54 protein-coding genes are annotated in these 57671 nt (G+C 44.8%); 25 read left to right on the top strand and 29 right to left on the bottom strand.

What is annotated here, in order from left to right; genetic code table 11:
• Window positions 1-61: 61 nt before the first annotated feature.
• The 4 genes from QOS10_RS00790 to QOS10_RS00775 all read left to right on the top strand — a co-directional run bounded on the left by QOS10_RS00790 (window position 62) and on the right by QOS10_RS00775 (window position 3361).
• A complete protein-coding gene (locus QOS10_RS00790; protein ID WP_283593095.1) occupies window positions 62-835 on the top strand; it encodes a (S)-acetoin forming diacetyl reductase in 774 nt (257 codons plus the stop codon).
• Between the two features lie 123 nt (window positions 836-958).
• Window positions 959-1582, top strand: a complete 624-nt coding sequence (locus tag QOS10_RS00785; RefSeq protein ID WP_283593094.1) for a glycoside hydrolase family 73 protein — start codon at window positions 959-961, stop codon at window positions 1580-1582.
• A gap of 22 nt (window positions 1583-1604) precedes the next feature.
• On the top strand, window positions 1605-2180 hold the full coding sequence (locus tag QOS10_RS00780) for a xanthine phosphoribosyltransferase (RefSeq protein WP_283593093.1): 576 nt from the start codon (window positions 1605-1607) through the stop codon (window positions 2178-2180).
• A gap of 20 nt (window positions 2181-2200) precedes the next feature.
• Window positions 2201-3361, top strand: a complete 1161-nt coding sequence (locus QOS10_RS00775) for an ATP-grasp domain-containing protein (protein ID WP_283593092.1) — start codon at window positions 2201-2203, stop codon at window positions 3359-3361.
• Between the two features lie 60 nt (window positions 3362-3421).
• Here QOS10_RS00775 and QOS10_RS00770 read toward each other — a convergent pair whose 3' ends face one another.
• Window positions 3422-4735 carry an MATE family efflux transporter gene (locus tag QOS10_RS00770; protein ID WP_283593091.1) on the bottom strand — a complete coding sequence of 438 codons (1314 nt, stop codon included), beginning with the start codon at window positions 4733-4735 and terminating at the stop codon, window positions 3422-3424.
• 166 nt (window positions 4736-4901) lie between these two features.
• Here QOS10_RS00770 and pcrA point away from each other — a divergent pair, with 166 nt between their 5' ends.
• From pcrA to QOS10_RS00715, 11 genes are all read left to right on the top strand, one after another.
• Window positions 4902-7214, top strand: coding sequence for a DNA helicase PcrA (gene pcrA, locus QOS10_RS00765; RefSeq protein WP_283593090.1), 2313 nt, complete (start codon window positions 4902-4904; stop codon window positions 7212-7214).
• Between the two features lie 18 nt (window positions 7215-7232).
• Window positions 7233-9272, top strand: a complete 2040-nt coding sequence (gene ligA, locus QOS10_RS00760) for an NAD-dependent DNA ligase LigA (RefSeq protein WP_283593089.1) — start codon at window positions 7233-7235, stop codon at window positions 9270-9272.
• A gap of 2 nt (window positions 9273-9274) precedes the next feature.
• Window positions 9275-10393, top strand: coding sequence for a CamS family sex pheromone protein (locus QOS10_RS00755; protein WP_283593088.1), 1119 nt, complete (start codon window positions 9275-9277; stop codon window positions 10391-10393).
• 139 nt (window positions 10394-10532) lie between these two features.
• Window positions 10533-10850, top strand: coding sequence for an Asp-tRNA(Asn)/Glu-tRNA(Gln) amidotransferase subunit GatC (gene gatC / locus QOS10_RS00750; RefSeq protein WP_283593087.1), 318 nt, complete (start codon window positions 10533-10535; stop codon window positions 10848-10850).
• Complete coding sequence (gene gatA / locus QOS10_RS00745; RefSeq protein ID WP_283593086.1) at window positions 10850-12322, top strand: Asp-tRNA(Asn)/Glu-tRNA(Gln) amidotransferase subunit GatA; 1473 nt, start codon at window positions 10850-10852, stop codon at window positions 12320-12322. The genes gatC and gatA overlap by 1 nt, the downstream gene beginning before the upstream one ends.
• A 1-nt stretch (window position 12323) precedes the next feature.
• Entirely contained in the window at window positions 12324-13748 is a 1425-nt protein-coding gene (gene gatB, locus QOS10_RS00740) for an Asp-tRNA(Asn)/Glu-tRNA(Gln) amidotransferase subunit GatB (protein WP_283593085.1), read from the top strand.
• Window positions 13749-13764: 16 nt separating this feature from the next.
• Window positions 13765-14775 (top strand): diacylglycerol kinase, encoded by a 1011-nt coding sequence (locus QOS10_RS00735; protein WP_283593084.1) that lies wholly within the window; start codon window positions 13765-13767, stop codon window positions 14773-14775.
• A 119-nt stretch (window positions 14776-14894) separates the two neighbouring features.
• On the top strand, window positions 14895-15020 hold the full coding sequence (locus QOS10_RS00730; RefSeq protein WP_283593083.1) for a hypothetical protein: 126 nt from the start codon (window positions 14895-14897) through the stop codon (window positions 15018-15020).
• Window positions 15021-15141: 121 nt separating this feature from the next.
• The gene (gene rlmD, locus QOS10_RS00725) at window positions 15142-16518 is read left to right on the top strand and encodes a 23S rRNA (uracil(1939)-C(5))-methyltransferase RlmD (RefSeq protein WP_283593082.1); all 1377 of its coding nucleotides are present in this window, start codon (window positions 15142-15144) and stop codon (window positions 16516-16518) included.
• A gap of 373 nt (window positions 16519-16891) precedes the next feature.
• Complete coding sequence (locus QOS10_RS00720) at window positions 16892-17779, top strand: restriction endonuclease (RefSeq protein WP_072575333.1); 888 nt, start codon at window positions 16892-16894, stop codon at window positions 17777-17779.
• A 2-nt stretch (window positions 17780-17781) separates the two neighbouring features.
• Window positions 17782-18393 (top strand): DUF3841 domain-containing protein, encoded by a 612-nt coding sequence (locus tag QOS10_RS00715; protein WP_283593081.1) that lies wholly within the window; start codon window positions 17782-17784, stop codon window positions 18391-18393.
• 23 nt (window positions 18394-18416) lie between these two features.
• On the opposite strand, the gene QOS10_RS00710 is transcribed toward QOS10_RS00715, so the two are convergent.
• From QOS10_RS00710 to QOS10_RS00580, 27 genes are all read right to left on the bottom strand, one after another.
• Entirely contained in the window at window positions 18417-19994 is a 1578-nt protein-coding gene (locus QOS10_RS00710) for a recombinase family protein (protein ID WP_098034975.1), read from the bottom strand.
• The gene (locus QOS10_RS00705) at window positions 19987-21648 is read right to left on the bottom strand and encodes a recombinase family protein (RefSeq protein WP_086141760.1); all 1662 of its coding nucleotides are present in this window, start codon (window positions 21646-21648) and stop codon (window positions 19987-19989) included. Before QOS10_RS00705 ends, QOS10_RS00710 begins: the two co-directional genes overlap by 8 nt.
• A gap of 35 nt (window positions 21649-21683) precedes the next feature.
• On the bottom strand, window positions 21684-21917 hold the full coding sequence (locus QOS10_RS00700; RefSeq protein ID WP_047767200.1) for an SHOCT domain-containing protein: 234 nt from the start codon (window positions 21915-21917) through the stop codon (window positions 21684-21686).
• A gap of 266 nt (window positions 21918-22183) precedes the next feature.
• The gene (locus QOS10_RS00695) at window positions 22184-23062 is read right to left on the bottom strand and encodes a GH25 family lysozyme (protein WP_047767202.1); all 879 of its coding nucleotides are present in this window, start codon (window positions 23060-23062) and stop codon (window positions 22184-22186) included.
• Window positions 23059-23472 carry a phage holin family protein gene (locus QOS10_RS00690; protein WP_283593080.1) on the bottom strand — a complete coding sequence of 138 codons (414 nt, stop codon included), beginning with the start codon at window positions 23470-23472 and terminating at the stop codon, window positions 23059-23061. Before QOS10_RS00690 ends, QOS10_RS00695 begins: the two co-directional genes overlap by 4 nt.
• Window positions 23459-23842 (bottom strand): phage head closure protein, encoded by a 384-nt coding sequence (locus QOS10_RS00685; protein ID WP_283593079.1) that lies wholly within the window; start codon window positions 23840-23842, stop codon window positions 23459-23461. Before QOS10_RS00685 ends, QOS10_RS00690 begins: the two co-directional genes overlap by 14 nt.
• Window positions 23842-24120, bottom strand: coding sequence for a head-tail connector protein (locus QOS10_RS00680; protein WP_283593078.1), 279 nt, complete (start codon window positions 24118-24120; stop codon window positions 23842-23844). Before QOS10_RS00680 ends, QOS10_RS00685 begins: the two co-directional genes overlap by 1 nt.
• Before the next feature lie 16 nt (window positions 24121-24136).
• Window positions 24137-25315, bottom strand: coding sequence for a phage major capsid protein (locus QOS10_RS00675; protein WP_283593077.1), 1179 nt, complete (start codon window positions 25313-25315; stop codon window positions 24137-24139).
• Window positions 25316-25333: 18 nt separating this feature from the next.
• The gene (locus tag QOS10_RS00670; RefSeq protein WP_283593076.1) at window positions 25334-26005 is read right to left on the bottom strand and encodes a head maturation protease, ClpP-related; all 672 of its coding nucleotides are present in this window, start codon (window positions 26003-26005) and stop codon (window positions 25334-25336) included.
• Window positions 26002-27267, bottom strand: coding sequence for a phage portal protein (locus tag QOS10_RS00665; protein ID WP_198995341.1), 1266 nt, complete (start codon window positions 27265-27267; stop codon window positions 26002-26004). The genes QOS10_RS00670 and QOS10_RS00665 overlap by 4 nt, the downstream gene beginning before the upstream one ends.
• Before the next feature lie 28 nt (window positions 27268-27295).
• Entirely contained in the window at window positions 27296-28915 is a 1620-nt protein-coding gene (locus QOS10_RS00660) for a terminase large subunit (RefSeq protein WP_320869994.1), read from the bottom strand.
• A 42-nt stretch (window positions 28916-28957) separates the two neighbouring features.
• Window positions 28958-29164 (bottom strand): DUF5049 domain-containing protein, encoded by a 207-nt coding sequence (locus tag QOS10_RS00655; RefSeq protein ID WP_003652780.1) that lies wholly within the window; start codon window positions 29162-29164, stop codon window positions 28958-28960.
• A gap of 2 nt (window positions 29165-29166) precedes the next feature.
• On the bottom strand, window positions 29167-29787 hold the full coding sequence (locus tag QOS10_RS00650; protein WP_057748730.1) for a hypothetical protein: 621 nt from the start codon (window positions 29785-29787) through the stop codon (window positions 29167-29169).
• A 72-nt stretch (window positions 29788-29859) separates the two neighbouring features.
• Window positions 29860-31086, bottom strand: a complete 1227-nt coding sequence (locus QOS10_RS00645; RefSeq protein WP_283593075.1) for a site-specific DNA-methyltransferase — start codon at window positions 31084-31086, stop codon at window positions 29860-29862.
• Window positions 31086-31628: a P27 family phage terminase small subunit gene (locus QOS10_RS00640; protein ID WP_011678951.1), complete on the bottom strand. Its 543-nt coding sequence runs from the start codon at window positions 31626-31628 to the stop codon at window positions 31086-31088. The genes QOS10_RS00645 and QOS10_RS00640 overlap by 1 nt, the downstream gene beginning before the upstream one ends.
• A 119-nt stretch (window positions 31629-31747) precedes the next feature.
• Entirely contained in the window at window positions 31748-31927 is a 180-nt protein-coding gene (locus QOS10_RS10355) for an HNH endonuclease (protein ID WP_249665676.1), read from the bottom strand.
• A 345-nt stretch (window positions 31928-32272) separates the two neighbouring features.
• Window positions 32273-32740, bottom strand: coding sequence for a hypothetical protein (locus QOS10_RS00630; protein ID WP_003672633.1), 468 nt, complete (start codon window positions 32738-32740; stop codon window positions 32273-32275).
• The gene (locus tag QOS10_RS00625; protein ID WP_098034980.1) at window positions 32737-34092 is read right to left on the bottom strand and encodes a DEAD/DEAH box helicase; all 1356 of its coding nucleotides are present in this window, start codon (window positions 34090-34092) and stop codon (window positions 32737-32739) included. Before QOS10_RS00625 ends, QOS10_RS00630 begins: the two co-directional genes overlap by 4 nt.
• Window positions 34073-34354: a VRR-NUC domain-containing protein gene (locus QOS10_RS00620; protein ID WP_035160218.1), complete on the bottom strand. Its 282-nt coding sequence runs from the start codon at window positions 34352-34354 to the stop codon at window positions 34073-34075. Before QOS10_RS00620 ends, QOS10_RS00625 begins: the two co-directional genes overlap by 20 nt.
• Window positions 34355-34566: 212 nt before the next feature.
• Window positions 34567-36822: a phage/plasmid primase, P4 family gene (locus tag QOS10_RS00615; protein ID WP_283593074.1), complete on the bottom strand. Its 2256-nt coding sequence runs from the start codon at window positions 36820-36822 to the stop codon at window positions 34567-34569.
• Between the two features lie 2 nt (window positions 36823-36824).
• Entirely contained in the window at window positions 36825-37211 is a 387-nt protein-coding gene (locus QOS10_RS00610) for a DUF7768 domain-containing protein (RefSeq protein ID WP_283593073.1), read from the bottom strand.
• 84 nt (window positions 37212-37295) lie between these two features.
• Window positions 37296-39230 (bottom strand): DNA polymerase, encoded by a 1935-nt coding sequence (locus QOS10_RS00605; RefSeq protein ID WP_283593072.1) that lies wholly within the window; start codon window positions 39228-39230, stop codon window positions 37296-37298.
• Between the two features lie 55 nt (window positions 39231-39285).
• Window positions 39286-39837: a DUF2815 family protein gene (locus QOS10_RS00600; protein ID WP_456298555.1), complete on the bottom strand. Its 552-nt coding sequence runs from the start codon at window positions 39835-39837 to the stop codon at window positions 39286-39288.
• 1 nt (window position 39838) lies between these two features.
• Window positions 39839-40978 carry a DUF2800 domain-containing protein gene (locus tag QOS10_RS00595; RefSeq protein WP_283593070.1) on the bottom strand — a complete coding sequence of 380 codons (1140 nt, stop codon included), beginning with the start codon at window positions 40976-40978 and terminating at the stop codon, window positions 39839-39841.
• Window positions 40975-41292, bottom strand: coding sequence for a hypothetical protein (locus QOS10_RS00590; RefSeq protein WP_283593069.1), 318 nt, complete (start codon window positions 41290-41292; stop codon window positions 40975-40977). The genes QOS10_RS00595 and QOS10_RS00590 overlap by 4 nt, the downstream gene beginning before the upstream one ends.
• Entirely contained in the window at window positions 41276-41479 is a 204-nt protein-coding gene (locus tag QOS10_RS00585; RefSeq protein ID WP_283593067.1) for a hypothetical protein, read from the bottom strand. The genes QOS10_RS00590 and QOS10_RS00585 overlap by 17 nt, the downstream gene beginning before the upstream one ends.
• A gap of 82 nt (window positions 41480-41561) precedes the next feature.
• Entirely contained in the window at window positions 41562-42020 is a 459-nt protein-coding gene (locus QOS10_RS00580) for an RNA polymerase sigma factor (protein ID WP_283593065.1), read from the bottom strand.
• A 376-nt stretch (window positions 42021-42396) separates the two neighbouring features.
• Between QOS10_RS00580 and QOS10_RS00575 the strand changes: the two genes are divergently transcribed.
• From QOS10_RS00575 to QOS10_RS00530, 10 genes are all read left to right on the top strand, one after another.
• Window positions 42397-43695, top strand: coding sequence for a HamA C-terminal domain-containing protein (locus tag QOS10_RS00575; protein ID WP_283593064.1), 1299 nt, complete (start codon window positions 42397-42399; stop codon window positions 43693-43695).
• Between the two features lie 5 nt (window positions 43696-43700).
• Window positions 43701-46310: a DEAD/DEAH box helicase gene (locus QOS10_RS00570; protein WP_283593062.1), complete on the top strand. Its 2610-nt coding sequence runs from the start codon at window positions 43701-43703 to the stop codon at window positions 46308-46310.
• A 35-nt stretch (window positions 46311-46345) separates the two neighbouring features.
• Window positions 46346-46555, top strand: a complete 210-nt coding sequence (locus QOS10_RS00565) for a helix-turn-helix domain-containing protein (RefSeq protein ID WP_408621389.1) — start codon at window positions 46346-46348, stop codon at window positions 46553-46555.
• A gap of 4 nt (window positions 46556-46559) precedes the next feature.
• Window positions 46560-48632 carry a type I restriction-modification system subunit M gene (locus tag QOS10_RS00560; RefSeq protein WP_283593059.1) on the top strand — a complete coding sequence of 691 codons (2073 nt, stop codon included), beginning with the start codon at window positions 46560-46562 and terminating at the stop codon, window positions 48630-48632.
• A 1-nt stretch (window position 48633) separates the two neighbouring features.
• Window positions 48634-49905 carry a restriction endonuclease subunit S gene (locus QOS10_RS00555; protein ID WP_283593056.1) on the top strand — a complete coding sequence of 424 codons (1272 nt, stop codon included), beginning with the start codon at window positions 48634-48636 and terminating at the stop codon, window positions 49903-49905.
• A gap of 13 nt (window positions 49906-49918) precedes the next feature.
• The gene (locus QOS10_RS00550) at window positions 49919-52933 is read left to right on the top strand and encodes a type I restriction endonuclease subunit R (protein WP_283593054.1); all 3015 of its coding nucleotides are present in this window, start codon (window positions 49919-49921) and stop codon (window positions 52931-52933) included.
• Complete coding sequence (locus QOS10_RS00545) at window positions 52933-53535, top strand: hypothetical protein (protein WP_086135822.1); 603 nt, start codon at window positions 52933-52935, stop codon at window positions 53533-53535. The genes QOS10_RS00550 and QOS10_RS00545 overlap by 1 nt, the downstream gene beginning before the upstream one ends.
• Window positions 53536-54209: 674 nt before the next feature.
• Window positions 54210-54926 (top strand): NUDIX hydrolase, encoded by a 717-nt coding sequence (locus QOS10_RS00540; protein WP_283593052.1) that lies wholly within the window; start codon window positions 54210-54212, stop codon window positions 54924-54926.
• A gap of 103 nt (window positions 54927-55029) precedes the next feature.
• A complete protein-coding gene (locus QOS10_RS00535; RefSeq protein ID WP_283593051.1) occupies window positions 55030-56460 on the top strand; it encodes a nicotinate phosphoribosyltransferase in 1431 nt (476 codons plus the stop codon).
• A gap of 10 nt (window positions 56461-56470) precedes the next feature.
• On the top strand, window positions 56471-57016 hold the full coding sequence (locus tag QOS10_RS00530; protein WP_283593050.1) for a cysteine hydrolase family protein: 546 nt from the start codon (window positions 56471-56473) through the stop codon (window positions 57014-57016).
• A 220-nt stretch (window positions 57017-57236) separates the two neighbouring features.
• Here the strand turns inward: QOS10_RS00530 and QOS10_RS00525 are convergent.
• Window positions 57237-57671: RNA-guided endonuclease InsQ/TnpB family protein (locus QOS10_RS00525; RefSeq protein ID WP_283593049.1), on the bottom strand; the 435-nt coding region annotated here is incomplete at its 5' end.

The raw sequence follows: 57671 nt of genomic DNA, 5'->3' as shown, positions 1-57671 counted from the left end.
ATAGCGCTTCCATTATAATAAACATGTTGATTGTTTTGGATAATTAAGGAGGTAATCTCTTATGGCTAAGAAAGTCGCAATTGTTACTGGTGGTAGTCAGGGAATCGGTAAGGCCATCGCCGAACGCCTTGTTCACGACGGCTTTGCAGTGACGCTGGTGGCCCTTGAGAAGGACAAGCTGGATGAAACTGCGAAGGAACTCAAGGACAAGGGTGGCGAAGCATTACCGATCGTGGCTGATGTTTCCGACCGGGATGCCGTCTTCGCAGCTGTTGACCAGACCATTGACCACTTCGGCGACCTTAACGTCATGGTCAACAACGCCGGCTTAGGGCCAACGACGCCGATCGACACGATCACTCCAGAACAATTCCGTAAGGTCTACGGGGTCAACGTTGGTGGGGTCCTCTGGGGCATTCAGGCCGCTCACCAAGCCTTCAAGAAGCTGGGACATGGTGGGAAGATCATCAACGCCAGTTCTCAGGCCGGAGTTGTTGGTAACCCGAACCTGTCCCTGTACTCCGGCACAAAGTTTGCCATTCGGGGGATTACCCAGGTAGCAGCGCGGGATCTGGCTGACGAAGGGATTACCGTCAATGCCTATGCACCAGGGATCGTCAAGACGCCAATGATGTATGATATTGCCCACCAGGTTGGTAAGAACGCTGGCAAGAGTGATGAATGGGGGATGCAGACCTTTGCTAAGGACATTGCCTTGAAGCGTCTTTCTGAGCCGGAGGACGTTGCCAATGCGGTTGGCTTCCTGGCTGGTCCAGACTCCAACTACATTACTGGTCAAACCATCATTGTCGATGGTGGGATGCAGTTCCACTAGAAAGTGATTTTCTGATAAGAACGCGGTCAATTGGGCCGAGTTCTTATTTTTGTTTAAATTTTGACGTCAAAGCGGGTTTAGTTTGCTACAATTAAGAGCTAGTAGGAAAAAGGAGGCCCACTTTTGGCAAAGCGAAGAAAAACAAAAAAACGCCGTTCATCGACGAAAGCAACGGTGTGGATCTTAGTCATTATTGTAATCTTTTTAGGGGTCTATGCTGGTCACCACTTCTACCGGATCTGGAACCAACAGCGGATTGAACAGCAGGCCCAGGAACGGGACCGGCAGGCAAAGCAGCTTTTCATTAAGCAGGTGGCACCCGAGGCCCAAGCGATGCAGAACACCTACCACGTCTACGCTTCCATCACGATTGCCCAGGCGATCCTGGAGTCGCAGTGGGGGACGAGCAAGCTGGCATCCCAATACCATAACCTCTTTGGGATCAAGGGGACCGGACCGAACTCCCGGGAACTGACCACCAAGGAGTACATCAACGGCAAGTGGATTGTGACCAAGGGGCGGTTCCGGGTCTATGACAGCTGGAGCGACTCGATTCGTGACCACACCAAGCTAATGCTGACCGGGACTGATACCAACCAGCAGAACTACGACCGGGTGGTCAAAGCCAGCAACTACCAGGAAGCGGCCCGGGCCCTTCAAGATTCCGGCTACGCGACCGACCCTGACTACGCCCAAAAATTAATTTCGGTAATTAAGACCTATAAGTTATATAATTATGATAAGTAATCAATAAAAGGGGAGTACAACGATGCGTGAACTAGAGGAAAAGATTAGAGAATACGGGACCGTCCTACCAGGCAATGTCCTGAAGGTTGATGCCTTTCTGAACCACCAGGTTGACCCACAGCTGATGCTGCATGTGGGCCAGGAGTTTGCTAAGCTCTTCGCTGACGAAGGGGTTACCAAGATCTGGACGGTTGAATCATCCGGGATCGCGCCTGCAGTGATGACCGGCTTGGCAATGAACGTTCCAGTGATCTTTGCCCGGAAGCACAAGAGCCTGACGCTGAACCAGAACATGTACGTGGCTGACGTTTACTCGTATACCAAGAAGACGACCAACCGGATCTCCATCTCCAAGAAGTACGTCTCACCGGACGATAAGGTCCTGATGATCGACGACTTCCTGGCAAACGGTCAGGCCGTCGAAGGGATGCTGGAGATCGCTGACCAGGCCGGCGTGGATGTCGCCGGTGCCGGGATCGTGATTGAAAAGAGCTTCCAGCCCGGGGCCAAGGAACTTCGGGACCGGGGAATTCGCCTGGAGTCTTTAGCACGGATCAAGTCTCTCAAGGATAATCAGATTGAATTTATGCCCGACTAGGTAACGAAAGGAGCCTTAGAATGAAGAGGAATGCTTTTTATCCAGGGAGCACCCTGGGAATTATTGCCATCAACCGTAACGGCGGGGCCCTGATTGCGGCGGCGAAGAAGGCGGGTTTCAACGTCATTGTGTACGTTGACCATGCCCAGCCGGCCAGCACGAAGATGGCTGATGAAACCATCGTTGGGGCGTACAACGATAAGATCAAATTGGCCCAGTTTGGGGAGTCCTGTGACGCAATCATCTACCAGACGCCAAACGTGGATTCCCGCGTTCTGCACTACCTGAGCCAGTACGCCGCGATTCCGCAGGGGATCAACGGCCTGGAGATCATTCAGGACCGGTTGATGGAACGGGCCTTCCTCGACCAGATCAATATCAACATCGCGCCCTACGTCACCGTGGTCAGCCTGGACGATGTCTACCAGTCGATCGATTCGATTGGCTATCCGGCCTTGCTGAAGCCGATCCAGCGCGGGATTGGGGAACAGTCGATGATCATCAGGCGGCAGTCCGACATTGTCCGGGCGGCCGACTTCATCGAGACCGGGACCTACCTGCTGGAATCCTGGATCGACCACACCAACGAGTACACGATGACGGCGGCCACTGATGGCGAGGACACGGAGATTTTCCCACTGGCCAAGCTCCACTTTACGGATGACCGCCAGCTGGTTTCCGTGGCCGCACCAGCCGAGGTCAACGACGACTTGCTGAACGAGATGCAACGAATCGTGAAGAGTGTGGCGGGCTCGCTCCAGTACTTAGGTGTCTTCTCGGTAAACTTCTACGTGACCGGGACGGGGACCCTGTACGTCAAGAACATTGAGCTGGGCCTGACCTCGATCGCCAACGTTTACGACACCACGACCAACGTTGACCAGTATGAGGAACAGATCCGGGCTGCCGTTGGGATGCCCCTTCACCAAATCCAGCCTCTCCAAGTGGGCTTGCTGATGGTTGTGCGCAAGTACCAGCAGGTGGCGATCCAGCGCCAGTGGCTGTTGAAAAACAACTGGCAGTTCCGCTTCTTCAACGACCAGGACGGGGATGACCAGAGCATCCTCGGCTTTGTTTGGGTCACGGGCAGCGATAACTTGATCGACCTGGAGAACCAGGTTGATGACACCGAGGTCTGGAAGGAACAAATCAGCGAGGATCAGGAAAACAGCCAAAATTAGTTTAGAAATGAAAAGAGCTCTTAGTGCCTACCACATGCGGGTACTAAGAGCTCTTTGTTGTTACTTCTTAAAGTGAGGCTGGTATTTATGATAGAGGAAGGCGGCCAGTACCAGGGTGAGGACGTCGGCACAGGCCTGGGCAGCCAGGACCCCGGTGTAGCCGAAGAAGTAGCTCAGGGCCACGATGGCGATGAGAAAGATCAGCCCCTGCCGGCTAAACGATAGCCAGAAGGCGGGTGTGGCCTTGCCCATCGACTGGAAGGTGGTAGTGAGGACCATGATGATACCGGCAATGGTCGTGGATGAGGCGAGCCACCGCAGCATGCCGGTTCCCTCGCGGACAATTTCCGGATCACGCATGAACAGCCGGATGATCTGGGGCGCGAAGACCATCATCAGGACGGTCAGCACGAGGGCCAATCCGGCCACCACGCTCAGGTCGAACCGCAACGTTTCCCTGAAGCGCCGCTCATCACGGGCCCCATAGGTATAACCGATCAGCGGCTGGGCACCGAAGGCAAAGCCGACCATCACCATGACGATCACCGTGTTGACCTTCATGGCGATTCCCATGTTGGCCCCGTACGCAATCAGGTAGCGATTGGTGAGGGCGGTAGCGAAGGTCACCATGATGTTAGTCACTGAGGCCGGAATCCCGATCGCGTAGATCTCCCGCTGGAGCTTGCCGCTGATCTTGGTCTCGCGGATCGAAGTGGTCAGCTTCTTGCTCTTTGTCCGCAGGTAGTAGACCATTAGGACGTCGGCGATAACATTGCTGACCACCGTTGCCAGCGCCGACCCGGCGGCCCCGAGTCCGCAGGTGAAGATGAAGATGGGGTTCAAGACGACGTTGATCCCGGTCACGGTGATGCTGGCAATCATCGCCTGGGGGGCCAGGCCCTCGGTCCGCAGGATGTTATTGGGCGACAGGCCGAAGATGATGAAGGTGGCCCCGCCGGCAATTACCAGGTAGTACTCCCGGGCATACTTCCAGGTGGCCGGGGATGCCCCAAGCATGTGGAGGACGGGGGTCTGGAAGATGAACATCAGGGCGGTGACGACCAGTCCACAGGTGATGGAAGCATAGAAGCAGTAGCCGCTGATGTAGCGGGCGGTCTTGTCACGCCGCTCCCCGAAAAGCCGGGAGATCACTGAGCTGCCCCCGAGACCGAAGATATCCCCGATGGCAATCATCAGGGTGAAGATCGGTGCCCCCTGGGAGACCCCGGCGACCAGGTTAGGGTTCCCGGTCTTGGCGACGAAGAACGTGTCGACCATGTTGTAGATGATCGTGACGGCCATACTCATGACCACCGGCAGGGCGAGGATGAAGTAGGCGCGTTTGATTGAAGTGTTTTCAAATAGCTTATCCACACAATTCCTCCTTAGGTGTCAGAAATTTACAAAACAGATTATTTTAGCATGGTCGGCCCCGCGGGGACAAGAAATCGCCTTTATTTGAGAGCGCGTTTCGGCCCAAGGCGGGCGATAATTTGGTATAATGTTAGCCGATGATTTTTTAAGAGAGGACGGTAACGGCGTGAATAACAGTCAAGAGCTTTTAGAAGGAATGAACGACAAACAGGCCGAGGCGGTGGTCACCACTGAGGGGCCGCTGCTGGTAATGGCCGGGGCGGGTTCCGGAAAGACCCGGGTTTTGACGCACCGGGTCGCCTACCTGATTGAAGAGAAGGGAGTCCTTCCCTGGAACATTTTGGCGATCACCTTCACCAACAAGGCCGCCAAGGAAATGCAGGAGCGGGTCGGCAAGCTGCTCGGCGACAGTGCCCAGGACGTCTGGGTTTCGACCTTCCACGCCCTGTGTGTGCGAATCCTGCGGCGTGACATCGAGAAGATCGGTTACAACCGGGCCTTCACGATTGCCGATACCAGTGAGCAGCGGACGTTGATGAAGCGGATCTGCGCTGAGCTGAACATCGACACGAAGAAGTTCGACCCCCGCAGCATCCTCAGTGAAATTTCCAATGCCAAGAACGCTCTGTTGACGCCAGCGGAATACAGCGACAAGGCTGACAGCATGTTCGAGAACCTGGTGGCCCGGGCCTACAAGCTCTATCAGCAGGAACTGGAGACCAACCAGGCCCTCGACTTCGATGACCTGATCATGAAGACGATCGAACTGTTTGAAAAGGACCAGGAGACGCTGGAATTCTACCAGAACAAGTTCCACTACATCCATGTCGATGAATATCAGGATACCAATGATGCCCAGTACCGGCTGGTCAACCTGCTGGCCAAGGGCTACCAGAACCTCTGCGTCGTCGGGGATGCCGATCAGAGTATCTACGGCTGGCGGGGTGCCAACATGAACAACATCCTGAACTTCGAACATGATTATCCACAGGCCAAGACGGTCATGCTGGAGCAAAACTACCGGTCCACCCAGAACATCCTGGATGCGGCCAACGAGGTGATCGTCAACAACGTCAATCGGCGGAAGAAGAGGCTCTGGACGGAAAACGGCCAGGGGGAGAAGATTTCCTACTACCGGGCCCAGAGTGAGCACGACGAAGCCTACTTCATCGTTGACAAGATCAAGGAGGAACGGGAGAAGCACGGTTACCACTACAATGACTTTGCGATCCTCTACCGGACCAACGCTCAGTCCCGGGTGATCGAAGAAACCTTCATGAAGAGCAGCATCCCCTACACCATGGTCGGCGGGCACAAGTTCTACGACCGCAAGGAAATCCGCGATGTTCTGGCCTACCTGACCCTGATCGTCAACCCCCAGGACTCGATGAGCTTCACCCGGGTGGTCAATACGCCTAAGCGGGGGATCGGCCTGACCAGCGTTGAGCACCTGCGGGACTTTGCCAACGACCATGGCTGGTCCCTCCTCCAGGCAGCTGAGAACGTCGACATTGCCAACCAGATCACCACGCGGACGCGGAATAAGATCGCCGAGTTCGGTGAGCTGATGGAAAGCCTGACCAAGCAGGCTGAGTACCTGAGCTTGACCGACCTGACCAACCAGATCCTGGAGCTGAGCGGCTACAACAAGATGCTGGACCAGGATAAGAACCTAGAGGCCCAGGCCCGCCGGGAGAACCTGGACGAATTCAAGTCCGTGACCCAGGAGTACGACGAGAAGCACAAGGACGACACTGATGACAACAAGCAGAAGATCATCAACTTCCTGGCCGACTTGGCCCTGGTTTCCGACCAGGACGACGTTGACGAGCAGGCGCCAGCCGTAACCCTGATGACCCTGCACGCGGCCAAGGGGTTGGAATTCCCCGTCGTTTTCCTAGTCGGCATGGAAGAGGGGATCTTCCCACTCTCCCGGGCCGTCATGGAAGAGGACGAGCTGGAAGAAGAACGTCGTCTGGCCTACGTGGGGATTACCCGGGCCAAGAAGAAGCTCTACCTGACGAACGCCTTCTCGCGGATGTTATATGGGCGGATCCAGCGCAACCAGCCGTCCCGCTTTGTCGAGGAGATCAACCCGGACCTGTTGAAGTTTGAGAACAGCGACGAGGGTGACGGCTTGGACGAGCGGAAGGTGCCATTTGAAAAGAAGAACGCCGCTACGGCCGGCACTTACCGATCCCAGCAGCGGGCACAGTGGAACCAGCGCGCTGCTCGGACTACGCACAGTTACCGGGATGCCGGGCGGACGGTTAAACCGAAGCCGCAGACCAATACGGGTACCGGCGCCGACAAGCTCAGCTGGAAGACCGGCGACAAGGTCCAGCACAAGAAGTGGGGCCAGGGAACCGTGGTTAAGGTCAGCGGGACCGGCAATGACATGGAGCTCGACATTGCCTTTCCACAGCAGGGCGTCAAGCGGCTCCTGGCCAGTTTCGCCCCGATTACGAAAGTTGATTAATAGAAGTGAGGCCAGATAATGGATAAGCAAGTACCAGTAAGCCAGCTCAGTCTGGCAGCGGCCAAGAAGGAAATTGTCCCCTTGAGAAAGCAGCTCACCCAGTGGGGCAAGGAATACTACGAGCAGGACAACCCCAGTGTTGAGGATTACGTCTACGACCGGGCCTATCAGCGCCTGGTGGAGCTCGAAACCCAGTTTCCCGAGTTAAAGTCGGCAGACTCGCCAACACAACGGGTCGGCGGGGCGGTGACCACCCAGCTGACCAAGGTTCGCCACGACATCCCGATGCTGTCAATGGGGGATGTCTTCTCGGTCGATGAGCTGATGGACTTCAACCGGCGCCAGCAGGATAACGGCGACGTGACCGTGGAGCCGGAGTACAACCTGGAGCTCAAGATCGACGGGTTGTCGCTCTCCCTGGTCTACGAGAACGGCAAGCTCGTTCAGGGGTCAACCCGGGGCAACGGGACGATCGGCGAGGACGTGACTGCCAACGTGATGACGATCAAGTCAATCCCCCACGAGTTGCCGGAACCGCTGACCCTGGAGTTTCGGGGCGAGTGTTACATGCCCAAGGCGTCCTTTGTAAAATTGAATGAAGAAAGGGAGGCGGCGGGCCTGCCCGTCTTTGCCAACCCGCGGAACGCTGCGGCTGGGAGCCTGCGTCAGCTCGATCCTAAGGTGACGGCCAAGCGGGACCTGGCGACCTTCATGTACTACGTGCCGGAATACCAGAAAATCGGCGTGACGACCCAGGCGGGTGCCCTCGACCGGATGCGCGAACTCGGCTTCAGCGTCAACCCGAACAACCGGGTGGTCCACAACGAGGCTGAGATTGCGGCCTACATCGACGAGTACACCGCCCAGCGGGACCAATTGTCCTACGGGATTGACGGGATCGTCGAGAAGGTCAATGACCTGGCTACCGAAAACGCCCTGGGGAACACGGTAAAGGTCCCCCGCTGGGAGATTGCCTACAAGTTCCCGCCGGAGGAACAGGCGACAGTTGTCCGGGATATTGTCTGGACAGTCGGCCGGACCGGGAACGTGACGCCGACTGCGGTGATGGATCCCGTGCCGCTGGCCGGGACTACGGTCAGCCGGGCCTCCCTGCACAACCCAGATTACCTGCGGGAGAAGGACATCCGCCTTGGTGACACCGTCTACCTGCACAAGGCCGGCGACATTATTCCCGAGATCTCCCGGGTCGACCTCAAGAAGCGGCCCACTGACAGCCAGGAATACGAGATCCCGACTAAGTGTCCCGTCTGCGGTGCCGAGCTGGTTCACTTAGACGATGAGGTCGCCCTGCGCTGCATCAACCCGATGTGCCCGGCCCAAATCAAGGAGGGCCTGGCCCACTTTGCCTCCCGAAACGCGATGAACATCGATGGCTTGGGGCCGAAGATCATTCAGCAGCTCTGGGACAAAAAGCTGATCCGGGATGTGGCCGACCTGTACCGGCTAAATTACGACCAATTGTTAACATTAGATAAATTTGGGGACAAATCCGCCAACAACCTATTGACATCAATCGACAATAGTCGTAATAATTCTGTCGAGCGCTTATTATTCGGCCTCGGTATCCGGCACGTCGGCGCCAAGGCGGCCCGGCAGATCATGACCCATTTTGGCAACCTTGACCGGCTGATGGCGGCCACGGCCGACGAGGTTGCGGCGGTCGATGGCATCGGCCCGATCATCGGTGAGAGTGTTCACACCTACTTTGCCAATCCGCAGGTGGTAGCACTGATCGATGAGCTCCGGGATGCGGGTCTCAACTTCAACTACCAGGGTCCCGCCGTTACCGCCAACACGGAGAGTAAATGGAGCGGCCGCCGCGTCGTTCTGACCGGGAAGCTGGAAGAGATGACCCGGGGGGCGGCCAAGCAGTGGCTGGAGGCTCACGGGGCCAAGGTAACCGGAAGCGTATCAAAGAAAACAGACATTGTCATTGCAGGAACGGCTGCCGGCAGCAAGCTGACGAAGGCCCAGGACCTCGGGATCACCGTTTGGGACGAGGCCCGGTTCCACCAAGCAATGCAGGAGGAAGAATAAACGTGAATGCGAAACTAAAGAAAATTACCGCTGCCACGATGATCCTGATGACCAGCCTGGTTCTGGCATCATGCGGCGGTCACTCATCCTCGTCCAAGAATTACACCACGACCGGTTCGGGTAGCGGCAACTACCAAGGGGTAATTCAAGGCGGTCGTTACAAGACCAGCAAGGCACGGGGAATCAATGTTAGCCAAAATGATAACCAGTACAACCTGAAGAGTTTTGAAAACGGTTTGACTCAGGTTTCCAAGCGGGTCTTCTCGCCAAAGAATTACATCTTCCAGGAAGGCCAGTACCTAAATTCGGACACGATTGAAAATTGGCTCGGCCGGAAGACGAAGGATAACCCGGCAGGCCTGAACCCGGCCGAGGGGAAGAAGAGCGATCCTAATCCAATCTACGTTCAGCAGATTGAGGAACAGGACTACATGGAGAATAGCGGTAACTCAATGAAGCTGCGGGGGATGACCATCGGGATCGGGATCAACTCCGAATACAACTACAAGAAGAAGACTGACGGCCCAAGCTATACCAAGAAGATCAGTGACGCCGAGGTCAAGCGTCAGGGTGAAATTGCCGCGGCCAAGGTTTTGAAGCGGGTTCGTAAGAAGGCCGGTGTCGGCAATGTGCCAATCGTGATTGCCCTCTACAAGCAGGCCCCAGATGACAGCCTGGTCGGCGGCAGCTTCTATGCTTACAGCAAGAACAGCGGCAGCACGATCAGCAGCTGGCACAAGCTGAACTACAAGACCGTGGTTCTGCCAAAGGCCAGCGGCACGACCAGCTCCACAGGCAGTGCCAGTCAGACTGATAGCGACAGCTTCTCTAACTTCAAGAGTCAGATCCAGAGTTTCTTCCCGAACCTGAGCGGGGTTACGGCCCAGGCCCAGTACAACAACGGGCAGCTGGACGGGATGCACATCACTGTGACGACCCAGTTCTACAGCCAGTCTGAGATCACCAGCTTCACCCAGTACATTGCGCGGGCCGCTAATAAGTACCTGCCAAACGGGATTCCAATTGACATCCGGATCCAGTCCGACTCCGAGATGCAAGCAATCGTTTACCGGGATTCCGGTTCCGATACTTTCCGGACCCACATTCTGACGTCATACTAAGCTTAATCAATCAGCCCGATCGGTTTGTCCGGTCCGGCTGATTTTGATTTATCGGGATGCTTTGATAAAAATTAACGGTATTCTGTGCTAAAATTATAAATTGTATGTATACAAAATTACTGGAAAAGAGGTAGAGAGAATGGCCAGTAAAATCACTGAGCAACAAGTAGAACACGTTGCTGAACTTGCTAAGCTTGAATTCCCCAAGGATGAGCTGGGCAAGTTTACCACTCAATTAGGAAGCATTATTGACATGTTTGAAGACCTCACTGCCGTTGATACCGATGGAGTTGAACCAATGACTTCAGCTACCGACCGGGTCAACGTGATGCGTGAAGACAAGGCCGTTAAATCATCAAAAGAAGAAGTCGAGGCGCTCTTGAAGAACGCCCCTGACACTGATGGCGGCTACATTAAGGTTCCAGCAATCATTGATGAAAGTGAGGACGGCGAATAATGGATTTCTATCAAACCGATCTGACCCAGTTGCACGATGACCTGGTCAACAAGAAGATCAGCGCCACGGAACTGACCAAGGAAACCTTCGACCACATCAAGGGCAACGAAGACCAGGTCAAGGCCTTCATCAATCTGAACGAGGATGCGGCCATGAAGCGGGCCCAGGAGATTGACGAGGCCGGGATTGCCGGTGACCAACTGGTTTCTGGTGTTCCATTGGCAGTTAAGGATAACATCTTGACGAAGGGCCTGACGACGACGGCCGCTTCCAAGATGCTGGAGCACTTTAACCCTGTTTACGACGCTACCGTTGTGGACAAGCTGAACAAGGCCGGCTACATCAACGTTGGGAAGACCAACCTGGATGAATTCGCCATGGGGAGTTCGACGGAAAACTCCGCCTTCTTCACTTCCCATAACCCATGGGACCTGACCCGGGTACCCGGCGGTTCTTCAGGTGGTTCGGCGGCTGCTGTTGCCGCGGGGGATGTCCTCGGGGCTCTCGGTACTGATACTGGTGGTTCCATCCGGATGCCAGCCTCCTTCAACGGTGTGGTCGGCATGAAGCCAACCTATGGCCGGGTTTCGCGTTGGGGAATCATTGCCTTCGGTTCCAGTTTCGACCAGATCGGCTGGTTGACCCGGACCGTTAAGGACAATGCCTACCTGACTTCCCTGATTGCCGGGAACGATGAACACGACATGACCTCCTCCCTCAAGGAAGTTCCAGACTGGGCTGCTAACCTGAACGACAGCACCAGCGTTAAGGGTCTGCGGATTGCCGTGCCAAAGGAATACTTCGATGACTTGGACGAAGACGTTCACGATGTTATCAAGGCCGCCCTGGATCACCTGGAATCACTGGGCGCTATCATTGATGAAGTCAGTCTGCCACACACCAAGTACGGGGTACCGGCATACTACATCCTGGCATCATCCGAAGCATCATCTAACCTGCAGCGTTACGATGGGATTCGCTACGGCTTCCGGGCTAAGGATGTCAAGAACCTGGAAGACGTCTACGTTCGTTCTCGTTCTGAAGGCTTCGGTGAGGAAGTTAAGCGCCGGATCATGCTGGGGACTTTCTCCCTGTCTGCTGGTTTCTACGACGCCTACTTCAACAAGGCCGCTAAGGTTCGTCGCCTGATCGCCCAAGACTTTGATGACGTCTTCAAGGACCACGACCTGATCCTCGGGGCTACTGGTGCATCAACGGCCTTCAAGATTGGGGCGGAAATTGACGATCCAAAGAAGATGTACATGAACGATGTCCTGACCGTGCCAGTTAACATGGCCGGCCTGCCATCCATGTCCGTTCCTGCCGGTTTCTCTGCTGAGAACGGGATGCCAGTTGGCCTGCAGATCATCGGGAAGCCATTCGATGAACAGACCATCTACAACGCTGGTTACGTCTTCGAACAGACGACTGACTTCCACAAGGAAGCACCAAAGTTAGGGGGCCAAAACTAAGATGAACTTTCAAACAACCATTGGGCTCGAAGTCCACGTTGAATTAAAGACGAATTCAAAGATTTACAGTCCATCACCGGTAGAATATGGTGACCAGCCAAACGCCAACACCAACGTGATCGACTGGGGTTACCCTGGTGTTTTGCCAACCCTGAACAAGGGCGTTGTCCGTGATGGGATCATGGCCGGCCTGGCCCTGCACGCCCAGATCGCGCACCACATGCACTTCGACCGGAAGAACTACTTCTACCCAGATAACCCGAAGGCCTACCAGATCACCCAGTCTGACACGCCAATCGCACACGATGGCTGGATCGAAATCGAGGTCGACGGCAAGAAGAAGAAGATCGGGATCGAAGAGATGCACATCGAAGAAGATGCCGGTAAGAACACCCACACCAGCAAGTACTCCTATGTTGACCTTAACCGTCAGGGGACGCCGCTGATCGAAATCGTCTCCAAGCCGGATATTGCTTCCCCAGAAGAAGCGGTGGCCTACCTGGAAGCCCTGCGGCAGCGGATCCAGTTCACCGGGATCTCTGACGTGAAGATGGAAGAAGGGTCGATGCGTGTCGACACCAATATCTCCATCCGGCCAGTCGGCTCCGAGAAGTTCGGGACTAAGACGGAAATGAAGAACATCAACTCCTTCAACTACGTCCGCAAGGCCCTGGCCTTCGAAGAGAAGCGGCACCAAAACGTCCTGATGTCTGGTGGCCACATTGCCCAGGAGACCCGTCGTTACGACGAACCAACCGGGACCACGGTTTCCATGCGGACCAAGGAAGGGGCGGACGATTACCGTTACTTCCCGGAACCAGATATCCCTGACCTTAACGTCAGTGACGAATGGATCAAGGAGATAGAATCCGAGATGCCTGAGATGCCGGGTGAACGGCGGAAGCACTATGTTGACGACCTCGGTCTGACTGACTACGACGCCATGGTGCTGACCCAGACGAAGGAAATGTCTGACTTCTTCGAGGAAGCCGTCAAGGATGGCGGCGATCCAAAGCGGGTTGCCAACTACCTGATGAACGATGTGAACTCCTACCTGAATGACCAGCACCTCGACCTGCCAGAGACCAAGCTGACGCCTGCCAACCTGGCCGGGATGGTCAAGCTGATCGAAGACGGTACCATCTCGTCCAAGATGGCCAAGAAGGTCTTCAAGGGAATCCTGAACGGTGAAGAACCAAGCGCCTACGCCAAAGAACATGGTCTGGTTCAACTGTCTGATCCAGCTCAATTGCAGCCAATCGTTGACGACGTGCTGGCTAACAACCAGCAGTCCATCGACGACTACAAGAGTGGTAAGGACCGGGCATTCGGCTTCCTGATGGGTCAGATCATGAAGCAGACCCGCGGAAAGGCCAACCCACAGATGGTTACCCAGCTGCTGAAGAAGTCATTAGCTGCCCTGTAATCGAAGGAGGATTGTCATGCGAAAACGTGCGCGAGTGATTTATAACCCCACTTCTGGTCGGGAGGCCCTGCGCAATGATCTGGTGGACATCCTGTCGATTTACGAGCAGGCCGGTTACGAGACCAGCGCCTTCGCAACAACCCCCGCCCCAAATTCGGCGAAGAACGAGGCGCGTCGAGCAGCCGAGGAAGGCTTTGACCTGATCGTGGCGGCCGGTGGTGACGGGACGCTCAATGAGGTCGTTAACGGGATCGCCGGGCTGGAACACCGGCCAACGATGGCCATTATTCCGGCCGGGACGACGAACGATTATGCGCGGGCCCTGCGGATTCCGCGTGATGATCCGATCGCAGCGGCCAAGCTGATCCTCCGCAAGAACAAGAAGTTCAAGATTGACATCGGCCAGGCCGGTGACAACTACTTCATGAACATTGCGGCTGGGGGAACCCTGACCGAGCTGACCTATGACGTCCCATCCCAGATGAAGTCGCTGTTTGGCTACGCGGCTTACCTGGCTAAGGGGGCCGAACTCCTGCCACGGGTCAAGCCGGTTGACGTTGACATCAAGTACGATGACCAGGAGTACCGTGGAAAGGCCTCGACGATCTTCCTGGCCCTGACGAACTCAGTCGGCGGTTTCGAGCAGATCGTGCCGGACGCTTCCCTGGATGACGGGAAGTTCACGATGATCATCGTGAAGAAGAGCAGCCTGATCGACATGATGAGTCTGATGGCCAAGGCTCTCCAGGGGAAGCACATCGGTGACCCCGGAATCATCTATGCCAAGGCGACGGACGTGGAAGTGACGCCGCTGAACAAGGATGACCGGATCATGATCAACCTGGATGGTGAATACGGTGGGGATGCCCCAATGAAGTTCCACGACCTGAAGCAGCACCTTGAAGTGATTGCCAACCTGGACGAGATTCCGGATGACGCGATCACAGAGTCAGCTGACTTCAAGCGGGTTGAGAAGGACTTTGTCGAGGGGATCGACAAGATTAATAGCGAAGATAAGAAAAAGTAACTAAAAGTGCGCAGTGCACCCAGCACACGCATCTAGTAAACAAGCAGTCCATGTCTGAGCTTTGGCATGGGCTGCTTGTTTTGGTATGATTGAACATAATGTAATTGTGGGGTGGTAGTGTGCAAGAGCTAAATGATGATCAGGCGGTAACTCCTAAGAAGGGGCAGGATGACCAAACGATTGCAACGATTGATCGATTGTTTGATGACAATAAGGAGCTAATGGAACGGCTAAGGGATAAGTAATGTCAGCTGATGATGTGAAGACCGCTGCGAAAAAGAATAAACGACTGGCTTCCGATTAAGAAGTTGGCCGTTTATTTGCTATAATAGGAGAAGTCAATTACGAGAAAACGGAGGAATAACCTTGAAACTAAATATTCCAGTTCATAAGAATGAAGAGTACCCGGCTAAGGTGGTCGACCTGACCTACGAGGGCAACGGGGTCGTCAAGATCGATGACTTCCCGGTCTTCGTGCCGAATGCCCTGCCAGGTGAGGAGATCACGGTTAAGATCACCAAGGTGGCCAGTCACTTCGCCTGGGGCCGGGTGATGGAATGGCAGACCAAGAGTCCTGACCGGGTGGACGTGAAGGATAAGAAGTACATCCAGACTGGGATTGCGCCGCTGGGGCACCTGAAGTACGCGGCTCAACTGAAGTTCAAGCAGCACCAGATCAAGGAGCTCCTGGAGAAGGCCCACCTGGACGATATCGACGTCCTGCCGACGATGGGGATGACAACACCATACCACTACCGGAACAAGGCCCAGGTACCGGTGAAGATGGTGCATGGCCAGCTCCAGACTGGTTTCTACAAGCGGGGCAGCCACACCCTGGTACCGATCGAGGACTTTTACATTCAGGATCCGCAGATTGATAAGGCCATCGTGGTGGTCCGCGATCTCCTGCGCCAGTACCATGTGACGCCGTATGATGAACGGACTGGCAAGGGGGTAATCCGGACGGTGATGGTGCGCCGGGGTTACTACAGCCATGAGGTGATGGTCGTGCTGGTCACGAATACCAAGCGCCTGCCGATGGCGGATCAGATCGTTAAAGGCATCGTGGCTGGCGTGCCAGAGGTCAAGAGTATTGTCCAGAACATCAACGATAAGCGGACCAACCGCCTGCTGGGTGACCAGGACAAGACACTGTGGGGCAAGGACGAAATCCACGACCAGTTGCTGGGAATCGACTTTGCGATCTCGCCATTGTCCTTCTACCAGGTCAACCCGCAACAGACTGAGCGCCTCTACCAGACGGCCATCGACAACGCCGGGCTGGACGGCAGTCAGACCGTGATCGATGCTTACTGTGGGATTGGGACGATTTCCCTGGCGGTGGCCAAGCATGCCAAGCAGGTCTACGGGGTCGAAATCGTGCCCGCCGCAATCGAGGATGCCAAGCACAATGCCAAGCGGAACGGAATTAAGAATGCCAAGTTTGTAGTCGGCAAGGCGGAAGAGCAGTTTGCCAAGTGGCAGGCAGCGGGTCTGAAACCGGACGTGGTCATCGTCGATCCACCACGCAAGGGCTTGGCGGAACCCCTGATCGAAGCCACTGGTAAGATGGGACCGCAGAAGGTGATCTACGTATCTTGCAACCCGGCGACCCTGGTGCGGGACATCAAGCGCTTCGGTGAGCAGGGCTACCACGTGGTTAAGCCGATTCAGCCGGTGGATCAGTTCCCACAGACGACGCATGTTGAGAGCGTTACTGTCCTTGAACGTACAGAAAAATAGCCGATAAACGCCGGTATGACGGTATTTATAGCTGATTGAAAGTGTGCATTTTCCTTCCCAAACGATTGGAATCTGCACACTTTTTTGATTTTGGACTGGAGGGTCGAGTTCTCTATGTCCTATTTCGATAGTCGTGTGTACGGATGTCCAGTTTGGCAAGTCGTGGGTATGATGGTAATGAAAGCTAGGCTAAAGGTTGAGATAACGATGTTTGTGGCTGATGCGAAAACATGCAGATATAGTGCTGAGGGTTGAGTTAACGATTGTGATATTGGGTTTTATCAGAATTGCCTGAAAAATGGAAAATTCGCAGGACAATTGTGTACTCGACGTATAAAATTAATATAAGAAGAATTTTAAGGCGGGTAATAAGATGGCAAATCGACAAATAAACATTGAAAATCTAACGATGAATGAAGTACTAAAATCAATGCATCGTTTAGGTGGACAGGTTTCAAGAAAAGAAATTCGTCAAGACATCCATGACAATTCTGATATGATTTCAGAAGATGAAGTTGATCGAATTAGGGTATCTAAAAAGACGGGAAGAAAATATAGTCCTTTTGCGTGGACACTAAATTATGCAATTAAATATCTCATCATGACTGGATATCTTAGCCAAGATGGGCGTTTGCTGCAATTATCAGAAAAGGGACGGAATGTAAATCTGTCAACTTTTGATGGTGCTCATGATGTACGGCCAGTTGTTGAAAAGATGATTAGTGAACAAAGACAGAATAGGATTACCGATTCCGATATTGATGATACTGACGATCAGGAGGATACAGATGAAGTTGATGAACCATGGCGTCAGCAGCTCCTTGATGCATTGATGAAGATGAATCCAAAGAAGTTTGAACTCTTTTGTCGAGGCCTGCTTACTAAAATGGGCATTGATGTTGAAGATGAAATTGGCGTTCAGTATGTTGCTGATGGTGGCTTAGATGGCTTCGGCTACGTTCGTTCGGATGATTACCGTACTACTCGGGTAGCACTTCAGGCTAAACGTTGGCAAGGCAAAGTGTCAGCCCCAGAAATTGATAAGTTTCGTGGTGCAATGGACAAATTTAACGCTGAGTTTGGTATCTTCATCACTAACTCTGACTTCACGAGAGAAGCGGTTAAGACTGCACGGGAAGGAACACGGATTATTACCCTGATCAATGGAGACCAGATTTGTGACTTGGTTGCAAAGTACAATTATTACGTTGAACCAGTAACCACTTATCGTCTAAAGAGTTTCTATTTAGATAAGGACTAGGCATGATTGTTTGGACGATACAACCTTATAAGGTTTATCAAAAGATTATGGATGAAGGGATCTTTTTTTGTAATCCGGAGCTTTCCATTAACCTAAAAGATGATCATGACTTTTCTAGAGCTTATCACTGGATGATTCAACAAATGATTAAGCAGATTGGACCGTCCAATAAAAAAGATACATACCCAATTTGGGCCTGGTATCGGAGTCGTGATTATCAACATCGGCGTCCCGACTTCAGATGGGTCAAAGATTATCCAGATGAAGTATGTATTGAACTTGAGATTCCCGAGAAAAAGGTATTACTAAGTGACTTTCAAGGATGGCACTTTGTCTTGAATGACTTGTATTATTCTGACGCCAAGAGTGATGAAGAATGGGATTGTAAAGAAAAATGGTTCGATAATCTAACTGTAAACCAGCAACAGCGAGTGAAAGAAGAATCCTGGCAACGCATTTTTGATATCACTCCTCGACACGGTGAGTGGGAAGTAAATGGTGATGTTGTTCAGGCGTGCTTTTGGGCAATAAAAAAGGATCAGATCCGTAAGGTGTGGCGACTGCAAAAAGGGAAAAAAGTTCAGCTAATCAAAAACAGCACCCAGCCAAAATAGCTAAGTGCCGAATAAGCTAAATTTCATTTGTTAATTCTGATAACTTCACCATCTTTGAACTTGAACTCCATGTAGCGTTTGAAGATGGTGATTTTTTCTACTAGGCGACGAACCAAATCCTCATCAAAGTCCACTAAGCCATATTTGTGGAATTCGATCAGTTTGTTGATTTCATCAATGCTGTGTAGTTTTGCTCGCTGTTTAGCTTCACGGCTTTGCACCTTTGCTCTTTGCTTTCGTAAATCCATGATTTGCTGGGTGAGGGCATCGCAATTTTGATGCTGGTTGGCGGCCTGGATTAGCTGCATTTGGACCTCTTCCAGTTGCTTATCGAGTTGATCAAGGGTAGGTCCTTTAGAATTTTTGATGACCTTCATAATGTTAGCCTTGATCTGTTTGCCAGCTAACTCGTGTCCTTCAATGAGCTGGTTAAAGGCTTCTACGGTGGCTTCCTTTAGCAGTGGTTCTTTGACATTTCTAATCATGCATCGCCTTCCGGTTTTGCTTCGCTTTATTCGACTAGCACAACGCCAGACTGCTACCTTTTCTGGTCGGTACCACATATTCCGTTGAAAAATGTCGCCGCATTTTCCACAAAAGACTATTTGGGAGAAACAATATTTGCCGTTAAGTCGCCGGTGCTTACCATTCTTAGTAGTGATCCCATTTTGTCGTTGTTTGATGAGCTGCTGGACTTGCATGAATACCGGCTTGGGAATAATCGCGGGATGGTCGTTTTCTACATAGTATTGAGGCATGATACCGTTATTCTTGACGCGTTTCTTGCTCAGAAAATCAACAGTGTAAGTCTTTTGCAATAGAGCATCACCCATGTATTTCTCATTCTTTAGAATTTTTGAAACACCGCTGGATTGCCAGTTCTTTGTTTTACCACCAGTTAAAATACCATCAGCTTTGAGTGAGTCCGCGATTTGCTTCATACTCATCCCGTTTAGATAACTATAGAAGATCCGTTTGATGACTTTAGCTTCTTCCGGTTCAATTACCAGATTACCCTGAGCGTCCTTGGTATAGCCGAGAAAATGATTATGGTTGACGAAGACCTTACCTTGTTGGTAGCGGTACTGGATTCCCATTTTAACGTTTTGCGATAGGGATTCACTTTCTTGTTGGGCAAGAGAAGCCATGATGGTAATCAGCACCTCACCTTTGGCATCCATGGTGTTGATGTTCTCTTTTTCAAAGAAGATGGCCACATTGATGGCTTTTAAGTCTCGGATATACTTCAAACAATCAATGGTATTTCGAGCAAACCGGCTAATTGATTTAGTGACGATCAGGTCAATTTTACCGGCTTTGCAGGCTGCAATCATCTGATTAAATTGTTCCCGCTTCTTAGTGTTAGTCCCTGAGATTCCATCATCGGCGTAGATACCTGCAAACTCCCAGGTTGGTTCTTTTTGAATTAGTTCTTTATAGTGAGCCACCTGAGTTTCATATGAACTGGCTTGTTCATCATAATCAGTCGAAACCCGGCAGTAGGCCGCCACTCGGAGCTGTTCAAATGGTAGTCTATTTTTTTGCGGTTGAACGCTATTGCCTTTTTGCTGATGAGCGGGGATAATCCTCACTTTACCCAATTAAATCACCTTCACTCTCGATAATACTGTACAAATATTCTGCTTGTTTGATTGGATCGTTGTAACGTTGTTTGATGATGTCACGGTAAAAGTGTCCATCGATAGTGGCATTTTTGTTTAGCTTTTCAGGTAGCTTTAATCCACATTTCAAGATGAACGTTGCTTTGTTTGAACTGTTAACCACAATCTGTTGAACAAATTCTTGAAATACACCTTCATCAAACTCAGTAAGCTGTTTCCCTTGATGGCACCAACGTAATAAGGTACGAACATCCTCAAAGTCATTTGCTGAATCAGTATTTTGGCCATTAAGCTGTTTAATCTTTTCCTGACATTGGTAAGTGTCTTGCTCGAGTCTAGCGGTTTGGTTGACGTAGATCGCTTTATCTAATAAACCGGCATGCATCAATTCGGTGAGCGTTTCAGCTTTGTGGTCATTTGCTTTGATTTGCTTAGTTAAAGAAATCAGTTGACCATCGCTGTTGACATTAGCTTCTTCTTTCAGGCCTTCTAACAATGGCTGAAGTAAGAACTTCTTACTGTAAACTAGCTTATTTATCATATTGCAGAAGGCAGCTTTCAGACTGGCTTCAGACACTGCCTTAGTTGGACATTGCTGAGCAGATCTTAAATGTTGCTGGCAGGCCCAGTAGATTTTATGTGGCCGCGTTTGTCGTTTGAAAATCGTCCCACATTGACCACAGATGATTTTGCCAGAAAATAGGTAGTGCTGTTGATACTTATGGCTGCCAGTTTCGATATGGCGTTTTTTGACGGCTTCTTTAAGCAGAACTTGCACTCTGTTAAAGTTTTCATGGTTAATCAAACTAGGGTGATGATCTTCAATTAGATATTGAGCGAGTTCACCTTGGTTAAAATGACGATGATATTGATCGTCACGGTAGGTTTTCTGGCAGAGCATATCACCGGTGTAATTACTGTTTCGCAAGATATTAATTACAGTGTTACTACGCCATTGGCCACCACGTTTTGTTGATACCTGCTTTTGATTTAATTCTTTAGCAATTTGACTGGCTGATGTTCCACTTAGAAATCGTTGAAAGATTTGTCGTACAGTCTTTGCTTCAGTATGGTTGATAACTAAGTTGCCATCCTCAATTGAATATCCATAGGGTGCTGAGGATACATGGAATTTGCCACTAGCAAAACGTTTCCTGATTGCCCAGCGTAGATTTCCGGCAGTTGAGTGGGATTCATCCTGGGCAATACTGCTAAGAATCGATAGAAATAACTCACTGGCCATTGCTCCAGTATTGATATGCTCTTTCTCAAAGATAATTGGAATATTCAATTGCTGTAATTCCCGGACAATCTGCAAACAATCAGTTGTATTTCGTGACAAACGGCTAATTGATTTGGTCACCACGAGGTCAATCCGGTGATTATGACAATCAGTTAGTAATTCTTTTAAGGCGTTCCGCTTGGTCATCTTGGTGCCTGAGATTCCTTCATCATAGTAGATCTTAGCCAGCTCCCAATTAGGGTGGTTGTTAATGTACTTTTGATAATGGGCACGTTGATTTTCAAGACTTTCTAGTTGTTCAAAATTATCGGTTGAAACTCGACAGTAGGCTGCCACACGGAGTTGCTTGACATCATGTTGGTAACCTTGAATTTTGGTAATGGTTGACATGACAAACCTCCTTTCGTCAGTGTGGTATGTTAGCTCTAGAACCTTGATGTATCAACACTTCCTGGTCCTAATAAGGGCGGAAATGATTGTTTATTTAAGTCATCAATTTCCTTAAATTCAGTGGTTGAGATTAGACCCTTGTTGAGTAGAACTTGAATGATTTGTTTTGATTGTTGATAATGCAAATCATTCAATAATTGTTCTGAACTAATATTATTCTTTATTGATTGCAGTGGTTGATGAGTTACCGCTTGAACTTTCTTTATCATTTTTAATTACCTCCACTAATAAGCCAGCGGAAGTAGAAAAGTAAACCCTCAAATCAACTTGCTAATTGAAACAGATTCTTTAATATATAGTAAGAGGGCGAGGTCGCTACTCTGACCCTCAAGCGTGATCTGAGATACGTGTTTTATTTGAGAAGAAGTCTTGTTTGACTCCAACCACAGTTTAGGAAGAGCTAACCATCTTATATGGTTGGCTTTTTGTTATGGTAAAAGAAAAAAGCCTGCAGACCGGAGTCCACAGGCAAAAGTTACAATAATTGATTAACTCGTTTTTGAATTTGGGTGGGGTCATAGCCGGCTTGCTTCAAGCGGTTGATTCGTTCATTACCATTTCCCCAGGATCCTCGGATAACTTCGCGTGCAATTTGGTCAACTGACTTACGGTTCAAGAGACGGTTAACCTTTTCTTGGACCACCGCATAGTCATAACCAGCAGCGGTTAAGAGCTGTTGACGATCGGTACCATTACCCCATTGACCATTTAAGACTTCAACAGCTAGCTCATCAGGGTTCTTCCTGGTAACTGGCTGCTTTTTGTTAATGACAGCTGCGTAGTCAATGTAGGCATAATCTAGATCACAGTTGCCATTGACACCTGGAACAGAACCAGTAGAGGAATGTTGCCAGATTCCGTAATTACCATTGTAGTTACAACACGGACCATATTCAGCCACCCAGACAGCATAGCGTTGAGCGACGGAAGGTGAAATGTAATTTTGCAGTGGTGATCGCGAAATATACAGTCCGGCATAGCAACCATTTTGTTCCAAAACACTACAAAAGCTTTTCACTAAGCTATCACAGAAGTTACGACCATTGGCAAACTGCCACTTTTCTTCTAAGTCAAAGTAGATTGGAAAATCAAAATGACGATTACCAAGGACGGTTAAACAGGCCCGGGCTTCATTGGCTGCATCAGCGGGAGAAACGGCATAGGAATACCAGTAGGCACCCACTTGTAAACCAGCTGCTTTGGCTTGGGTATAATGTTCTGCAAAGTAACGGTCTTCTTGGCTTGCTGACCGACCATAACCAGCTCGGATTAGAACGAATTTAACACCACTTGCTTTGACCGCATTGAAATCCACATGGCCTTGCCATTCAGAAACATCAATTCCAGAAATCATTGATGATCACCATCCTTATCATGTAATTGTTGGAGGACACTCTTTAACTTATCGGGCACAGGTAGACCTAAGCGACTGGTATTTTCTAGTAATGAAATGCCCTCATTAGAGATATAGAAGAAAATCGTAGCAGTGCGGATAGCGGAACCGTTCTTTAATAGGTAAATATCAAGGCAATGTGCAATACCGACCAATAATAGAATTAACACTTTGCGCGTAAGCCCACGAAAGCCAATTTCACTGGAGAGTTTATGTTCGTTAATGGCACAAAGCACTCCGGTGATATAGTCCACTACCATGAAAATGAGTAGAACATATAGAAAACCATCCAGTCCGCCTAAGAACCAGCCGAGGAAAGCCCCAATTGCACCAAAGCATGTATTAATTACCGCTAAACTAGTTGTCTTCATTCGGATTATCAACTCCTCTCGAATATTCAGCCTTAATTTCCAGGTACTCATGGTTATACTTGACGTCATCAATAAAACCAATATTGTAGCCACGACCTTCAAACCAAATGTTGGTTTCTTCGTCAACATCATCACGGTATCGGATGATGAATGACAGTTGTTTTTCCAATTTCACCGTGACCGCTGTGTAGTATTCCTGACCGTGTAGGGCAGAAACTTTTGCCCACACATCGCCCAGGCGAACATCCTTGTACATCGACATTCCAGTATTAGGATTTTCGCCGACATATTTCTTTTTCATTAGCGTAATGCGACGATCTAGCTCACCAATATCAGCAATCTTACTGACACGTTTATTTTGTTGTTGCATTAAAAATCCTCCTTCCTGTAAGGAGACAAGATTGCACGGAGAAATTTGATCATGGCATCAAAGTCAGCCGTTTCACGATACTCATAGAGATAAGCAGTTGTGTAAAGAATGGCGGTATGAATATCATCGGGAAGAGAATCAAAAGCAGATAAGGGTTGCCGTAGAACATTTTCAACGGTGGCGGTAGCTGATCCAATCAACTTTGTGATGAGGTCATCTTCAACAGTGTTATCAACCCTCAGGTAGGCTTTTGCTTCGTCCAAAGTAATAGCAGCCACATTTCATCAGTCCTTTCTACTTAGCAGCCATGGTGAGAGTCTTAATGGCTTCTGGAAGGATGACTTTGCCATCTACTCGTTGCGAGCCCAAGAAACCGACTTGACCAGTTACAGCATAAAGTTCATTAAGTCGTTTAAAGGTTCGACCTTGACGATCAGCAATCCAATAGTAATTGAAATCACCAAAGAGCACTGGTTTATTAGATGCGGCCATGGATGGCATGAACGGACTAGTATAAACTGGGCAATTGAGGATTCGATCTGGTTGGCCAGCTTGAACAGAAGGCTGCCAGATATATTGACCATTGTTATCCTTCATTTTGCGAATGGTTTTCACGGTATCATCATTCATTAAGAAAACAGCATTTTGACGGTATGGTGCTCTTAAGGAATAGAAAAGTTCGATCAAATCATCAAAAGTCAATGTATCGGCCTTAGCAGCTGTGGATCCCGCAGACGCACCATTAGTGTCGGTTAAGATACCAGTTGGTTGGCCAGTGCCGGTACCCGTTAGGAAGGCTTGTTCTTCAGCATTACCAAGTCGACGACCAAATTCATCAGATAAATAGGACATCAAGTCGAAGGCGGAGTCATTCAGTAGTTCTTCCGATACCTTGATCAGAGTCCCCAATTTGTGAGCACTGAGGGATACTTGACTAAATTGAGTATTAGATTCTGTGTAGGCTGCTTCTTCCTCGAGCCAAGCAGCTGTTCCTTCGCTCGCGACAACCGGAATCTTATGTTCACCGCTATTGGTTTGAATGACATGGCTGATGGTTCGCAGGACGTTGGCTTCTTGAAGCTTTTGAATCAGTTGATTTTCAAACTCATTTGGCACTAGGAAGCCACCATCTGGATCCGTACCTTCTTTTAGTGCATCAACGACCGCATGACCACGCATCATTTGCCAAAAGTTCTGCGCATAAGCATCCTGACCCTTTGGTAATTCTCCAGCAGTCGGGGTATTAGTAAGGGCTTTAGTTGTGGGCTGATTGAGTTCTGCTTCAATTTGGGCTTGCTTATGGAGCCGATCGATTTCCTTACCCAAGTTGACGACGTCTTGTTCCATCTTTTCGTAGGTAGCGTTGTCCTCAGCAGAAAGTACATCAGCTTCTTTTTGTTTAGTGTCCAGGAAATACTTTGCTTGCTTCCAAATACGGGCACGCTTTTCTTGTAATTCAGTAATCTTGTTCATTGGTAAGTTCCTCCTAAATTAGTGTGATAACAAAGAAAGCCGCTTTTGCAGCGACTTTACAGAAATAGTAGATTTTGCTTTAGGCTTGAGTTTATTCAATAACACCAGGTCAGATTGCTTATCGGAATACGAGTAACAACCTGTGACATTCTTATGGTCACCCAGCATGGCATCAGCAAAGCCTAATTCGATAGCTTTATTGACGTTCATCCAAGTTTCGTTATCCATCATTGTTGAAATCTTTTCACGGGGCAGGTTGGTTTTCAGCTCATAGGCATTGATGATCGACTCCTTGGTTTCAGCTAGCATTTGCGCAGCGTGGTCGAGATCTCTTTCTTGACCGCCGACAATAGTCAGTGGATTGTGGATCATTAGCATAGCCGCAGGAGCCATTGAAACAGTAGTTCCAGCCATCGCAATTACCGAAGCAGCAGATGCCGCAATACCTGAGATTTTGACATTGACTTCATTCGGGTAATTCATCAGCATGGTATAAATTTGACTGGCAGCGGTACAATCACCACCAGGGGAGTTCAGCCAGAGATCGATTGGATCCTGACTTTCATTAAGTTCGTCTTGGAATACCTGTGGTGAAACATCGTCATGCACCCAGCTATCAGGAGCAATTACCCCAGAGATAGCTAGTTGCCGCTGATCACCATTTTGTTTCCAGTTCCAGAAACGTTTCATTCTTTTGGTTCCTCACTTTCTTTGGTTGTTTGCGTGTTATAGAAATTACCGGCTTGGTTAAGTGGCAGCATGTTACCGTTAACCAAGTACTGATCACCACCTTCATCAGCAGGGATACGGTTGAGATCCTCTAACTCACGAATGTCATTAGCAGATAACCAGCCATTTTGTCGACCAATGGCATACCCATTCATCCGGCTTTCGTAATCACCACGTAGTAGTCCATCAACATTGAATTTAACGAAAAACTTTCGTTGATCATCAGCGGAAAGAAGCTGTTGATTCATAGCTTGTTCCCAGCGAATGCACCAAGGGTTCAGGGTGTACTTTACAAATTCTAGTGATTGTTGCTCGATATTTGAGAATGTCGAACGATCTAGGTCACCAACCATATGCGGTGGTACACGAAAAATTCTGGCGATTTCGTCGAGTTGGAATTTTCGAGTATCAAGAAATTGCGCTTGGTCGGGTGGAATGGAAAGCTGATGAAAAGTCATTCCTTCTTCCAAAACAGCAATGCTGTGATTATTAGATCCCGAAAATTGTGATTGCCAACTTTTCCGGAGCCGTTCGGGATCTTTGACTACATTAGGATGCTCGAGAACACCACCAGGTGTGGCATCATTTTTGAAAAAGGTGGCCCCATATTGTTCGGCAGCCATGGATAATCCAATAGCATTCTTAGCCATAGCAATAGGACTGTAACCAATCAAACCATCAAATCCTAACCCTGCGATGTGAAGGACTTCATCGGACAAGAGAATTACTTGCTTCGATTTATTCTTTGCCTGGTAATCATCATAGTTGCGAGTATAGGTGTAGTAGATTTCACCGTTAGCAGCACGGTTAACGTCCATTCGATCTGGCATCAAAGGATAGAGCCCAGTGATCTTGCCTTGACCGTTTCGAATGATTTGTGCATAGGCATTACCCCACAGTAATAAATGGTTCATCATGGTTTCGCGAAAGATAAAACTGGTCATTTCTGGATTTGGCGCATCATGAAGCAAAAAATAAAGCGGGTGGTTAATTGCCCGCTTTTTCCCACCATCGCTGGTATATTGATAAATATGGAGTGGCAGTTCAGCTAATCCTTCAGCCAAGACTCGAACACAAGCATAAACTGCAGTATTCTGCATTGCGGTGCGTTCGGTCACATTTTGGCCAGCCATCGAACTGCCGAAGAAAAATGACATGGTGCTGGATAGGGTGTTTTTGGGTGAAGCTTTATTGGTATGGAACAATTTATTAAATAGACTCATGGCATCAACTCCTTTCAGTTCTTCGCAATTACAACATCAATAAACCTCGACCATCATAAACAGAATCACCATTATCCTCATTTCGGATAGCACGATCCAGTCCCATAATGGTGGCCACTACGCCATCAATTTTTTCGGTTGACTTAGCCTTATCAGGTTTGATATTCCCGGCTGGGTCAGTGCGGATGTAGATGTTGTCCATCATCCAGCGTAATACTGGGTGACCACCATGAGCGATCTTCTTTTCCAGAGTTAATCGCATTAGTTCTTTAGTTGGTGGGGTCATATCTTTAAATCCCTGACCAAATGGAACTACAGTGAATCCCATACCTTCGAGATTTTGAACCATTTCTACCGCACCCCATCGGTCAAAGGCGATTTCTTTGATGTGGTATTTTTTACCAAGATCATCAATAAATTGTTCAATAAAACCGTAGTGAACTACATTTCCTTCTGTTGTTTGAAGATAACCCTGTCGTTTCCAAATATCATATGGAACATGATCACGCCGAACTCGTAAGTCAACATTATCTTCGGGGATCCAAAAATAGGGCAGAAGGGTATAACCTTCAGAATCATCCCTTGGTGGAAACACTAGAACAAAAGCAGTGATATCGGTAGTCGACGACAGGTCGAGTCCGCCGTAACAATCTCGTCCCCGTAGTTCATTAGGATCAACTGGGAAAGCACAAGCATCCCATTTATCCATGGGCATCCAACGAACGTCCTGTTTTACCCATTGGTTCAAACGAAGCTGTCGGAAGGTATTTTCCTCTGCTGGATTTTCCTTGGCAGAGTTGTAGGCGTCTTTGACTTTCTCCATTTTGACTGTAATTCCTAAAGAAGGATTAGCTTTTTTCCAGACTTCGGGGCTCGACCAATCCTCATCCCGATCAGCACCATAAATTACTGGGTAAAAGCGGGGGTCATGCTTTCGACCTTTCATGATATCAATTGCTTTTTGATGGACTTGATAACAAATAGAATGCTCATCAGTGCCAGCGGTTGTGATTAAGAAGTAGAGGGGCTGAGTTCTGGCATCCCCCGATCCCTTCGTCATAACATCATAGAGTTTCCGGTTTGGTTGAGTATGCAGTTCATCAAATATAACTCCGGACACATTAAAACCATGTTTAGAATAAGCATCAGCAGATAGAACTTGATAAAAGCTATTAGTTGGTTCGTAGATCAACCGCTTCTGTGAAGCAAGAATTTTACAACGTTTCTTCAGGGCAGGATTCATACGTACCATATCAGCAGCAACGTCAAAAACAATTGCAGCTTGTTGCCGATCAGCTGCACAGCCATAAACCTCTGCACGTTCTTCACCATCGGCACAGCAGAGTAACAGGGCGATGGCGGCAGCCAGCTCTGATTTACCTTGTTTCTTTGGAATTTCTACGTAAGCAGTATTAAATTGACGGTAGCCATCGGGCTTTAAGATGCCAAAAATATCTCGAATAATTTTTTCCTGCCAATCGATGAGGTCGAAAGGCTTGCCTGCCCAGGTTCCCTTTGTGTGGCACAGGCATTCGATAAATGACACTGCAAAGTCAGCAGCATCTTTATCGTAGGTAGAATCCTTAGCCATAAACCTAGTTGGTGTGTAGTCTTTTAGCTTTTGCAAGAGGGCATCACATCCTTTCATTGATACTAAAAAAGCACTGAGAGTGAACTCAATGCTTGGTAGCTAATTAAATTTACCGGTTAAGATCAGGTTGATGTATCCGGCGCGGTCAGTGGTCAAATAGTCGATCAGATCGTGGCAATTATAGTAATAAGCGAGCCGCTTTACGTTTTCAACATCAAACATATTTACTTCACCGGTATTGCGAATTTGTAATACCTGTTGGCGAATACGATCACGTTTGGCTAATTCATCTTTGATTTTGTTCATGACTAAGCCTCCTGGTTCTTAAAAGCAGCCGATCCGGTTAAATTTTTGAGTAGCACTTTCCGTTGGGTCTTGTATTGGGGACCAATAAAACCCAAACGCAGTAAAAAGCAGCGGAAAGCATATTTTTCATTACTCTCATCACGTGGCGTTGACATAATTCGCTGGTGACTCTTTGCGTATTGCACTAATTTATCGATCAATTGTTGATAAGCTGGAGCGTCATCAGTGTTAACTTCGGTGAACCAATCGAAGGATACACGTTGGTCATCAATTGTGAGAGACAAGGAATTCAGTTGGCAAGCGTCTTTGATTAATTGTCCTTTTGCCCAGATTAAATGGCGTAGGTTATCTAGATCTTGGTCAGTAAGCTCATTGCGGCGATATGTTATGTTCAACTTGACCGTCTCGCTGGATGTGAATCCCTGTTGCTTAAGATATGTTACTAATTCAGCAGGAATCTCATCTGGGGATAAAAGATTGCCATCCTTGCTGACGGTGTATTTACCAATCTGGTATGCATAAGTTGGTGTGTACTGATACTCTGCCCTTTGCTGAGTGTATTCAGCAATCTGTTCGACTAGCTTTTTGCGCTGTTTACCATGAACATTAAAATTAATTTCCATAGTATGTACCTCCTTGTTTGATTACTGTATACATCACTCTAGAAGATACAGATAGCAAGGACTTTCGAGGAATTAGGCCGGTTTTTTTAGCTTATTGTACGGAATTATGTGATCATCTCTTTCCACACTGACTTCTTGATCTGAACCCACTTGTTCGATATAGCGATTAACGATGACATCGCAGTACTTAGGATCGAGTTCCATCATGTAACAAATTCGGTTAGTCTGTTCACAGGCAATGAGGGTAGATCCAGAACCACCAAAGGGATCCAGAACCGTACAGTTAGACATTGTCGAATTCATGATTGGATAGGCAAGCAATGGAACAGGCTTCATTGTTGGGTGTTCCTTACTTTGCTTCGGACGGTCAAATTCCCAGATGGTTGATTCTTTGCGCCCGGTATACCACTCGTGCTTACCATCTTGTTTCCAACCATAAAGAACTGGTTCGTGTTGCCATTGATAGGGTGAACGTCCTAAGACAAGGGATTGTTTTTTCCAGATACAGCAACCGGATAAATAGAAATCAGCATCTCGAAATGCTCGCCGAAAGTTTAACCCTTCAGTATCAGCATGGAAAACATAGATACTGGCATCATTGGCCATTACCTTATTCATGTTTTGGAAAGCGGCTAGTAAAAATTGATAGAACTTATGATCATCCTGATGGTCGTTCTTAATCTTGCCGGCTTTGCTTTGGTAATCGACATTGTATGGTGGATCGGTAAGAACAAGGTTAACTTTATGATCACCAAGTAACTTTTGGTAACCTTCACCTTTTGTAGCATCACCACAAAATAGGGTGTGCCGTCCTAAATGCCAGAGGTCGCCAGCTTTAGAAAAAGTCGGTTTATTCAACTCGCTATCTACATCGAAATTATCGTCATGAGTATCACCTTCGGTAGCAAGCAAGTCAGATATTTCATCCTCATCAAAACCAGTTAATGAAATATCCAGGTCACTGGCTTGTAAGTCAGTCATCAACAAAGCTAACTTGTCCTTATCCCAATCACCGCTGATCTTGTTGAGAGCAATGTTCAGCGCTTTTTCTTTTTCTTCGTCTAAGTTGACAACTACACACTCGGCTTCTTTGATCCCTTCATTCTGGAGAATCTTTAACCGCTGGTGTCCGCCGACTACGCGACCAGTTTGTTGGTTCCAGATGATTGGATCAACGTAGCCGAATTCTTTCATTGAGTGTTTTAGCTTTTCGTAGTCAGGATCACCTGGCTTTAAGTCTTTTCGTGGATTGTAATCCGCGGGGATGAGGTCCGTTATTTTCTTCTGAACAAATTTCATTAGTTCATTCCTTTCCGTGAACGGAGCAAGCGTTCCATCACATCGTCCTGTGGTGTAGATCCTTGGTAAGTTGTAGCGTTGTTTTCTTTAACAACCTGAAAAATTTGAAACCATAATTGGCTGGATTGTTTCATGTAGTCGCGGCTCATTGATACGTAAGGGGAAGCAATTGCGTTCCCAGTTGTTGGGTGGCGGGCAAGAAAACCAAATTTTGAGATACATTCTTCACACTGAATCCAACGGCTTACACTTACCGCATATTGTTCAATCAGCTGAGTATTAACTAGCTTTTCACAACCACGCTCGACCAGCCATTCCCAGGTTTCTTTGAAAATATCAGCGGCGTCGAATTCTAAACCATTCTTCTGTTTGGCCTTGAGGTACTTCTTGACTGGCGGCATCACATGGCCTTCCAAATTGGTTGGTGTTGGTAGGTCAATCACCTGAGCATCTTGACCGGCTTGAATTTTGTCGTGAAGTGATTTAGGTTTACGTCCAGCACCGATTCGGGATCCACCACGATTCGTACCATCTTTAGCCAAATCTCTCCCTCCTTCCGGCAGGGGTTAATACCCCCTTTGATTTCGATTTTTTACACACGAAGGCCCAGGCCCGCTCCCGCGTGAAAAATTTTTAAGGATTCGATGGCCCCCTCCGTGGTTTAGTAATGATATTGACGTGGTGCTTTGTGCCAACGATCATCCATCTGAGCGGTGATGCGGGAATGACATGGTTTGCATAATGCCATCAGGTTTTTGAACTCGTTGGTGCCACCGTGCTCTAAGGGCAGAACGTGATGGACTTCGGTAGCCTTGGTATACCTTCCTTGGCTCAGGCACATCTCACAGAAGGGATGGTGGAGTAGGTACCTTTGTCTGATCTTTGGCCAGCCACGATGATAGCGTGGTCGACTACGCTTTGGTCGTTGGTAACGATTATAGTGAGAGCTGACTTGCTTGGCGTGCGCGTCACAATAAGTGTTGTGGGTTAATCGTGGGCAGCCAGGGTAGCGACAGGGTTTCTTAGGCGAGTAAGGCATGACACTCCTCCTTTCTGAGGTTATAAGAAAAGCCCAGCAGTTCTAAGCTGCCAGGCTTCAGTGTTATAAAGCAAATGCCTTATCTTAATTTTCTACACTATCATCGTAACATGGATAAGTTGATTGTTTGTTCTGCGTTTTACCTTTCTAATGGTGGGATCCATAAAGCAAAAGGGTAAGGTGGTCGAGTGATTTGTTCTTTCGATTATAAGCAGTGGTTTTCGCAATGAAATACTTGTCCATCATGATAGTTAGTCCCTCGTTCATTGACTGGTTTGGAGTGCGGTAGCAAACGTCTAAAACAAACCGCTCGTCGTCAGATAGTTCTTGCCAGGCTGGCTCGAACCATTTGAAGTAAAGCTGGGCTTGTTGGTAACGTTCATTCAGTTTGGTTGTCTGGTCAATGCCATGCAGCAGGCGATGTTCAGTCGGGTTATCCTTTTTGCTGCCACTGGGTGAGAAACCATAGCGAGGCGAACTGACACCAACCATTTGTTCCTTAGCTAGTTTCAGTTCGTCTTGGTAAGAGTCAATGATGAACTTCATACCATCGTAATCTTTCAAGGCTGCGACGGTCGCTCGTCGTTTGTCTAAGTAGTTCCACATGATACTCATGCCACAACACTTCCTTTCAGGTTGGCTTTCACCGCATTGATTAACGCTAGCTGGGTTTTATCTTTACGTTTCAAGGCGGCCAGAATGTTTTCGTCAATGGTTCCTTCGGTGATGATGTGGTGGATAACTACTGGCTGACGCTGTCCTTGTCGCCAGAGCCGAGCGTTGGTTTGCTGGTAAAGCTCCAGGCTCCAAGTCAATCCATACCAAATCAAGGTGGCACCACCAGCCTGCAGGTTAAGACCATGACCAGCAGAAGCGGGGTGGATCAAAGCTAAAGGAATCTTACCGGCATTCCAGTCCTGAATGTCACGGGGTGTTTTGATCTCACGAACCTTGAAACGACTTTTAATCTGGGTTAGATCATGTTTGAACCAGTAAGCTACCAAGACAGGTTTACCATTAGCAGCTTCAACCAAATCTTCAAGGGCATCAAGTTTTCGCTGGTGAATTTGAACAATCTGCTGCTGGTCGTCGTAGACACAACCATTTGCCATCTGGCAAAGTTTATTCGATAAACTGGCTGCGTTGAGGGCATCGATTTGTTTACCCTGGGTTGAAACTACTAGCTGGGCATTAAGCTCATCATAGATTGCCTGCTCACTATTACTCATTTTTACCGGAACGGTGTTCATAGTTAATGGTGGCAGATTCAAGTAGTCCTTAGACTTCATAGAAATGGTGATATCATCAATGGCGCGGTAGATACTTTGTTCAGCACCGGGCTTAGGTTTGTAGGTAAACACTTGATACATGTTTCGCTTGTCAGGGTCAAAGTAGTTCATTCGGTAAGATGAGATGAAACGGCCGAGTCGTTGGCCCATGTCTAGTACGCGGAACTCTGCCCACAAATCCATCAAGCCATTAGACGACGGTGTGCCTGTTAAGCCAACTACGCGCTTAATCAGTGGTCGCACTCGTTTGAGGGCTTTGAAGCGTTGCGAGCGGTAAGACTTAAAACTGGAGAGTTCATCGATCACCAACATGTCGTAGTCAAAGGAAGTACCAGAGGATTCAATTAGCCATTTTAAGTTTTCCCGATTAATGATATAAATGTCGACATCTTGCTGCAGTGCTTTGATCCTTTGAAACTTAGAACCAGTGACGACTGAATAGTTAAGGCCTTTTAAGTGGTCCCATTTTTCAATTTCTTCTGGCCAGGTTTGTTTAGCCACACGCAGTGGAGCGACAACTAATACCCGTTGAACTTTCCCCTGCTGAATAAGTTGTTTAATAGCAGTTAGGGTAATGACGCTTTTACCTAGTCCCATATCAAGCAAGATTGCTGCCACAGGATGATCCAGAATAAACTGAGTTGCGTATTGTTGGTATTCATGCGGTTTGTATTGCATCTAGCATTCCTCCAATCTGATCAAACTGATCGCAAACAAAAACCTGGTAACCAAGTTGTTTTAACTGGTTGAGTCTTTGCACTTGTAACGGGCGGGGATGTTTACCAGGAGCCTTCATCTCCACAAAGCCCATGTGACCATCAGGCAGGAGGACCAATCGATCAGGTACTCCGGCCATCGATGGGGAGGTGAACTTTAGGCAAAGACCTCCGCGTTGGTGGGTAGCTTTGACAAAAGTAGTTTCGATTTGTTTTTCTAACATTTGTAAAATCCTTCCTAAACGTTGATATATCGGTGATTCGTCAGGGTTGATGACGGTCGTGACAGTTGTTTTACTACTCTTCTCTATACTCTTTTTTTCTATTTTTATTCCTATATACAAGTAATGTAAAAGAGTGTCACGACTGTCATTAGGGTTGGTAAACACTGATGTATCAAGCTTTTAGAGTTTTAAAGTGTGACAGTCGATGACAGTCAACTGAGGAATTCGTCGGCATCAACTTTTAATCGCAGTCCCTCGATGAAACGACCGTTTTGTTTATGTTGACGTTGAAAGCCAGCATTTTTGAGGGCGGTGTAAAAGTCAGTCGTGCTGCGGATATATTCACCGATGCCTTGGCAGTATTCGCGATACTTTTGATAGAGGTCACCGGACTTTTGCTCATATTCTGGGTTTAATTCGCATTTTTCGTTGAGAAAATGTCCGAGCCAATCATTGTCAGCATGGTAAGCATTGACCGCTTTTTCGACTGCCGCCGGAGTAGTTAATCGGTAATTTTGCTGAATGGTTCGCTGTGCGCCTTCAATGATCCACTGCAAGACTGCCGGCCCAGCTTTTTCGGTTAGGTACTGGGCGTAATTCTTAATATCATTGCGTTTAGCGATCGTAGCTTTAAAGGGGATCACAATTAACCGTCGCCAGATTCCTTCATCATTACCACCTACGTGGGGCAGGTAATTGGTGTATAACACGATGGTGTGGCTGGGCGTAAAGGAGAAAGGTTTCATGTATTTCTTTTCGGCATAGATTTCATCAGTTGAACAAAGTTGCTTGACGATGGAAGTGTTCAGTCGCTTACCTTCTTCTAGTTCAGCGGAAATGATTAGCCGCTTGCCTTTAACTTCGGCCATCTCTGGTTTGACGTTTCGCCGGACACCAGTGGTCAAGGCATCAGCTGAGAGGTGACCGGTATAAGTGCCGAGTACATTAGCGATGGTGTTCCAGAAGGTTGACTTACCATTCCTCCCGCTGCCGTAAGCAATAATCAGAGCTTCCAGGTACACCTGACCGATCGCCACCAGTCCCACAATTTCTTGGACGTAATTAATCAACGCTTGGTCACCACAGAAGAAAGTAGTGAGTGCTTCTTGCCAGAGTGAAGCTCCTTGATTACCAGGAATACAGGATGTGGATTTGGTGATTAATTCATCAGCTTGAATTTCCTGTTGACCGTGCATCCCTTTCTTTAAATTGAAAGGTCCGTTGGGCGTGTTCAACAAAAACGGATCAGCATCAAAATCATTAATCTCTTTGACGAGCTTTGGTCGAGAATTAGTTAAGATCCCGTTAATACCACGGGTGCTGCGTTCCTTGAGAATGAAGGCTTCGTAAGCTTTAGCATTTTCGTAATTCTTGAACGCTGCCTGTTGTTCATCGTTAAAAGTCCGACTAGCTTTAGTTTTACCCATTGCTTGCAAAGCGGATGTCACACCATTTTGCTGAATCTTCTTATAACTATTAGTGACACGAAGCTGAGCATCAGTTAATTGTTTATCGGTAAAACGTTGGACTTCGCCGAGAGCTAAAGGTTCCGATTCTTGCCAGACCTTACCGTCGAACCACATAAAACCTGATTGATTGGTGTAGCAGACCCGCTCTTTACAGTTGTTTACAAAGACATAAGATTCCCCAGTGTCCGAGTAGTCAGCTGGCTGTAAGTCATCATTGGGCTGATTGTATTTTTCGGGCGGAATATAATCTTTTTGATTAGCCATGCGTTGACCAAATTTGGTGGCACTATGCCAGATGTTTTTTAATTCCTGCTTGCTTAGTGGTGGATCACATTTAGCAGCTTCTTCCTGAAATGCCTGACGAGCTTCAGCAGTATTGCCAAGACGCATAATGATGCGACCGGCAAAATGCGAAAGGGTAGCATTACGTTTGCCCTCATGGATTGATCCGATGTTTTGCTGAGCAAAGTAACGCTGGGCCATCATAAATTTGTCCACGGCTTGTGATCCTTCATGCCAGATGGCTTTAGTACTAGGCACACCAAAGACAAACCGGGCCGCATCAAGCGCATTGTCATCAAAATAGGGAAAGTATTCTTGAATTTCGTGTTTTAGTTCGGCGTAGGTTTTAGCATCCGTAATCTCAGTAATCGGAAAGTAGACGTGAAACTTAGGCCGGGGTGTTTTATGGTGCTTGGCCTTCATATTGTTTCGCGAGAAAGTAATGGCGTAGGAAACATCATCGAAATAGTTAGCAATGTTTGCAGGTTTGATCCAAGTAGTCGGATCGTCAGAATGATCGTTATCGCAGTCCATGATCAGGCAGTCAGCTTTGATGAAGTTGGCAATAGCGCGTTGATTATTTGTAAATTGACCGCAGACATGGTCATAATGGGCAGCCTGTTCTAATTCCTGTGCGTTAGTGATAGTTTGTTGATGAGGATAGATCGTGTTGCTAGCCTGACCGGAATTAACTGCCGTCGATAAAGTAAAATGCATCTTTAGTTAGCCTCCATTTCGTTATTAAAGTAGCGGATATTTTTATTTTTATGTTTGGCTAAGCGGATGAAGTAGCGCATATCATGTGTTGGCTTACCAAATGACCAGGCTTCGGCGCATTTAGTTAGTAGCACAATGTTAATAAAGGCGGCTACTTGAAATTCGCGTGAATGGTGCATGTTAATAAATTGAGGTAGGTAAAGCTGTGGACAAATGGGAATGCCGCCATGTTGATAGACAAATCGGCAGTAAGAGCGCACTGTCATGGTACTTTTAGCATCGCTCTTTACTACTTCTGTAAACGGCGCAATGACAAAGATCATTGGTCGGTAGTGTGGATTCAGTTTATCTTGGCGCAGCTTGGTAATTGCTATGGTTGCTTCTGACATAGATTCAGATCCTTTCATTAAATTAGAGAACTAAAAAAGCCCTCACCAATAAGCCAGATGAGGGCAGAAAGTAAACCATTAAAATTAATCTTTTTTGTAAAAGTCGCTAACAAAACCAGCAGCGTTGAGGATTAAGCCATTGGCCCAGTCTGGAACTTCGGTCATGAGCTGAACCATGGTGTCAAGTGACCGATTGGAAGGGGCGTCAATTACGGCTTCGTCATGAATATGCATTACGGCCGGGTTGCCGGCTGCTTCTAAACGGCGCATGGCTTCAGCTAAGAGATCACGACTAGTGGCCTGGACGATGTTTTCGACTAACTTAGCACCATAGGTTTCAATTCGTGACCATTTCTTGACGGTGTTAATGCCCATGAAAGTAATGGACTCACTACCAAAGCGGTTAATGCCGATCTTAGGTTGGGGATAACAAAGAGATCGACCAGAACGTAATTTTAGAAACATACAACCACTGCGGTAGGCGAATTTCATACCGTGAGATTCTTGAGGAAGGTGGGTTTTAATACAAACTTTAGCCGCTTTATCAACGTCCCACCAAAACTGCACAATGTGAGGACTAGCATTACGCCACATTTGAACCAGTGGCGGTAATTCATCATCAGTTAAGCCAAGCTTAGTGGCACCCATGGCTTTGAGGGCACCAATGGAACCGCCATAGCCCAGGGCGAGTTCGGCAATTTTACCCTTTTGACGGAGTTCGCCATTGATGCCATGTTTGACGACCGGGACACCAAACATCTGACTCGCGGATGCACAATAGATATCTTCATTCTTGGCAAAGGATTCTTGTCGCCATTTTTCATTAGATAGCCAAGCAATCACCCGTGCTTCAATCGCTGAGAAGTCAGCCACGTAGAAATGATGATTTTTGCTAGGGATAAAAGCAGTGCGAATCAATTGTGATAAGACGTCTGGCACTGAATCATAAAGCATTGCAAGTGCTGGTACGTTGCCTTGCTTAACTAATTCGCGAGCTTCTTCGAGGTCTGGCATTGAATTACGGGGAAGATTTTGTACTTGTACAAGGCGACCAGCCCAGCGACCGGTACGGTTTGCCCCGTAAAATTGTAAAAGACCATGGACACGACCATCTTGGCACATAGCTTTCTGCATAGCCTGGTACTTTTTGACACTTGATTTGGAGAGTAACTGACGGAGAGCTAATACTTGATGAACCGTGCCGGTAGTTGTTTGTAATAGCTGTGCCACTGATGCTTTGGATAGTGAATTAGTTTTAATACCTTGCTGCTGGAGCCAGTCTTTTAGCTGTAATGGAGAGTTAGGATTTGCTAGACCTGTTAATTCTTTAGCAGTTTGTAAGTACTGGTCATGGAAGACGTTTTGACATTTGATCGCATTGTTAACCAGTTGTTGGTCAATCCGGATACCGCGATCATTAATGTCTTGATCCATCCAGTAGTTTTCCCATTCATTCTGTGGGACGGGGAAGCGTTCGAGCTTTTGGGTGATTTCCATTTCAACCTCGACGTCACGCTGATTGTATTGCTTAAACTGTTGCCACTTATCAGGGGCATGATATGGAAAGTTACGAGTACGATTTTGATTAGCTTTGGTCGGTTTGCAAGGCGTGCAGAAGTAACGAACGAGTTCTTTTCCTGCGGTGATTTTTTGTCGTGGTAGCCCTAAGACGGTACCTACATCACGAAGCGACAAGGGTAGTCCTAAGGTAGCCGACCATACCCGTGAGCAATGCCAACCAGCAGGCTTTAAGCGGTGGCTTACGAAACGTGACAGACAGACCCGTTCAAATTGAGCGTTAAAGGCACTTTTAATAATAGTAGGATCATCTAACGCCTTAATAACCTGAGGAGGAATTGATTCACCCTGAGTGAGGTCTATAACCTTTACTGGACCGAAGTCGATAGCGTAGCCAAAAAGCAGGAGTTCAAAGTCTTTACTATCTGCATAACGATAGACTCCAGTCTGGTTCAGGTTAGTGCTGGAATAAGTTTCGATATCTATTGAAAGTTGCTTCATTAAAAATCCTTTCTACAAAAAATGGGTAGTCCTTTTCGACTGCCCATCTTTTGATTTAAGCTAAGAAATCATCATCGTTATTGTCATCAATAGCGGTAAAGTCATCGCTGGCACTTGCATGACCTCCTAACGGTTCGCCATCACGAATTTTTTGGATGTTGCCAAGGCCACAGGCAATTCCACGATTCCCATTAGTATTAAAGGCATAGAAGTTAATCGATACGCGGGCGTAGCAGCCGCTGTAAACTTCATTGCGGTCGAGAATTGGTTGAACATGCTTGTCCACAATCTGTGGTGCCGTAATTGAGTTAGCATTGATAAAGTAGCTGTCTTGGTAGGCAGCATCATCACGTTCAACATCACCATTGCGAAGCGGCAACTTAAGGGCGGCCTTGTTTGGCTTCTTGCCACCAAACTTTCCAATTCCTTCCTGAATGGCAGCATCGATAGCTTTTTCGATGGCAGTGACTGTCTTTTGATCGGACTTGGGGATGATTAGACTAACTGAATACTTTTCCTTACCACCATTGATAGACTTAGGTTCCCAGATGTTGGCATAAGAGAGACGAGTGTTGATACCGGTAACGACCTTAGTTTGTTGTGACATATTATTTTTCCTCCTTAAATTCATCTTGTGGGTTAGATTTGCTAATACTCTGACGCCGATCAGAATTTGGCACCAAGGTTGGCTTACCCGCAGGTTTTACAATTTCTTGACTAAACAGTTCAGTGAATTTCTTCTTACCAAGCTGTTTTTCTAGTTTTGTAATTGGTAGTAGATTCTTTTGATAAATATCATGGTAGCCGTGTTCTTCAGCAATCTTTGCTACGGCTGCTTCATCTTTGTAATGACGAACGGACCGTCCTTCGACAATCTTGTAGCCGGGCCACTGCTTGCCGTGGTTAATGGCTAGGTCAGCGGCATAGTCTTTAACTTCGTGAGCCCAACGATTCAAATCATCGATGTGTGCCAGTACTTCGGTAACCTCACTATCCGTTAGCAAGTTCGGTGACCGTAGTTGAAAGCGGGTAAGCTTGTGATGATAGTCAAAACGAGCTCGCAGTACAGCATTACAAGCGGAGAATTGGCACCAAGGACCATAATGGACGGTACCTTTGCCAGCAAAAGCTAATTCGGCTTTTTCTTTCAGTTCGGTATTGGCCCAGTGCATCAATTTTTGGGCATTAATGGTCCAGGTACTGATATTGGCCATGCGAGGTTGAAAGATTGTAGTTTCAACTTCATCGATGTTGTACAGACTGCCAAACATCTCTAATGCTCCAACGGCATAGAGCTTCATCTGAGGGTTGTTCTTGGCTTCCACCCGGACACCCTTGCCATACTTGAAGTCGATAATGTGGAGCAGGTGATCAGAAACGATCACGCAGTCGCCGGTACCGAAGCCTTCCGGAACGTACTTGGAGAAGTCTAGTTTCTGTTCCACATTGATGGTGGCGTCAGAAGCATACTTCTTAGCTTGGTGGTATTGTCCCAGGACATAGCTAGCGTAATCATCGGTTAGGTCTTCCATCTCATCTGATTGGTAATCAGAAGTAGGACGCTTGAACCTATCACCGAGCAATCGATGGATCTTATATTCTCCTAGTGCGTGGGCAGCTGTTCCTTCAGCGGCAGTGTTTGAAGTGGTGTGCGGAAAGTACTGCTCTAGTCGTGGTAGTGGTGGAGCACTTAGCCAACGATGAGCACTGGAAGCCGATAATAATGCGTGGTGGGTTGGTGAACTCATTGTCCTAATCCCTCCGCACTGTAGTAAAGATCCTTGTAATCCTTGGGATCCACATCAGAGAGTTTCTCCGCACCAAATTTATGAAGCAATTCTTTCACTTGGTCGGTATAACCTTCGGCACTCTTCTTTGCCAGCATCTTGCGAACCGTTACTTTGTCTTCAATTGAGTCACGCTTTGGTTGCTCATCATCACTTGAAGCTTCATTTTCGTTGCTTGATAACAATTGGCGAATGGACCGAATGGTTTCCTGGGTTTGATCAAGCTGGTTCTCAGCTTCCTTAAGTTTCAAATCAAGGTCATTCATTACGCTCATAGAAATCCTCCTTTACTTCGTTAATTTGCAGTTGCTGAACATCTTTGCCAGGTGTAATCACCATCAGATGGTGTGGTTGACCGAGTAGTAAACGCAGCAGCCGTTCACGGATTGTGATTTGACGCATACTGATAACACCATCTTGTTCGGGATGCTTGGCTACTGAAATAGAAATTTTGTTAGCCATTTTGACCGTTCCTTTCTTGTTAAGTTTGGTAAGGAATAACTGCCTTACACTTACAGGCCATGGAAAACGGAAAAGTAAACGATTATTTTTGAAGAATTTTTTTGAGCTGCCGTTTGATGGTTTGCCAACGCTTAGTAATTGCCATCTTGCTGACGCCCTCGTCTTTGGCAATGTCGATCTGTTTCATGTCATCCCAGAACTTCTTCATGAGTAACTTTCGTTGTGCTGGTGTAAGTTGACTGATACTCTGGTGGAGTTGATCCATTTCTTCCTTATTAATTACCTCTTGTAACGGATCAGCATCGTCTTTTACTAGGGCGCCATATGGGTCATAGGCTTCGAGTGAAACATGACGACGGGTTTCACGGTGGTTATCGTTGTACTCAATACGATTAAGTTCGATGATTTCTTTGCCTTTAGCTTCTGTGACCGTGATTTCTTTGATCCCAGTTGGTTGATGTAGCTTAATATGCATACTGCCATCTTTAGCGTCTGAGATCTCCATATTGAGCTGGTGACGGTCGTCGTAGTATTTCTTCATAAAAAATTCCTCCTCTTGGATCTCCCAAGCGAAGGAATCGAAGGCATACTAAAAGCCACTAACAAGGCAATAAGAAACAGACCTAAACGATGAGATCGCTTGGGTACTGCAACTTGCTTTACTAGTGGCTTGTTACAGATGTTATTTAGTTAGGTGCATGCTAGTAAAAGTTGTTGATCGAGCAACACATGCTGTTCAGCCAAATAAATGTATGATCGCTTAATTTTATAAACAATCTCCTAACAAAAATTGGTATAATTAATTTGTTAAGTGTCATTTATTTAACTGACAAGTTGATAGTATCAATTTGGTGAATACTGATCAGCTACTCTAGCTACTTAAAGTTACCCGTAGCTACTTTGGGGGATTTGAGAAAATGGCGAACAATGAATTTAAAATTTTAATTGATTCATTACGGACAGCTATGAGTAAGGAAGATCGTAGATCTATTGAAAGATCCGTAAACGTTGTTTTAAGTAATTACACTAAGAATTGGAATGAAAATATTTATAGCTTACAAAATTTGAAGAAGCTTTATTACAAAGGGCTAAATCAAAATGCTGCACAGACAATTAAAGATGCGGAGATAGATGTAGACTCTTTCAGAAGATATGTTGACGATTTCGATGATATAGATAAAGACGCTATAGCCTTAAAGCTTCAAACTATCAATAAAGATGGGCAAGAGATAGAGACTAATGCAGTTTCCTATTTCTGTACTAACTTGCTAAATAGATTGGTTGAAGACGCAATAACGAAGCAACAAAAAAAGCCCACTAAAAGTGGGCCAAATGAGTATTTAAATAAAACTGTCTCTGACGATTCGTTCTCATCAGTATTTACTGAAGTAGCTTCTGAAGAATCGCCATTAATTAATAATAGTAATGGCATTCATGCGTTTATCTTAAAGCCAGAATTTTTTCCATTTTCGTATAACAATATGGAAAACTTAATTTTGAATAATATTACTAGTTATGCAGTTGCTAGAGGTATTGAAAAAAATGATGTGACAGGCATAAAGGCAACAAGAATATTAAGAGATTATATGCAAAGTGGTGTACCACAAGATCTCTTAGGAGAAATGTTGGCTTATATTTTTCTTGAACATATTGATGGTGCTAGAAAAATTTATACTCGAGCAGAGATTTCAGCCAATTCACGCACAATTAATAGTGAAGGAATTTATTTAAAAGATAACAAAGGAAAAAGTCAGCTAGTTTTAGGGGCATCACAGCTTAATGATGATTTACAAGATGCAATTCAGAATGTTGTATTAGAATTGAAAAAATTTAGGAATAATCAATCTGAATCCTTAATTATGCCAATTGATTTAATTGATAGTTCAATATTACGTGAGCAATACAGTGATGAAGAGAGCAAAGCTATTTTAAAAGTTCTAGTACCTACGGAAAATGAAATAGATGAAGTGGCAGCCTATGGGCTATTTGTTGGCTACAAATTTGCAGCTGATGATAATTTGAAAAATTGCTCTACTGATGAAGCAAAGTTAAAGTGTCGTAAGATTGTTGAGAATGACCTTCATCAGGTAATTTCTCAGTTAGATAATGAAATCAGGCTAAACGACTGGCAACGATCATCTTTTTATGTATATATGCTTCCACTTATTAGTCCAAGCACTGATGGGAACATGATTATGAGAGAACTAATTGGGTAAAGAATATGATTGATAAAAGCAAATCACTTGCGGAATATCTTTATGATAATTTGCAGCAAAATCATTATTTGAAGAAATTAGTTAAGCAATTATTTACACAATATGCTTACTTTCTTTTTCAAGCAAAATGGTCGTTAGACAAAAAAGAAAAAACAGATCTGTTGAAATTCGCAGATCTGTTATCCAAAGCCAAAAGTAATAATGAGTCTTCAGAATGTAAAAATTTATCTCTTAAAATAATTGCTATGCTGCAAGAGATGTATCCAGCGGATCCTAATATCGATATAGTAAGGAACACAGTTCTAAGTAGTTTAAAAAACTACTTGCCCAGAGAGAATCATGGGTACAGAAAAATAACTACTATTGATTTTCTGTGGGATGAAGTAATTGATGATTACAACAAAACTCAAAGAAAAATTCCAGGGCAAGAAAACCAAACGTTTATCGGTGACCAAGATAAAATTTTTAACTCGCTAAAAAATAGTATCAACAGTTTCTCTGCACCAACATCAATGGGAAAAACATATTTAATGAAGAAATTTATTGAATATAAGATTAAGGCGGGTGAAGAACTTAATTTTGCTATAACAGTGCCGAGTAAGGCTTTGATTACAGAAGTGCGAAGATCATTGTTAACAGATCTTGTTGATAATCTTAGTGAACATTCTTACCGCATTATTTCAAAAGCAGAAGAATATACCCTCGATTATAGAAATAGAAATTATATTTTTGTAATGACACCGGAAAGATTATCAAATCTGCTTTTAGATAATGATGATCTTAGACTTGATTATCTTTTCATTGACGAATCACAAAAAGTAACAGAGATGGATGATCGCAGCATCTATTACTATGAGGTTATAGATCGGATACAAAAATGGACGAAAAAGCCAAGAGTAACTTTTGCTTCTCCCTTAATTCCTAATCCAGATGTCTTTCTTCAACTAATTGATGGCAATGATAAAAGTGATATTAGAGTTGAAGAGTCTCCAGTTACACAAACTAAGTTTATAATTGATCGTTATAATCAAGAATTTTCAATTTACAATGATCAAATAAAACAAACACAGCGTTTATGCCAATTTACTGAAAATGCTGTACCACATATTATTCAAATGATTACTGGTGCTATGAATGGTCAAACACAAAGTCTTATTTATTATGGATCTAAAAGAGACGTAATGTCTGATGCAATCGTTTTTTCAAGGCAGTTTCCAATTATTGAAAGCAAAGAACTAGATGATTTAGCTGCTTACATTAGCAGAAAAATTAATCCTAAATATGTATTAGTCGATTTAGTGAAAAAAGGAATAGCTTTTCATATTGGGGAATTACCGATTGATGTACGAACCAAAATTGAAGAGGCATATAGGAAAGGAATCTTAAGGATTGTATTTTGTACAAGCACTCTATTAGAAGGGGTAAATTTACCAGCTGATAATATTTTTGTTACTTCACTTGGCAATGGTAAGAAAAAACTAAGTCAGTTAGAGTTTTTGAATTTAATTGGTCGAGTTGGTAGACTTGGACACTCTATGATCGGTAATGTCTTTCTTATTACCGGCGAAAAAGAGAAATCGCACAGCAACTTAAGCTCTTATTTGGAGTATTTAAGTAAAAAGTTAAGCAAGGAACATCTATCTGTAGAAAAAGCGCTAAAGCCTAAACAAGTTGCTGCAATCAAAAAATCATTGAGTGCAGGTGATCTTAAACTTTCTGCTGTAACAGATAAGAGAAACTATGATTTGCTCAGAAAAATATCTCTAATTTATATTAAAGAGATAAATCATAATCAAGAAGGATTCACTAGAAAACAATTTAAGAAGAAGCTTTCTGACGATGATGAAGCAGTAATTCTCAATGCTCTACGTTCAAGATATCCAGATGAAGTACAGAATGATGTGAACTTTTCTGCTGACCAGTCAAGTTTATTAAAACAAGCAATAACCGATGAAGAAATCAAGGGATTTCCTCAGATATTTAATGATGAAAATAAGCTAAACGTTGAAGGAACATATCAATTCTTTTTAAAACTGGCGCATATTTTTAGCTGGAACTTATATGAAAGAAAATTTATTCATGCTGATTCAGATGAAAATATACAGCATCAGACTTTAGAAGATTATGCCAAGTTAACCTTGATGTGGATTAATGGATATAGTCTTAAACAGATTTGTGACTATGTCATTACAATTCGTGAACACCTTGATTTTCAGTTTCTTGATAGATTAGATCAAAGTCGAAAGTTAGTAGGGAACATTAATTGGGATACTATTGCGATCAATATAACTATGAATCAACTGAACAAACTTAATTTTGTCTTAGGTAAGTATTTCCTCAAAGTTTCAAAGGAGCTGTTCACCAGTGGTATTCCTTTAGATAATGATTGGTACCAATACCTTGAATACGGGACTAATAGTGATCTTCGGATATGGTTACAACAAAATGGATATTCTCGGGAGTCATCACAATATATAGAGAACAATGCCGATGATCTAATTATTAAGGGACCAGGTGAAACATTAATATCGAATGAAATTAATTGGGTTAATGATCCTGATGTTATTGGCGAAACGAAAGAAGTTAGAGCTAATGTACCAGAAATATTCTATTAAAGGTGTAAAGAGAGGGAAATTTAATAATGAGTGAGATCGGTTTTAGTTATAACAAGTTATGGAAACTTTTAATTGACCGCGGCATGAAAAAGAAAGATCTACAACAGGCCAGTGGAATTAGTGCTGCATCAATTGCTAAGTTGGGTAGAAATGGGAATGTGACAACTGAAGTGCTACTGAAAATTTGTATAGCTTTAAATTGTGATATTAACGAGATTATGGAAATAGTAAAGGATGGAGAATAATAAAATGGTGAAGATTGATACTTCATGGGATGAACAACCGGTAGATATTACTAGTGAGGCAAATTTTATTTGGTCTATTGCTAATAAGTTACGTGGTACTTATATGCCTGATAAGTATGGTGATGTCATTATTCCAATGACTATTATCAGGAGATTCGAGTGTGCGTTAGAGCCTACAAAAGACAAGGTGCTGGCAAAATATGAGGAGATGCCAACATATCCGGCCAGAGCAATGTACAAAATTAGTGGATTCCAATTCTATAACACTAGTAAATTTGATTTAAAAGAGTTGTGTAATGACCCTGATAACATTAATTCTAATTTCAAATCATATTTAGCTGGCTTTTCGGCAGATGTTCAAGAGATTCTCCGAAATTTAGATATTGAAAGCAACATTAATAAAATGGATAAAGGCGGATGCTTATATAGCGTCGTTAAAGCATTCTCTGAACTTGATTTAAGTGTCGCTAAATTTGATAGCATCAAAATGGGATACATCTTTGAAAATTTAATTGCCCGCTTTTACCAGAACGTTGACGCTGGGCAATTTTACACCGGTCGTGACATTATTCGTCTTTGTGTCTCTTTATTACTTGCAGAAGGTAGTGAAGATATTTTAGAAGATAACAAGGTTGTCACTGTCTTGGACCAAGCATGTGGGACTGGCGGTATGCTATCAACGGCATACACTTACCTGAAGCATTTGAATCCGACAGCTGATGTGCACCTTTTTGGTCAAGAATTAATGGGGCAGTCTTATGCAGTTGGATTAGCCGAAATGTTAATCAAAGATCAAAATATCGATAATTTTAGACACGCGGATACCCTGAAGGAAGATTGCTTTCCTGATCAGAAAATGCGTTTTGTGCTAGAAAACCCTCCATTTGGTACTCCATGGGGTGGTAAAGATGCAAAACAAGGTCAAGAAGAATCAGTTAAAGAAGAGTATTTAAAAGGAGAGAGTAGCAGGTGGCCTGCAGGATTACCAAAGTCCAATGATTCACAATTACTTTTTATTCAATCTGCTTTGAATAAGTTAGATGACAAAGGTCGTGCAGCCATTATTGAAAATGGGTCACCCCTATTTACTGGAAAGACATCTTCTGGTGAATCTCAGGTACGTCGTTGGTTGCTAGAAAATGATTATCTTGATGCAATCGTGGCGATGCCAACTGATCTGTTTTACAACACGGAGTTGGCAACGTATATTTGGATTTTATCTAAAAAGAAAGATGAAAAGCGAAAAGGTAAAGTTCAATTTATTGATGCAACGAATATCTATGAAAAACTCAGGAAACCTTTGGGAAAGAAAAAGAATGAGTTTTCAAAAGAAAACCGTGAACAAATTACTAAGTTGTATACGGACTTTGAAGAGAATAATATCTCACAAATTCATGACAATGCTGAATTCATTTATCGTGAATACACAGTTATGCAGCCATTGCAACGTAGCTATGCTATTACAGAACAACGTATTGAAAAAATGCTCCCTAATTTGAGCAGCTTTTTTGATCCGGTTAAATTTGATGAACTTCAGAATAGTAATGAAAAGTTATCAGCTCGCGATGCAAAGAAATTAACTAAATTTAATAAAAATAAGCCGGTCTATGATCAATTGCTTTCCACTCTCAGAGATAACATTTCTGAAAAGGTTTATAAATCACCAGAAGTATTTAAGCCAGTTATTGAAGATCTACTTTCAGATATTGCAGATGATAAACTGCTGAAAAAAATAGTTGATGGACTATCACAAATGGATAAATCAGCTGAAATTCAAACTGACAAAAAAGGTAATATTATTTACGATAAGAGTACTGAAGAGACGGAAATTGTTAATATCAATACAAATATTAAACAATATATGGAACAAGAAGTGTTGCCATTTGTTCCGGATGCAAAAGCTTTTTTTGAAGAAGATTTAGGGAAGAAAAGGCCGGTTATAAAAACAGGTGCCGAGATACCATTTACTCGTTATTTCTACAAATATCAGGAACCAGAATCTTTAAAGTTATTAAGAAAAGAGATCAGAGACTGTGAAAATGCAATCTCTATAGAAGTGAAGGAGCTATTTAAATAAGATGGATAGATATGTGCGCCCTATGAAAGACAGTGGAATAGAGTGGATTGGTAAAATTCCTCAGAACTGGCTAACCAGCAAGATCAAATTCTATCTTTATAGAAGGGAACCACGAAATCCTGGAAATATGCCAGTTTTATCTGTTTATCGTGATTATGGTGTAGTACCAAAAGATAGTAGAAATGATAATCATAATGTTACGTCTTATGATACTTCTAATTATAAATACGTTACTATAGGCGATTTGGTCATCAACAAAATGAAGGCATGGCAAGGATCACTTGCTGTTTCTGCGTATACTGGAATAGTAAGTCCTGCATACTATGTATATCATTTCAAAAACACTTCGCTAAATAGGAAATATTTTCATTATTTAATAAGAAACTGCTATAAGGATGAATTTAAAAGACTGTCAACTGGTATTAGGGATGGACAGTGGGATTTGCAATCATACGATTTTGAAAATACGACTATTTTGATTCCACCATTAAAAGAGCAACAACTGATAATTGAATTTCTTGATAAAAAATGTGGTCAAATTGACAAACTCTTAGTTCGAATCAATGATGAAATTGAACGATTGAAAGTTTATCGAAATAGCTTAATTATAAGGACTGTAACTAAAGGATTAGATCTTAATGTCTCTATGAAAGATAGCGGAATAGACTGGGTTGGTAAAATTCCAAAGCAGTGGCTCACTAGCAAAATCAAGTTTTATCTATATAGAAATGAACCACGAAACCCTGGAAATGTTCAGGTATTGTCGGTTTATCGGGAATATGGTGTGGTACCAAAGGATAGTAGAGATGATAACCATAATGTTACTTCTTCTGATACTTCTAATTACAAATATGTCACCAAAGGCGATTTAGTTATTAACAAAATGAAAGCATGGCAGGGGTCACTTGCTGTATCGGAATATATTGGAGTAGTAAGTCCTGCATACTACGTTTATCATTTTAAAAATGCAGCATTAGATAAAAAGTATTTTCATTATTTAATAAGAAACTGTTATCGCGATGAGTTTAGAAGACTATCAACAGGTATTAGAGATGGGCAATGGGACCTACAAGCGTACGATTTTGAAAATACATCAATTTTGGTTCCTCCATTAAAAGAGCAACAACAGATAACTAACTTTTTAGATAAAAAATGCAAGTATATTAGTAACTTAATTGCTGAAAAGCGAAAGCAACTAAATCTCTTAAAAGAATACAAAAACTCACTTATTTATGAATATGTAACAGGCAAAAAGCAAGTACCAATGATGTAGGATGGATGAATAAATGCGTGGACAGATAAATGAACGATATGATTACCAACAAGAAATAATTCAGCACTTAGTTGAAGAAGATGGATATGTCGAAAGAGATCATAGCAACTTTGATAAAAAGTTTGCTATGGATCCAGAATTACTTTTTCAGTTTCTAAAGGATACTCAACCAGAAAAATTAGAAGAATTAACTAAACAGTTTAAGGAAGATACTGAAGAGACAATTATCAACACTATCAATAAATTTATCCTTAGTAAGAAAGGAAGTCTGCTTTCTGCATTAAAACACGGTGTTGATGTTAACAACCAACATTTAACTTTATTATATGGAAAGCCGGCTACTGACTTTAATCCTGAGCTCTCAAAGTTGTATTCTGAAAACATTTTTTCTGTAATGCAAGAGGTCTATGCAGATAAGGAGAATAAAGAACGGATTGATCTCGTGATCTTCATAAATGGTTTTGCCATAATTAGCTTTGAGCTAAAAAGCAATAGTCAAGGGCAGAACTATGAGGATGCAATTAGACAATATCGTACAACTCGAAATCCAAAAGATCGTTTGTTCCTATTTAAAGCAGGATGTTTAGTCAACTTTGCTATGGATACGGAAGAAGTTTATATGACTACTCAGCTGGCGAATGAAAAAACTTTCTTTATGCCTTTCAACATGGGAAAAGGAGAAGGCGTAAATTCAGGTGCAGGGAATCCACAGTTTACTGATAAATATAGTGTTTCTTATATGTGGGAGGATATCCTGCAAAAAGAAACTTTAGTTGAATTGATTAGCAAATTTATCTTTATTGAGACCAAGGAAAGTAAAGATCCGTTAACTGGGAAGAGAAAGGTAAAACAGCGATTAATTTTCCCAAGATATCACCAGTTAGATGTGATTCGTAAAACTTTAGCTGATTTGAAGATCAATAAGACATCGCAGAATTATTTAATCCAGCACTCTGCTGGATCAGGAAAAACAAACTCCATTGCATGGCTTGCACATAGACTAGCTAGCCTTCATGATGATGATAATCAAATTATTTTTAATAATGTCATCATTATGACGGACAGGGTGGTCGTGGATCGACAGCTGCAAAAAGCAATAATGGGTATTGAGCATAAGGCTGGTCTTATTCGTGTTATGGATGATAAATGTACGTCTGAGGATCTTAAACTTGCATTGGAAAGCAACACCAAAATTGTAGTTACTACGATCCAAAAATTTCCATATGTTGTTGATTTGATTAAGGATGATAGTAATTCGTCTGATGTTTCACTTAAAAATAAGAAATTTGCCGTGATTATTGATGAAGCACATTCGTCAACCGCTGGTAAAGATATGATGGCCGTAACAGAAGCTTTATCATCATCGAATAAATTCTATGAACAGGACATTCAAGATCAATTAGTACAAGAAATTGAAAGTTCCGGAAAGCAAAAGAATGTAAGTATGTTTGCTTTTACAGCAACACCTAAGCCAACTACCTTACGCCTCTTTGGACGCTTAGATAAACATGGTAATTATCGAGCATTCCATTTGTATAGTATGAAACAGGCTATTGAAGAAGGATTTATTCTTGATGTTTTAGCTAATTACACGACCTATCAAACATACTATGAACTTAATAAAGAGATTGCTGACGATCCAGAACTAAAGACAGCTGATGCTAAACGCCAGATTGCTCAGCAAATTGATTTAGATGATCAAAACATTGCTCAACGAACAAAGATTATTATTGAGCATTTTCGTAAACATGTGATGTCAGAGTTAGGTAATCAAGCTAAAGCAATGGTTATTATGTCATCTCGTAAGGCAGCAGTTAAGTACCGACAGGCATTTGAAAATTATATTAACGAACATCATTATGATGACATGGGGATGCTTGTTGCCTTTTCTGGCAAAGTTAACTCAGACGACGGTAAAAAGGAATTTACTGAAGCTTCAATGAATGGTTTACCAGAGGATCGTACAGCTAAAGAGTTTAATAAGCCTGGGTATCGTTTCTTGCTAGTGGCTAACAAATATCAAGTAGGGTTTGATCAACCTAAGTTATCTGCTATGTACGTCATGAAAAAATTACGCGGAGTCAATGCAGTACAAACACTTTCCCGCTTAAATCGTATCTGCCCACCATATGAAAAGACACCATTTGTGTTGGATTTTGTTAATGACTATAAGGATATTGAAGCTGCTTTTGCACCTTATTACACTACTACTTTATTAGCGGATACGGTTAATCCACAATTGGTTTATAACCTAGTAGAGAAGATTGATGGATTCTATATAATTGATCCACAAAATGTTGAAGGTGCAAATAACATTCTTCATAAGGCAAAAATTCAAAGTCGAGATAAGAAGAACCTCAACTTTTACTTTGGTGCTACGGAAAAGAAGATAAAAGAATTAGACGAAAATACCCAACGGGAAGTTTTGACTACATTAAAGCATTTTGTGCGTTGCTATGAATTCCTTTTGCAAGTATCTAGCCTTAAAGACGAAGAACTACAGAAACTATATAATTATGTATCTTATTTGATGAAGTATGTAAATATTAGTCGTCCAGGACAAGGGTATGATTTGACTGGTAAAATAAAAGCCAGCAAGTTTACTCAGAAAAAGACAGGCCAACATGTAGCAGGCACGAAACGGTCAAATCCAGTGGTAAAGCTGCCGATGGCAGATGATGTTGTACTTAGTGAGGACAAAAAGAAAAAACTATCCGCAATTATTGAGGAAATTAATCAGGCCACTGGATCTAATTTTGATAAAGACGTTGCCGTTAAATCCATGCTTCAAATTAGGGATTTGATGATGAAGTCTGATAATTTAAGAAATAGTGCCAAAAATAATAATGAACATGATTTTGAATTATCTTACTTTGACCATATTGATGACATGCTCATTGAAGGACTGGAGCATAACAAAGATTTCTTCACATTGCTTCTTAACAATGATGAAATGAAAAAAGAAGTCTTAGGGACTTTTGCCGAGGAAATATACAAGTCACTGCGTGAAAGCAAGGTTAAGCAATAATGAATGAAAGTATGCATCCAATTAAAAATACAGATGATCTGGCAAAGATAATCGAGCCAGATATAGATGCCATTACAAAAGCCATTAAGTCGGATGATGAAGAAAAAATGAAGAGCATTCATATAAAGATTGATGGCAAGTACTCAACATATATACCAGGATTTGGGAAAAGTATGTATGGGTATAGTTATGCTGATGGCTTTGCTTATAACTATATGGGGAAGGAATCGTATCTTAACAACTTACGTATCATGAAAGGAAGACTAGAAGGGTATCTTTGCAGTTTCCCAATTCCCCAAAATTCAAAAATAGCACAGGATATTAGTGTGAATGTACCTGTTTCAAATTCCAATGATATTAATATAAATCTTTCATTTAAGGATGCTAGAAAGCAAATAGAGGAAATGCCAGGGTTGAATGAAACTGAGACCGAGGAATTGAAGGCCAAAATTGATGAGCTAGAACAAATAGATAATGAGAAAATATCTAAAAAGAAAAAATGGGAAAAGGTAAAACCTATCATTTCTTTTGTATTGGATAAAGGGGCAGACGTTGCGATTACAATTATGGGGTTAATACTTCAAATGAAACTTGGCATTTAGTTTTTCCACAAACGCTTTAATTTTAATTTGTGGCCCTATATGTTTCCACAAACCAACAAAATATAGGACCTGCTATTAATACCTAAAACAAGGGTAATTCCGTCATTATGGCAGCGAGTTAACAAACACTATGTTTTGTAATAAAAAATGATAATCGCTTTAACTTGGCCGATACAACAAATGTCTAATTAACCACAACAGCTCGTGGCATGTTGAGTCTGTTACTGTCCTGGAACGTACAGAAAAATAGCTGATAAACTGCGTCACGACGGCATTTACGGATGATTAAAAGTGTACTTTTTTCTTTCAGAATGATTGGAATTAGTACACTTTTTCTATTTGAAGCTGGCGGGTCGAGTATTCTATGTCCTATTTCGATAGTCGAGTAGACAAAGGTCCAGTTTGGCAGGTCGTGTTGATTAGGGTAGTGAAAGTAGAGGTGAACGTTGATATGGTAGCGTTTGTGGTATGGATGAATCGGTCAGTTTGGTACTAAAGATAGAGTTAACGAAAATAATATTGAATTTATGCTAATTTGGTTAAAATATCGAAAATTTGGGCTCTTTGTCAATGAGTAAGGATGAAGAGAATTTGGAGAACTAGACTAAGCCACCTTGGCTTTTTTTATTATTGTGATTCTTAATTGCGCTATAATATTTTATGAGGTGAAAGAGATGGCTGACAAAGTTGTTGCGCGTCCGCTAATTACGATTGCAAATGTTATTTGGAGTTTTAATCCCCTGACCCATTTACCACAAGTCCTGCTGGTCAAGCGGGCTTATCCGCCATTTGAGGGTCACTGGGCTTTACCAGAAACCCTATTGCGGCGGGATGAAAGTGCTGACGTTGCCTGTATCCGCCTGATTAAGGATAAAATTGGTGTTCGTCTATCAAACAGTGCTACCGAACAGTTGGCAACCTTCACCGATCCCGACCGGGTAAGCGGTGAGCGGGCCTTGGCGATTGCCTACATGACTTTCTTACCGACAATGCCGCAACTGAGGGCCGGGTACGGAGCAACCGAAGTCGGGTGGTTTAGTCTTAACTTTGACCACGGAAAGTTTATCTTGCAAAATGGTGACTTAGTTTTGAGTTTGGCTGCAGGGTCGGCGCTAGCATTTGACCACCACCAAATTATTAATACGGCCATTGTACGAATTAAAAATAAACTGGACTACCAGCCAACCATTTTACAGATCTTAGGACCGACTTTTACCCTTCGGCAAGCCCGCGAAGTTTATGCTACTTTCCGCCAAACAACGGTCGATCAAATTGATAATTCTAATTTTAAAAAGACCCACCAAAAACTGTTTAAGGAAGTTGGTACCGCTGAAACAAAGCGGTCAGGCCGGCCACCAAAGTTATTTAAACTGGTACTACCTTGCGTCTAAAAATAAAAGTGCTACAATCAGTGATAATAAAAGTTCAATATACTTTTATTTTTTGCGGTAGTTAAAGTATTTTTTACCTAAATTTGTTAGGAGTTGTTTAATAATGAAGCATGAATTATTAACCGACCTGTATGAGTTTTCAATGGCCAACGGTTATTATCAAACACTTCCCCACGATAAGCAGGCGCGCTTCGACGTCTTTTACCGTAAGGCGCCCGATGATGGCAGTTTTGTGATTAGTGCTGGATTGATGCAAGTAATTGATGAAGTTAAGAACTGGCACTTTTCAACTGATGACATTGCTTATCTGCGGTCCCTTAACCACTTTAGTGACGACTTTCTCTTTTACCTGACGGCAGCTCACAACCGCTGCTCAATTAAGGCAATCCCAGAAGGCACGCCAGTCTTCCCACAGGAACCAATCCTTAGTATTAGTGGCCCACTAATTGATGTCCAACTTCTCGAAACCCTGATCTTAAACATCATTAACCACCAATCATTGATTGCAACGAAGGCATGGCAGATCACCAGCGTTACTGGCGGACGCCCAGTAATGGAATTTGGTGCACGACGGGCGCAGGGGCCTGATGCCGCAATATATGGTGCGCGGGCTGCCATTATTGGTGGGTGCAGTAGTACCTCCAATGTGCTAGCTGCCAAGCGGTTTAACCTTCCGGCGGCGGGGACGATGGCCCACGCCTGGATTGAAAGCTTTCCTGATGAATTAACGGCCTTTCGTGCCTGGGCCAAAATTTACCCTGACAATGCTGCCCTGTTAGTTGATACCTACGATGTGGTTAACTCTGGGGTACCGAACGCAATTAAAGTCTTTAAGGAATTGCGGGCAGCTGGCCACGAACCGGTTGGTATCCGCATCGATTCTGGTGATATTACCCAGTTGGCAACCAAGGCCCGGAAGATGATGGACGAGGCTGGTTTTACCAACGCTAAGATTACTGCTTCAAACGCCCTTGATGCCCACATTGTTAAGTCATTGCTTGATGAAGGGGCACCACTGGATAACTTTGGGATCGGTGATCGACTAATTACCAGTTCATCCAGTCCAGTATTAAGCGGTGTTTATAAAATGTCGGCACTAGAAAATGATGGCAAATGGGTGCCAAAGATCAAGATTAGTAATAGTCGCGAAAAGATTACGCTCCCTGGGAATAAGCAGGTTTACCGGCTCTACGATAAGCATGATCCCCAACACGCTGTTGCCGATGTAATTGCCCTGGCTGACGAGCAGATTGGAACCGAAATTGCGGCAATCAATGCTGACGTTCACGTCACCCGGAATAAAGTGATTCTAACCGACTTCATTGCTAAGCCACTGCTTAAGCAAGTTTTGACACTGGAAAAAGCGGCGCCAATTGAAACCGACACTTTTGCCATCCAGCATTTTGCGCAGACCGAATTAGCACAGCTGCCGGCGGCTACTAAGCGGTTGCTTAATCCGGACCGCTTCCCGGTTTATTTAAGCAAGCGGTTAGCTGACTTGCAACAAAAGCTGGTTGATGAGGCACAAAAATAAGGAGTTAGCAATGACTAAAGCATTATTAATTATTGATTATACAAACGATTTTGTCGCTGACAATGGTGCGCTTACTTGTGGCAAGCCAGCGCAGGAATTAGAAGATTATTTGGTTCAGCTGGCCAACCGTTTTTACCAAAATGACGACTACGTAATTTTCCCGACTGATGCCCATTGTGGGGACCGGTTTAGTCCAGAAGCTAAACTCTTCCCACCACATAACGTGGTCGGTACGCCTGGTCAACAGCTATACGGCAAGGTTAATGACTGGTTTGAACAACATCAGGCCAGTGACCGGGTTTACCAGTTTAATAAGAACCGCTATTCATCATTTCAAAATACTAATCTTGATAACTACCTGCGGGAACGAAAAATTGATAACTTGTGGATTGCAGGTGTTTGCACCGATATCTGTGTCCTGCACACCGCAATTGCCGCCTATAATTTGAACTACCAGATTACGATTCCGGTTAAGGGGGTCGCCACCTTTACCAAGCATGGTCAGGAGTGGGCGCTTGACCATTTTAAGAATTCACTGGGTGCGACGCTGGTTTAATGAATTTTGACTGCCTGCTATGAAGTAAGAACCCCAGTACTTGAATAGTCAACCACCACGCCCTAAAGGACGTGGCTTGTGAGCAAACACCCTTCTGATGAGTGCTTGAACCACAATTTGCATAGATAGGCCACTGCGAACAGTTCTACGAACTGTTTCGTCTTACACGGCAATTACCAATGCCTTTAGCGTCCCCAGGTTGCCGTAGGGACGGATCAAGTTAGGCCAGTTTTGCAAATCCTTTAGTCAGAATATTTTGTGCGGCGTTATGGTCACGAATGTGATGAACATGACACTTTGGACATATCCATTCCCGGTCGGCCAGAGTGAGTTTCTTCGTACTTCCGGTTCCCATGACAAAGCCACAATCGTGACAGGTTTGCGTAGTATTCTTAGGGTTCACCGTAATGAATTGGCGTCCATAAAGTTTAGCCTTATACGTCAGCATTTCTAAGAAGGTCCGCCAGCCCACATCAGCAATACTCATCGCCAAAGCGTGGTTCTTTAGCATGTTCTTACTCCGCAACTCTTCGGCAACTACTAAATCGTGGTTCTTGATTAATGTAGTTGAGAGTTGGTGTAAGAATGCTCTACGACGGCTAAAGATTTGGGTATGGATTTTAGCCACCAACAATCGTTGCTTTTGATAATTTCT

Origin of the sequence: Limosilactobacillus galli (genome assembly GCF_947381495.1) — a bacterium.
Lineage (GTDB): Bacteria > Bacillota > Bacilli > Lactobacillales > Lactobacillaceae > Limosilactobacillus > Limosilactobacillus galli.
This window is presented reverse-complemented; position numbering and strand designations above follow the sequence as displayed.

What these genes read in the sequence shown, in the direction of transcription:
- QOS10_RS00720 (WP_072575333.1), top strand. Translation starts at nt 16,892, where the DNA reads ATGGCAAATCGACAAATAAACATTGAAAATCTAACGATGAATGAAGTA.
- QOS10_RS00535 (WP_283593051.1), top strand. Translation starts at nt 55,030, where the DNA reads ATGAAGCATGAATTATTAACCGACCTGTATGAGTTTTCAATGGCCAAC.
- QOS10_RS00780 (WP_283593093.1), top strand. Translation starts at nt 1,605, where the DNA reads ATGCGTGAACTAGAGGAAAAGATTAGAGAATACGGGACCGTCCTACCA.
- gatB (WP_283593085.1), top strand. Translation starts at nt 12,324, where the DNA reads ATGAACTTTCAAACAACCATTGGGCTCGAAGTCCACGTTGAATTAAAG.
- QOS10_RS00555 (WP_283593056.1), top strand. Translation starts at nt 48,634, where the DNA reads ATGGATAGATATGTGCGCCCTATGAAAGACAGTGGAATAGAGTGGATT.
- QOS10_RS00575 (WP_283593064.1), top strand. Translation starts at nt 42,397, where the DNA reads ATGGCGAACAATGAATTTAAAATTTTAATTGATTCATTACGGACAGCT.
- QOS10_RS00595 (WP_283593070.1), bottom strand. Translation starts at nt 40,978, where the DNA reads ATGAGTTCACCAACCCACCACGCATTATTATCGGCTTCCAGTGCTCAT.
- QOS10_RS10355 (WP_249665676.1), bottom strand. Translation starts at nt 31,927, where the DNA reads ATGTGCCTGAGCCAAGGAAGGTATACCAAGGCTACCGAAGTCCATCAC.
- QOS10_RS00550 (WP_283593054.1), top strand. Translation starts at nt 49,919, where the DNA reads ATGCGTGGACAGATAAATGAACGATATGATTACCAACAAGAAATAATT.
- QOS10_RS00620 (WP_035160218.1), bottom strand. Translation starts at nt 34,354, where the DNA reads ATGTTAGAAAAACAAATCGAAACTACTTTTGTCAAAGCTACCCACCAA.
- QOS10_RS00665 (WP_198995341.1), bottom strand. Translation starts at nt 27,267, where the DNA reads ATGAGTCTATTTAATAAATTGTTCCATACCAATAAAGCTTCACCCAAA.
- QOS10_RS00645 (WP_283593075.1), bottom strand. Translation starts at nt 31,086, where the DNA reads ATGAAATTTGTTCAGAAGAAAATAACGGACCTCATCCCCGCGGATTAC.
- QOS10_RS00670 (WP_283593076.1), bottom strand. Translation starts at nt 26,005, where the DNA reads ATGAAACGTTTCTGGAACTGGAAACAAAATGGTGATCAGCGGCAACTA.
- QOS10_RS00690 (WP_283593080.1), bottom strand. Translation starts at nt 23,472, where the DNA reads ATGAAGACAACTAGTTTAGCGGTAATTAATACATGCTTTGGTGCAATT.
- QOS10_RS00695 (WP_047767202.1), bottom strand. Translation starts at nt 23,062, where the DNA reads ATGATTTCTGGAATTGATGTTTCTGAATGGCAAGGCCATGTGGATTTC.
- QOS10_RS00660 (WP_320869994.1), bottom strand. Translation starts at nt 28,915, where the DNA reads ATGAAAGGATGTGATGCCCTCTTGCAAAAGCTAAAAGACTACACACCA.
- gatA (WP_283593086.1), top strand. Translation starts at nt 10,850, where the DNA reads ATGGATTTCTATCAAACCGATCTGACCCAGTTGCACGATGACCTGGTC.
- QOS10_RS00775 (WP_283593092.1), top strand. Translation starts at nt 2,201, where the DNA reads ATGAAGAGGAATGCTTTTTATCCAGGGAGCACCCTGGGAATTATTGCC.
- QOS10_RS00600 (WP_456298555.1), bottom strand. Translation starts at nt 39,837, where the DNA reads ATGTCACAACAAACTAAGGTCGTTACCGGTATCAACACTCGTCTCTCT.
- QOS10_RS00705 (WP_086141760.1), bottom strand. Translation starts at nt 21,648, where the DNA reads ATGTCAACCATTACCAAAATTCAAGGTTACCAACATGATGTCAAGCAA.
- QOS10_RS00715 (WP_283593081.1), top strand. Translation starts at nt 17,782, where the DNA reads ATGATTGTTTGGACGATACAACCTTATAAGGTTTATCAAAAGATTATG.
- QOS10_RS00735 (WP_283593084.1), top strand. Translation starts at nt 13,765, where the DNA reads ATGCGAAAACGTGCGCGAGTGATTTATAACCCCACTTCTGGTCGGGAG.
- QOS10_RS00790 (WP_283593095.1), top strand. Translation starts at nt 62, where the DNA reads ATGGCTAAGAAAGTCGCAATTGTTACTGGTGGTAGTCAGGGAATCGGT.
- QOS10_RS00545 (WP_086135822.1), top strand. Translation starts at nt 52,933, where the DNA reads ATGAATGAAAGTATGCATCCAATTAAAAATACAGATGATCTGGCAAAG.
- QOS10_RS00570 (WP_283593062.1), top strand. Translation starts at nt 43,701, where the DNA reads ATGATTGATAAAAGCAAATCACTTGCGGAATATCTTTATGATAATTTG.
- QOS10_RS00605 (WP_283593072.1), bottom strand. Translation starts at nt 39,230, where the DNA reads ATGAAGCAACTTTCAATAGATATCGAAACTTATTCCAGCACTAACCTG.
- QOS10_RS00625 (WP_098034980.1), bottom strand. Translation starts at nt 34,092, where the DNA reads ATGCAATACAAACCGCATGAATACCAACAATACGCAACTCAGTTTATT.
- QOS10_RS00530 (WP_283593050.1), top strand. Translation starts at nt 56,471, where the DNA reads ATGACTAAAGCATTATTAATTATTGATTATACAAACGATTTTGTCGCT.
- QOS10_RS00630 (WP_003672633.1), bottom strand. Translation starts at nt 32,740, where the DNA reads ATGAGTATCATGTGGAACTACTTAGACAAACGACGAGCGACCGTCGCA.
- gatC (WP_283593087.1), top strand. Translation starts at nt 10,533, where the DNA reads ATGGCCAGTAAAATCACTGAGCAACAAGTAGAACACGTTGCTGAACTT.
- ligA (WP_283593089.1), top strand. Translation starts at nt 7,233, where the DNA reads ATGGATAAGCAAGTACCAGTAAGCCAGCTCAGTCTGGCAGCGGCCAAG.
- QOS10_RS00590 (WP_283593069.1), bottom strand. Translation starts at nt 41,292, where the DNA reads ATGAGCGTAATGAATGACCTTGATTTGAAACTTAAGGAAGCTGAGAAC.
- QOS10_RS00560 (WP_283593059.1), top strand. Translation starts at nt 46,560, where the DNA reads ATGGTGAAGATTGATACTTCATGGGATGAACAACCGGTAGATATTACT.
- QOS10_RS00610 (WP_283593073.1), bottom strand. Translation starts at nt 37,211, where the DNA reads ATGTCAGAAGCAACCATAGCAATTACCAAGCTGCGCCAAGATAAACTG.
- QOS10_RS00655 (WP_003652780.1), bottom strand. Translation starts at nt 29,164, where the DNA reads ATGAACAAAATCAAAGATGAATTAGCCAAACGTGATCGTATTCGCCAA.
- QOS10_RS00650 (WP_057748730.1), bottom strand. Translation starts at nt 29,787, where the DNA reads ATGGAAATTAATTTTAATGTTCATGGTAAACAGCGCAAAAAGCTAGTC.
- QOS10_RS00540 (WP_283593052.1), top strand. Translation starts at nt 54,210, where the DNA reads ATGGCTGACAAAGTTGTTGCGCGTCCGCTAATTACGATTGCAAATGTT.
- QOS10_RS00585 (WP_283593067.1), bottom strand. Translation starts at nt 41,479, where the DNA reads ATGGCTAACAAAATTTCTATTTCAGTAGCCAAGCATCCCGAACAAGAT.
- QOS10_RS00675 (WP_283593077.1), bottom strand. Translation starts at nt 25,315, where the DNA reads ATGAACAAGATTACTGAATTACAAGAAAAGCGTGCCCGTATTTGGAAG.
- QOS10_RS00615 (WP_283593074.1), bottom strand. Translation starts at nt 36,822, where the DNA reads ATGCATTTTACTTTATCGACGGCAGTTAATTCCGGTCAGGCTAGCAAC.
- QOS10_RS00685 (WP_283593079.1), bottom strand. Translation starts at nt 23,842, where the DNA reads ATGCAACAACAAAATAAACGTGTCAGTAAGATTGCTGATATTGGTGAG.
- QOS10_RS00580 (WP_283593065.1), bottom strand. Translation starts at nt 42,020, where the DNA reads ATGAAGAAATACTACGACGACCGTCACCAGCTCAATATGGAGATCTCA.
- QOS10_RS00700 (WP_047767200.1), bottom strand. Translation starts at nt 21,917, where the DNA reads ATGATAAAGAAAGTTCAAGCGGTAACTCATCAACCACTGCAATCAATA.